Genomic DNA, 56656 nt, shown 5'->3' on the forward strand with positions numbered 1-56656 from the left:
GAGGGATCGTTGATGTCTTTCCTGGGTCGTTATGAGAATTTCGTTGGTGGGCAGTGGGTGGCGCCCGTGGGTGGGCAGTATTTCGAGAATCCGTCGCCGGTGACTGGTGAGGTGTTCTGCGAGGTGGCTCGGTCGACGGCGGCTGATATCGAGTTGGCGTTGGATGCTGCGCATGGGGCGGCTGCGGGGTGGGGGAAGACCTCGGCGGGGGAGCGGGCGGTCATCCTGAACAAGATCGCTGATCGGATCGAGGCGAACCTGGAGTCGATCGCGTTGGCGGAGTCGTGGGATAACGGTAAGCCGATTCGGGAGACGTTGGCGGCGGATATTCCGTTGGCGGTGGATCATTTTCGGTATTTCGCTGCGGCGATCCGGGCGCAGGAGGGCTCGTTGTCGCAGATCGATGAGGATACGGTGGCGTATCACTTCCATGAGCCGTTGGGGGTGGTGGGGCAGATCATTCCGTGGAACTTCCCGATTTTGATGGCGGTGTGGAAGTTGGCGCCGGCGTTGGCGGCGGGTAATGCGGTGGTGCTCAAGCCGGCCGAGCAGACCCCGGCCTCGATTCTGTATTTGGTGTCGTTGATTGCGGATTTGTTGCCGGCGGGGGTGCTCAATGTGGTCAACGGGTTTGGGGTGGAGGCGGGTAAGCCGTTGGCCTCGAGTAATCGGATCGCCAAGATCGCGTTTACCGGGGAGACCACTACGGGTCGGTTGATTATGCAGTATGCGTCCCAGAATCTGATCCCGGTGACGTTGGAGCTTGGGGGTAAGAGCCCGAACATCTTTTTCTCCGATGTGATGGCGGCCAATGATGATTATCAGGACAAGGCTCTTGAGGGGTTCACGATGTTCGCCCTCAACCAGGGCGAGGTGTGCACGTGTCCGTCGCGGTCGCTGATTCAGGCCGACATCTATGACGAGTTCTTGGCGATGGCGGCGATTCGGACCAAGGCGGTGCGTCAGGGTGATCCGCTCGATTCCGAGACGATGATCGGGGCGCAGGCTTCCAACGATCAGTTGGAGAAGATCCTGTCTTATATCGAGATCGGTAAGAGCGAGGGCGCCAAGGTGTTGACCGGTGGTGAGCGTGCCGAGTTGGGTGGTGATCTGGGTGGCGGCTACTACGTGCAGCCCACGATTTTCACCGGGCACAACGCGATGCGGATCTTCCAGGAGGAGATTTTCGGGCCGGTGGTGGCGGTGACGTCGTTCGCCGATTACGACCAGGCCATCGCTATTGCCAACGACACGCTTTACGGGTTGGGGGCGGGGGTGTGGAGCCGTGACGGGAACACCGCGTATCGCGCCGGGCGTGACATCAAGGCTGGGCGGGTGTGGACCAACTGCTATCACGCCTATCCCGCCCACGCCGCGTTCGGTGGCTACAAACAGTCCGGTATCGGCCGCGAGAACCACAAGATGATGCTCGACCACTACCAACAAACCAAAAACCTGCTCGTCTCCTACTCCAACAAAGCGCAGGGGTTCTTCTGACAAACGACACGGAGGCACCGTCGCGGGCCTTGATCACCGCGGCGGCCGCGGACCTGCTGCACCGGCTGCAGGCGCGGCACGGCCCGGTGATGTTCCACCAGTCCGGCGGCTGCTGCGACGGATCCTCCCCGATGTGCTATCCGCAGGAGGACTTCATCGTCGGTGACCGTGACGTGCTGCTCGGGGTGCTCGACGGGGCGCCGGTGTGGATCTCCGGTCCGCAGTTCGAGACCTGGAAACACACCCAGCTGGTGATCGACGTCGTGCCCGGGCGAGGCGGCGGATTCAGCCTGGAAACCCCCGAGGGGCTGCGCTTCCTCAGCCGTGGCCGGGCCTTCACCGACGGCGAGAACTCGTTGCTGGCCGGATCTGCACCGGTCACCGGCGCCGACTACGAACGCGGTGTGCGCCCACCTGAACGCGACGATCTCGTGGTTACTGACGCGGCTGACGCATGCGCAATCCCTGGTCGGCACGCCGGAGTCGTTGAGCCGTAGTCAGCACCGCGGCACGTACCCTCGACAACGTGATACCGCTGCCTCGGGCATGGCTGCTCACAAGCGCGTTGCTGGTCGGAACCGTGACCGGTCTAGTCGCCGCAGTCGTCGCCACCGTGCTGGTCAAGACGCCGGTCCGTCCCGATCTCGTCGTGGGATTGGTCGTCGCCGTGCCCAGCGTGATCGGCATGGGGCTGATCCTGCTGTCCCGGCGCCGGTGGGCGACGACGGCGGGGGCGTTCATCCTGGCCATGGCGCCCGGCTGGCTGGGTGTGTTGGTGCTGATTCAGGTGGTGTCCGGTGGCTGACAAGACTTCCCTGCCCTCGACCGAGCCGCACCACGCGCCGATCTTCGACACCGGCCCGCACCCGCAGCCGCTGAACGCCGGCGACGAACCCGAACCCGAACCCGAACCGCAGACGTCCTCCTCGTACGCCTTCAGCGAATTGAGCCACTTCGACACCGATGCGTTTCTGCATCCGGTGACTGGCTCACCACACGCCGAGCCGGTCGCGGTGCCCGCCGCGCCCACGGTGGTGCCCGGGACTTACCAGTACCTGAAGCGGTGGCAATTGGTGTTCATCGTGACCGCGGTGTGGGTGCTGGCCGCCGCCGTCGGCCTCGGCTGCTACTTCTGGTGGTACACCTCGCTGAACAAGACACCGGCGCTGTTCTGCGTGCTCATGTATCTGATCGTGTGCTCCGTGGCGAGCATGCTGATCTCGATGGTGCAGGGCCGGCCGCCACTGACAGCCCTGGCTATCGCCCTGATGTCGGCGCCGCTGGCCTCGGTCGCCGCGGCAGCCGTGCTGCATGGGGCGTACTACTTCGAATGGATAGCCCGCCCGACGATAGGCTGACGTCGTGACCCACTATGACGTTGTCGTTCTCGGAGCAGGCCCCGGCGGATACGTCGCGGCGATACGCGCTGCCCAGCTCGGGCTGAACACTGCCATCGTCGAGCCAAAATACTGGGGTGGCGTATGCCTCAACGTCGGCTGTATCCCCTCGAAGGCGTTGCTGCGCAACGCCGAGCTGGCCCATATCTTCACCAAGGAAGCCAAGACGTTCGGCATCAGCGGCGAGGCCACCTTCGACTACGGGGCTGCCTACGACCGCAGCCGCAAGGTCGCCGACGGCCGCGTGGCGGGCGTGCACTTCCTGATGAAGAAGAACAAGATCACCGAGGTGCACGGCTATGGCACGTTCACCGACGCCAACACACTCTCGGTCAAGCTCAACGAGGGCGGAACCGAGACCCTCACCTTTGACAACGCCATCATCGCCACCGGCAGTAGCACCCGGCTCGTTCCCGGTACATCGCTGTCGAAGAACGTCGTCACCTACGAAGAGCAGATCCTCGCCCGCGAGCTGCCGAAGTCCATCGTCATCGCCGGAGCCGGTGCGATCGGTATGGAATTCGCCTACGTGATGAAGAACTACGGCGTCGACGTGACCATCGTCGAGTTCCTGCCCCGCGCGTTGCCCAACGAGGACGCCGAGGTCTCCAAGGAGATCGAGAAGCAGTACAAGAAGCTCGGGGTGAAGATCCTCACCGGCACCAAGGTCGAGTCGATTACCGATGATGGCTCGCAGGTCACCGTCGTGGTCAGCAAGGACGGCAAGTCCGAGGAGATCAAGACCGACAGGGTGTTGCAGGCCATCGGCTTCGCGCCCAACGTCGAGGGCTTCGGGCTGGAGGCCACCGGGGTGCAGCTCACCGACCGTAAGGCCATCGGCATCGATGACTACATGCGCACCAGCGTGCCGCACATCTACGCGATCGGTGATGTCACTGCCAAGCTGCAGCTCGCCCACGTCGCCGAGGCGATGGGTGTGGTGGCCGCCGAGACCATCGCCGGGGCCGAGACGCTGGCCCTCGGGGACTACCGAATGCTGCCGCGCGCCACGTTCTGCCAGCCGCAAGTCGCCAGCTTTGGACTCACCGAGCAGCAGGCCCGCGACGAGGGTTACGACGTGAAGGTGGCCAAGTTCCCGTTCACCGCCAACGGCAAGGCGCACGGACTGGCCGACCCGACCGGCTTCGTCAAGGTCATCGCCGACGCCAAGTACGGCGAACTGCTCGGTGCGCACCTCATCGGACCCGACGTCTCCGAGTTGCTGCCCGAGCTCACCCTGGCGCAGAAGTGGGATCTGACGGTCAACGAACTGACCCGCAACGTGCACACCCATCCGACGCTGTCGGAGGCACTCCAGGAATGCTTCCACGGCCTCGCCGGCCACATGATCAACTTTTGAGGCCGACGCTGATCGCCGGTATCGGCGGACTGGTACTCGGCCACATCCTGTGGCTGATCGGAATCTCCATCGCGACGGGCGGGCAGGACGTCAGCTTCTGGGTGCTGATCCTCTCGGCGGTGATCGCGGTCGTGGCGGTCCTGGTAGGCGTGCTGGCCTGGCGGTTGTACCAGCACAGACGGCTGGTGTGGGCGGCGTTCCTCGGCTGCCTGCCCATCTCGCCGGTGATCTTCACGCTGATCGTCTTAGGCGTCACCTACCTGTAGGCCCGGCGTTGCCAGCGAGTCGACAGCTGCGTTTCAGGTCGTCTCAAGTATCGGGGGGTCCACTCTTTCCATCCGGCGGTGAGCCGGCTCGACGTGGGGGGGCATGTGGCTGATTCGACGCCTGGGCGGCGTACCAAGGTTTTGTTGGCGCTGGCCGGGGGAGCGGCCGCGCTGACGATGGGTGGATTCTCCGTCGCCGGCGACGGCGGCTCGCTGGTCACGGTGCCTGCGGCCGCGCCGGTGCTTCCCGGCCCGATGACTGAGGGAGATACCGTCACCACCACAATTCCGCCTTCGGTACTCGCGATTTCGAAGGCCAAGCCCGTCGTCAAGGCAAAGCCCTACGGCAAGTAGGGCAGGCGCCGCCGGTCTAGTCCGCGAAGTCCATCGGGACGCGAAGGGTCGTCAAGATGGCGGCGATGGCGTCGTAATGTCCAGCCAGGGCGCAGAATTCGATGACCTGCTGGCGTGTCAGGTGTGTCGAGAGTGCGGCGAAGGTTTCGTCGGTCAGGTCGCGGTCGAGCACGAACTCGTCGACGGCCGCCAGCAGCGCGCGTTGCCGTTCGGTCAGTCCCGGAGCGGTCGGGCCGGCGAAGATCTTGTCCTGCAACGCTGCATCCACTCCGCGACTTCGGGCCAGTCTGCGGTGCTGCTGCAATTCGTATTCCGAGCCGCGCAGATGACCGACCCGCAGGATCACCAGCTCTTTGTCGCGTTTGGGTAGCTTGCCCCAGTTCAGCAGCACACCCGAATACGGCAGGAAGGACAGGAACAACAGCTTGTTCTGACCCAGCGTGGTGAACAGGTGCATTTCCGGTGCCCGGATCGAGCGGGCGGCGATGCGCGAGATGCCCCAGTTGATCAGGCCGAGTTCGCGGCGACCACCGGGTGGAATGCGTTCGGCCATCAGGACTCCTTGACTAGGTAGGGCGACACTGTGCTGCGGTGCTCATCGAGGTCGAGCGCGCGGCCCAGTGCGGGGAAGGCGCGTTGCGGGCAGTTGTCACGTTCGCACACCCGGCAGCCGGCGCCGATCGGCGTCGCGCTGTCCGAGGACAGGTCGAGCCCCTTGGAGTAGATCAACCGGCTGGCGTGCCGCATTTCGCAGCCCAGTCCGATCGCAAAGGTCTTGACCGGTTGCCCGTAGCGTGACGCGCGCCGCTCCACGGTACGCGCCACCCACATGTAGTTCTGGCCGTCGGGCATCTGGGCGATCTGCACCAGGATCTTTCCGGGATTGCCGAACGTCTCGTAGACATTCCACAGCGGGCAGGTACCGCCCGCCGACGAGAAGTGGAAACCTGTGGCGGACTGTCGTTTTGACATGTTTCCGGCCTTATCCACCCGGACGAACGAGAACGGGACCCCGCGCATGGACGGTCGCTGCAACGTCGACAGCCGATGGCAGATGGTCTGGTAGCTCACCTGATAGAACGCCGACAACCGCTCGATGTCGTAGCGGAACTTCTCGGCGACATCGTGAAACTGGCCGTAGGGCAACACTGTCGCGGCGGCGAAGTAGTTGGCCATCCCGAGCCGGGCCAGCGTGCGGGACTCCTCGCTGGTGAACTTCCCTTCGTCGACCAGCCTGTCGATCAGATCGCCGAACTCCAGGTAGGCCAACTCCGCCGCCATCTTGAACACCTGCTGGCCCGAGGAGAGCTGGTTGCTGATCTCCAGCGTTCGGGTGGCCGGGGTGTAGCGGTGCAACACCGTGTCGCCCAAGTCGATCCGACGGATGATGTGCACGCCGTGCACCATGGTCAGCCGGTCGGCCAGTTCGCGGGACAACTCGGCGCGGTGCATCCGCATCCGAATTGTCAGGTCCTCGGCTGCGGTGTCGAGCTCGTGCAGATAGTTCTGCCGCTGATAGAAGTAGTCGCGGACTTCCTCGTGCGGCATGGAGATCGATCCCGTGCCGCTGCCCCCGGTGTTGAGGCTGAACCGGTCCTCGGTGGCCGCCGCGAGCTGCGCCGTAGTGATCCGATACCGCCGGTGCAGGTTGACGATGGCGCGGGCGATGGCGGGGTGGGTGCTGACGATCTCGGCGACCTCGGTCATGGTGACGTCGACGTCCAAATCGCGGTCCATCGTCACCTCGCGCAATTCGGCCACCAGCCGGGTGTCGTCCTGGGAGGCGAAGAACGTCGCGTCGACCCCGAACACCTCGGTGATCCGCAGCAGCACTGCCACGGTCAGCGGCCGGACGTCGTGCTCGATCTGGTTGAGATAGCTCGGCGAGATCTCGAGCATTTGGGCCAGACCGGCCTGGCTGAATCCGCGTTCGGTACGCAGTTGACGTATCCGGGAGCCGACGAACGTCTTGGACACGCGTTCAGCGTACCGGTGCTGCGAAGAGCGCCTTCGCAGCCTTGGCAACGCAGGCCGGTTGGCATTCATGGGGCCCTTTGGCATGATCGCGCTGGGCCGGGAGTGCGTTCGGGCGGGGAGAGGATTGCCATGGTTACCAGCGAGAAAGCCGCCGCTAGCGGGTTGGCGAAGGCGTTGATGCCCGTCCCCGATCCGCACCCCGACGTCTTCGACCGGGAGTGGCCACTGCGGGTCGGCGATATCGACCGGGTCGGCCGCCTTCGTCTCGACGCGGCTTGCCGGCACATTCAGGACGTCGGCCAGGACCAGTTGCGCGAGATGGGGCACGAGGAGACGCATCCGTTGTGGATCGTCCGGCGCACGATGGTGGACCTCATCCGCCCGATCGAGTTCCAGGACATGCTGCGAATGCGGCGCTGGTGCTCGGGGACCTCGAACCGCTGGTGTGAGATGCGCGTGCGGATCGACGGCCGCAAGGGCGGATTGATCGAGTCCGAAGCGTTTTGGATCAACATCAATCGGGAGACCCAGGGGCCCGCCCGGATCTCCGACGACTTCATGCAAGGTCTGCAACGGACCACCGCCGTCGACCGGTTGCGCTGGAAGGCCTACCTCAGCCCGGCTGCCCGCGAGGACGCCGCCGAGATCCGTGAATTCCCGATCCGCGTCAGCGACATCGACCTGTTCGATCACGTCAACAACTCGGTGTATTGGAAGGTCGTCGAGGAATTCCTGGCGCCGATGCCTGAGCTGCGGGAAGCGCCGCTGCGCGTCACCATCGAGCACGATGCGCCGGTGGCCTTCGGCGACAAACTGGAGATCCTGCTGCATGTCTATCCGCCGGGATCCACTGACAAGTTCGGGCCGGAGCTGACCGATCGAACTGTTAGAACGCTCACATACGTCGTCGGCGAGGAGACCAAAGCCGTCGCGTCGATCTTTCAGTTGTGAAACACGCCGTTAAACAGTACAAGCGTACTGACCTGCGGAAATTGCCTACTGGGCGGTAACTTCTGAACCGGTTAAGCGGTGCGCTGCCTTCGCAACCTTTGCAATCTTCTGGCGAAGCTTGGCGAAAATTGGCAGTTACAACCGCTTGAAGTGCACTAATGATGCAAGGCATGCTCGAGTCAGCACACAAGCGATGCCGCGGCGGACGTTAACAAACTCCGGCAAAGTGGCGACTCGACTCGAAGGAGCAGGCGATGTCCAACGTTGGCAAGCCGAAGACCGCAGAAGAAATCCAGCGCGACTGGGACACCAACCCCCGCTGGAAGGGCCTCACCCGCACCTACACCCCGGCCGACGTCGTCGCGCTGCAGGGCAGCGTCGTCGAGGAGGCCACCCTGGCCCGCCGCGGCGCCGAGGTGCTGTGGAACCAGCTGCACGACATGGAGTTCGTCAACGCCCTGGGCGCCCTGACCGGCAACATGGCCGTTCAGCAGGTTCGCGCCGGTCTCAAGGCCATCTACCTGTCGGGTTGGCAGGTCGCCGGTGACGCGAACCTGTCCGGTCACACCTACCCCGACCAGAGCCTCTACCCGGCCAACTCGGTGCCGCAGGTCGTGCGCCGTATCAACAACGCGCTGCTGCGTGCCGACGAGATCGCCAAGGTCGAGGGCGATACGTCCGTGGAGAACTGGTTGGCCCCGATCGTCGCCGACGGCGAGGCCGGCTTCGGTGGCGCGCTGAACGTCTACGAGCTGCAGAAGGCGATGATCGCCGCCGGTGTCGCCGGTTCGCACTGGGAGGACCAGCTCGCCTCGGAGAAGAAGTGCGGCCACCTCGGCGGCAAGGTGCTGATCCCCACTCAGCAGCACATCCGCACCCTGACCTCGGCCCGACTCGCAGCGGACGTGGCTGACGTTCCCACCGTCGTCATCGCCCGCACCGACGCCGAGGCCGCGACCCTGATCACCTCCGACGTCGACGAGCGGGACCGTCCGTTCATCACCGGTGAGCGCACCTCTGAGGGCTTCTACCGGGTCAAGAACGGCTTGGAGCCCTGCATCGCCCGCGCCAAGGCCTACGCGCCGTACTCCGATCTGATCTGGATGGAGACCGGCACGCCGGACCTGGATCTGGCTCGCCGCTTCGCCGAGGGCGTCAAGAGCGAGTTCCCCGACCAGATGCTGGCCTACAACTGCTCGCCGTCGTTCAACTGGCGCAAGCACCTCGACGACTCGACGATCGCCCGCTTCCAGAAGGAACTCGGCGCGATGGGCTTCAAGTTCCAGTTCATCACCCTCGCCGGCTTCCACGCCCTGAACTACTCGATGTTCGATCTGGCCTACGGCTACGCCCGCAACCAGATGAGCGCCTACGTCGAGCTGCAGGAGCGCGAGTTCGCCGCCGAGGAGCGTGGCTACACCGCGACCAAGCACCAGCGCGAGGTCGGCGCCGGCTACTTCGACCGGATCGCCACCACCGTGGACCCGACCAGCTCGACCACCGCGCTCGCGGGCTCGACCGAAGAGGGTCAGTTCCACTAAGCCGGAGTTCTCGGCGCGAGCAGACGCAGAGTTGCACAATTGCAGCCCAATCAACGCGATTCTGCGTCTGCTCGCGCCAAAGGCAGGCCCCGTCCCTATATTGGGCGGGGCCTGATGCGTGAGGAGAGCAAGTGAGCATTCAACGAGTGGGCGTGGTCGGTGCGGGGCAAATGGGTTCCGGGATCGCCGAGGTGGCGGCCAAGGCCGGCGCCGACGTCGTCGTCTACGAACCGACCGACGAGCTGATCAACGCCGGCCGCAGCCGCCTCACCGGGTCGCTGGACCGCGCCGCCAGCAAAGGCAAACTCTCCGAGGCAGATCGCGACGCCGCCGTGGCCAGGCTGACGTTCACCACCAACCTCGAGGACATGGCCGATCGCCAGCTCGTCATCGAGGCCGTCGTGGAGGACGAGGCCGTCAAGGCGAAAATTTTCTCCGAGCTCGACCGCATCATCACCGACCCAGATGCGGTACTGGCGTCGAACACCTCCAGCATCCCGATCATGAAAATCGCTGCGGCAACCAAGAATCCGAGCCGGGTGCTGGGTCTGCACTTCTTCAACCCGGTGCCGGTGCTGCCGCTGGTCGAACTGATCACCACCCTGGTCAGCTCCGAGGACGCGCTCGCTCGGGTGGAGCAATTCGCCGCCGATGTGCTCGGTAAGAAGGTCGTGCGCTGCCCCGATCGCTCCGGCTTCGTCGTCAACGCACTGTTGGTGCCCTACCTGCTGTCCGCCATTCGGATGGTCGAGGCCGGGGTTGCCAGCGTCGAGGACGTCGACACCGCGGTCGTCGCCGGGTTGTCGCACCCGATGGGCCCGCTGCGGCTTTCTGACCTCATCGGTCTGGACACCATGAAGCTCATCGCCGACTCGATGTACACCGAGCTCAAAGACCCGCACTACGCCCCGCCGCCCTTGTTGCTGCGTATGGTGGAGGCCGGCCTACTCGGTAAGAAGTCCGGGCGTGGATTCTACGAATACTGAACAGTGACATACGCCATCGCTTTGTGCATTCACGCCGTTGATTGACTAGGCTTCTGATCTTGGTCAGGGGGACCGTAACAGCACGTTGCTTCCACGGCCGCCGACCATCTGAGAACCCCGTTGGAAGGTAGCTGTTGATGGTGAACGTCGATGCGGATCTCACTCCTTACTACGAGGAGTCGCAGTCGATCTATGACGTCTCCGACGAGTTCTTCGCGCTGTTCCTCGGACCGACCATGGGCTACACCTGTGGTTACTACGAGCGCGACGACATGACGCTCGACGAGTCCCAGAACGCCAAGTTCGACCTCGCGCTGGGCAAACTCGGCCTCGAGCCGGGGATGACCCTGCTCGACGTCGGCTGCGGCTGGGGCGGGGCGCTGGAGAGGGCCGTCCAGAAGTACGACGTCAACGTCATCGGCATCACCTTGAGCAAGAACCAGTCGGAGTACGCCCGCAGGCGGCTGGCCAAGCTCGACACGAACCGCTCGATCGAGGTGCGCCTGCAGGGCTGGGAGGAATTCGAGCAGCCCGTCGACCGCATCGTCAGCATCGGCGCCTTCGAGGCGTTCAAGGTCGAGCGGTACCCGCTGTTCTTCGAGAAGGCCTACAACCTGTTGCCGTCGGATGGCCGGATGCTGCTGCATACGATCCTGGCGCATACCCAGCAGTTCTTCCGCGAGAACGGCATCAAGGTCACCATCAGTGATCTGAAGTTCATGAAGTTCATCGAGAACGAGATCTTCCCGGGCGGACGGTTGCCCGCGGTCGAAGACATCGAGCAGCTCGCCGACGCCTCCGGCTTCACCCTGGCCCGCACCCATCTGCTGCAGCAGCACTATGCGCGCACGCTGGACATGTGGGCGGTCAACTTGGTGGCCCACCAGGACGAGGCGATCGCCATCACCTCCCAGGAGGTCTACGACCGGTACATGAAGTACCTGACCGGCTGTGCCGACTTCTTCCGCCGCGGCATCACCAACATCGGACAATTCACCCTGGTCAAGGGCTGACCGCGCGGATCGGTCGGAACCCTAGGCCTGGGCCAGCTTCTGCTTCTCCGCCTCGACATCGAAATCGGGTGGGGGCCAGGTCAGGTTCATTGCTTTGAGGGCTTCGATCAGTAGCTCGTTGATGGCCAGCCGGCTGTACCACTTCTTGTCCGACGGGATGACGAACCACGGCGCGTAGTCGGTGGATGTCCGGTCCAGCACCGCCTGGTAGGCCTCCTGGTAGGCGGGCCACAACGCGCGCTCGTCGAGATCACCCGGGTTGTACTTCCAGTACCGGTCCGGCCGCTCCAGCCGTTCGGCCAGGCGGCGCTTCTGCTCGTCCAGCGAGACGAACATCGCGCATTTGACGATCGTGGTGCCGGAGTCGACGAGTTCCTTCTCGAACGCGTTGATCTCGTCGTAGCGGGCCTCCCAGACGTCGCGTGGGACGAGCTCGTGTACTCGCACGACGAGCACGTCCTCGTAATGCGATCGGTCGAACACCCCGACCTGGCCGGGCGCGGGCAACGCCCGGCGGATCCGCCACAGGTAGTGGTGGGCGCGTTCCTCCTCGGTGGGCACACCGAAGGAGGTATAGCGGATCCCCATCGGGTTGCCGGCGCCAACGACGTGCTTGACGATGCTGCCCTTTCCCGCGGTGTCCATGCCCTGCAACACCAGCAGCAGCGAACGGCCGTCTCCGGCTTTGCCGTTCGCGTACAGCATCTCCTGCAGCCCCGCGAACCGCTCGTTGCGGACCGTCTGCACCTCGGTGGAGCCGTCCTTGTCACCGCTGTATCCCGGGCTGGAGTCGGTGTCGATGTCGCGCACGCTCTCGCCGGAACGGAACCTGAGGATCTTGTGCGGCTCATGGGTCCACTGCGACGGCAGATCGGTCATAGCCGACGAGACTAGCCCGTGCTCACCCATCGGCGCGTCGACGCCGGGAAACGAGTAGCCCGACCCCGGCCAGTGCCAGCACGCCGACCAAGACCCCGCCGATCACCCACGTCTTGTTGCTGTCGAACCACGAGGTCGACTCTGTCGACGCGGTGAGCTTGACGTTGTAACCGGGCAACGGCTCCTGGCCGGGGCGGTTGATACCGGGCAGCAGCTGGGTCTGGTTGATGACGAAGATTTCTTCGCCCTTGGCCGTCTTCGACCATTGGCCCCATGCCGGGATCTCCTCGTCGAGCAGCACTTTCGTCATGCCCTTCTGGCCCGGGTCCGCGCCGAGATCGGTCAGCGTCTTCACCCGGAACGGTTCGGAGCTACCCCGGTCGAACTTCACCTGGACGAGGACGTTCTTCTTGGTGTTCAGCGGTGCCGGCTTCTGTGGCGGCGCCTGCCCCGCGGCCGGCTGGTAGCCGCCACCGGAGAAGCTGCCGACGGACAGGTTGGTCGCCGGCCCGGATGCCGGGCGTGTCATCGCCGTGAAGTTGTAAACGCCCGCGGTGGGCACGTCCAGGACGGCACGCTGCAGCGGCGCCACGGTGAAGACCTGGGTCTGGCCGCCGTAGTCGTACACGACACTCAGCGGCGTGCGGTATGGGTTGGTGAACACCGGGCGGTACCAGCGGTCGTAGGAGATCCAGCTGGAATTCCACAGTGCCACGGGGCTGCTCAGTGCCAGCTCGGTGGTCAGCGACGAAGTGGTCAACGAGGAGACCGACTCCTGGTAGCTGGTGATCTCCTCCGACGACACCTCCGAGGAGGTCGTCGTCGTGACTTCCGACGACTGTGCGGTGGCGATGTCCTCGGAGGAGGCTTGCGGCTGTTCCGGCTCGGCAATCTCGCCAGCAGCCGACGGCTCCTGGGCACCGCCTCCGGGCGACGACTCCCCGTCGTCGGACGGTGCCTCCTGCCCACCGCCGCTACCGGGCTCGTCGGCACCGCCGGGGACCTCTTGGGCGCCAGCGTCATTGGGGTCGTCGTTGGGCTCGCTGCCCGGGGCTTCCTGGCCACCGGGGGCGTCGGGCGTTGCGGGCTCCGCCGGCATACCGCCACCGTTGGGCTCCTCCTGGACCCCACCGCCGGCCGGCTCTTCCATGCCTCCGCCGGAGGGGGCTTCCTGGACGCCACCACCGTCATCGCCGCCGTCGCTGTAGCTGCTGCCACCGTCGTCGTCGTAGGGGTCGGCAACGCTGACCCCCGAACCAGCAAACAGCGCTGATACCGCTATTGCGGCTGCGGCGATCACTCCTACCGGTCCGTGCAACTTCGCGGCGCTGCCGTTGTCCACCCCAAGCCTCCCTAGACGAATGAGGTGGCGCTGCATGCCACCCCGGACAAACATCTCACAAACGAGCGCCGAAGAAGTGTTGCCCGTCATTTGCGGTGTTTTCACACCAGTTCGACGCTCCCGACAACTAGCCGGGCTTTTCCGGCCGTCCCCAGTTAACATCATCAGGCGTTGGGCCGACTGGTTGGGGGACGAATGCTCAAGCGAGCCTGCATGATCGGGGTCGCCGCCGCCACGATCGGCGTGGCTTCGGGCTGTAGCCCCCACGATTCGTCGACGCCGGCCGCCAAAGCGCCCGTGGACGCGTCGACCGCGCAGGCGGCGGCCACGCCGTCCGGGCAGCCCGACCTCAACGGCGACGGGGTGCCCGACGCCTCCGGCGAGGATGCCGACTGGCCCGGCAAGATGACCGTCACCTACGAAGACGCGACGTCACCGGAGGCGGTGACCGGTCGCGACCTCATCAAGAACGATGGCCTGCTCGAAGACCTTGCCGGCAGCATCAACGAATCGTTGAAACTGCCCTACGACATTCCGCTGATCGGCAAGGAATGCGGCACCGCGAACGCCTTCTGGAGCTCGGCGGACAAGTCGGTGACCATCTGCTACGAGGACGCCGCCGACGCGCTGAACATCTACACCAAAGCCGGTGACGCGGAGCCGAAGGAGGCGGCGATCAACTCCGAGATCGCCACGTTCTACCACGAGACCGGTCACATGGTGATCAGTCTCTACGACCTACCCGCGACCGGCCGGGAGGAGGATGTCGCCGACCAGATGGCCGCGTACATCCTGTTGACGCCAGGTCCGGACGGCAAGATCGACCCGACGTCCGTACAGGCCATCAAGGATTTTGCGCGCGAATTCAAGGGATACAGCGACCAGAAGGGCGGTGAGATCGACCAGGGGCAGCTCTCCGACGTGCACTCCCTGGACCTGACCCGGATGTACAACCTCCAATGCTGGGTCTACGGTGCCGATCCCACCGGGAACGCCGATCTGGTCAAGGACGGATTGTTGCCCGAGGATCGCGCGGACGGCTGCGAGGACGAGTACGCCAAGCTCAGCTCGTCATGGGACACCCTGTTGGGGCCGTACCTCAAGTAGTGCTGGGCGGCAGTTGCGGTGAGGGATGCGGCATGGAATTGAACTTCTCCAGCGAACCGCCGACCTCGACGATGCCGCACAGCGCGTTCCAGCACAGCATCGTCAAATAGTCGATCAGCTCGTCGCTGGTCATCCGCTGGTTGGACATCCACGAGTGGGTCGCCAGCTGAACCCCGCCGACGATGAGGTAGGCCCACGGCTCGACTCCGTGGACGTCCATGCCTTCGCGCTGCATGCGCCGGCGCAGCATCACCGCGAGCATCCTGGCGATGATTTGCTCAGAATCGGCGATGACTTTGTTTTTGCTGGCAGAACTGTTTGCCATCACGAATCGGTACGGTTCCGGCTCGGCGGCCACGGTGTCGACGTAGACGCGGATGACCTCGCGGGTCAGGTCGAAACCGTCCAGATTCGACGACAGTGCGGCGGCCATATTGGGGATCAGCGTGGTCTGCGCGAAGCGCATCATGACCGCCGTGGTGAGGTCGTTCTTGTCGACGAAATAGCGGTACAGCACCGTTTTGGACACGCCGATTTCCGCAGCTATTTCGTCCATACTGACGTCGCGTCCGCGCTGGCGGACAGCCTCGAGCGCACCGTCCACCAACTCGGTGCGGCGTTCGACCTTGTGCTGATGCCAGCGTCGCTTGCGACCATCGGTCTTGGCGATCCCATGGTTGGTCTGCTGTGCCACTATCGCGGAGTCCGTCCCCTCGTCCGACCCGAGTCTACGGTCTGCGCAGACGACGGCGTCACATTAACTGGGTCGGCGGATAGCGGATGATGGGTAGGTGACCACCAATCGCGACCTTCCGGCGTTGCCGGCGGGCGCCCTCCGTTCCGGCAAGTCGTTGGCGGAGACCTTTGCCGGTGCCGACCACGAGGCAGACGCGCAACGCCGCCGGGCACTGCGCCGGATGAAGGCCGTCGCACTGGGCTTCCTGCTCGGCGCGACCGTGCTCTTCCTCGCTTGCCGGTGGGTCCAGGCCCAGGGCGGACCGGAGTGGATCGGGTACGTCGGGGCGGCCGCCGAGGCGGGCATGGTGGGCGCGCTGGCCGACTGGTTCGCCGTAACGGCGCTGTTCCGCCATCCGCTGGGGCTCAAGATCCCGCACACGGCGATCATCAAGCGCAAGAAGGATCAGCTCGGCGAGGGGCTCGGCACGTTCGTGCGGGAGAATTTCCTCTCGCCTGCGGTCGTCGAGACCAAGCTGCGTGACGCGGAGGTGGCTGGGCGACTGGGTAAGTGGCTCTCCGAACCCGCGCATGCCGGGCGGGTGGCCGTCGAGGCCGCCACGGTGCTGCGGGTGGTCGTCGAACTGCTCAACGACGACGACATCCAGCAAGTGATCGATCGCACCATCGTCAAGCGGCTCGCCGAGCCGCAGTGGGGGCCGCCGGTGGGCCGGGTGCTCGGCCAACTGCTCGTCGAGAACCGCCAGGAAGCCCTGATCCAGTTGCTGTGCGACCGGGCCTTCGAATGGGCGCTCAACGCGGGCGAGACCATCGAGCGGGTGGTGACCCGCGATTCGCCCAGTTGGTCACCGAAGTTCGTCGACCACCTGGTGGGGGATCGGATCCACCGCGAGTTGATGGATTTCACCGACAAGGTGCGCCGCGACCCGAATCATGAACTGCGCCAATCGGCTACGCGCTTCCTGTTCGAGTTCGCCAATGACCTGCAGAACGACGAATCGACCATCGCCCGCGCTGAGGCGGTCAAGGAACAGCTGATGGCGCGCGACGAGGTGACCCGCGCGGCGGAGACGGCGTGGAAGACGTTGAAGCGCTTGGTGCTTGACGGTGTGGACGACCCCTCGAGCGCGCTTCGCGCCCGCGTCACCGACTCGGTGGTGCGGATCGGGGAGTCCCTGCGCGACGACGTCGAACTGCGCGACAAGGTGGACAACTGGATCGTGCGCGGGGCCCAGCATTTGGTCGGTCAGTACGGCGCCGAGATCACCACGATCATCACCGACACGATCGAGCGGTGGGACGCCGAGGAGGCCAGCCGGCGCATCGAATTGCACGTCGGCCGGGACCTCCAGTTCATCCGGATCAACGGCACGGTGGTCGGCGCCCTTGCCGGCCTGGTCATCTACACGGTGGCCCAATTACTGTTCTGAACTGCGCTAACAGAGTGCTTGCAAAAGCTAGCACCCTGGCGTAGCCTGGGTTTCGGTACACATCGAACGACCAGCGCGACGGGAGGCAGGCCATGCCGCAAGATGCAGATCTCCAGGCTGTGGTGGCCGGCGCCGCGCATGACATCGGCGGTTTCATCAGGGCGCAGCGTGAAGCCGCTCAGGTCTCGGTTCGGCAGTTGGCCGAGAAGGCCGGCGTGAGCAATCCGTACCTCAGTCAGATCGAACGCGGGCTGCGTAAGCCGTCCGCGGAGGTGCTCAGCCAGATCGCCAAGGCGCTGCGGATGTCGGCCGAGGTGCTCTACATCCGGGCCGGGATCCTCGAGCCGGGAGAGGCGAGCCAGGTGCATGACGCGATCATCGGCGACACCGTGATCACCGAGCGTCAGAAGCAGGTTCTGCTCGACATCTACACCTCGTTCTGTCAGCAGAACGAAGCTGCCCGTGAGGAGATGTCGACTGATCAACCATAGCTCTGACATCTCTATGAACCCTGTAAATCGTTGAAAGACAAAAGTTTCAAGATCCGAAAGGAGCCAACATCATGGCTGAGAACCCCAACGTCGAGGACCTGAAGGCCCCGCTGCTCGCCGCGGTCGGCGCCGCCGATCTGGCCCTTGCCACCGTCAACGAGATCGTGGCCACCCTGCGCGACCGGGCCGAAGAAGCCCGCAGCGAGGCCAGCACCCGCGTCGAAGAGCGTCGCGCGGCGCTGAACAAGCTGCAGGAAGACCTGCCCCAGCGTGCCGAGGAGCTGCGCGGCAAGCTGTCCACCGAGGAACTGCGCAAGGCCGCCGAGGGGTACGTCGAGACCGCCACCGCGACCTACAACAGCCTCGTCGAGCGCGGCGAGGCCGCCCTGGAGCGGCTGCGCAATCAGCCCGAGCTCAAGGAAGTCGCCTCCCGCGCCGAGGGCTACGTCGACCAGGCGGTCGAGCTGACCCAGGAAGCGCTGGGCAACGTGTCGTCGCAGACCCGCGCCGTCGGGGAGCGTGCCGCCAAGCTGGTCGGTGTCGACCTGCCGGCCAAGGAAGCCCCGGCTTCGACGCCGACTCCGGCCAAGAAGGCCGCTCCGGCCAAGAAGGCCGCTCCGGCCAAGGCGGCCGCCAAGAAGGCCGCTCCGGCCAAGAAGGCCCCGGCCAAGAAGGTCACCCAGAAGTAACCGGTTCGACGTTCCACCCAGGACCCGCCTACCCTTGTAGTTGTGATGCTGCAAGGTGTGGCGGGTCTTGTTCTTCAGGTCGTGTTCTGGGCGGTCACCGTGGTGACCATCTACGCGTTCGTGCACGCGGCGATGCAGCGTCCCGACGCCTATGCGGCAGCCGAGAAACTCACCAAGCCGGTCTGGCTGGTCATCCTCGGCGTCGCCGGTCTGCTCTCGCTGTTCCTGGGCGTGACGGGCGTCGCGATCGCCGCGGTGGCCGCCGGGGTCTACCTGGTGGACGTGCGGCCCAAGTTGCTCGAGGTCCAGGGGAAGTCGCGCTGAGCGCTCGTCACCGACTGCTCGCCGCCGCTGCCGTCGTACCGGCTCTCCTGAGCGTCGCCGGACCCGCGGCCGCGCGGCCCGATCCCGATCCCACGCCGCCGTTCATCGATCACGCCGTGTGGGCGCACTGGGGAGATCTGTCGTCCCTGCGGGTCTATCCCACACCGTCGGGGCGTGCCGCCTCGCTGCAGCTGCTCAAGCCGCCGTCGGAGATCGACGAGGCGTGGGGCGAGGTGCTGGCGTTGGCGCCCGACGCCGACATGCCGGGGATGCGCCAGCAGTTCGCCTGCCACTTCCGCTTCGCAGAACTGGCCCAGCCCGGCAAGACCAGCTGGAACCTCGAGCCGTGGCGGCCGGTGGTCGACGACGACGCCATGGTCGCCGCCGGCTGCAATCCCGGTGGCGTCGAGGAGCCGTTCTGATGCGCACCCGGCGGGCAGGAGCGGAGCGACCCGGGGATGGACTCAGGGCTGAGGTGGCCGCACTGGTTGACCACACGTTGCTCAAACCCGAGGCCACCGAGGCCGACGTCGCTGCCCTGGTGGCCGAGGGGGTCGAGCTGGGGGTCTACGCAGTGTGTGTCTCGCCGTCGCTGGTCACTGCCGCCCGCGTGGCGGTGGCCACGCATCCGGGTGAGCTGGCCATCGCCACGGTTGCCGGTTTCCCGTCCGGCAAGCACCTGGCCGCGGTCAAGGCCCACGAGGCCGCGCTGGCTGTCGAATGCGGCGCCGCGGAAGTCGACATGGTCATCGACGTCGGGGCGGCGCTGGCCGGCCAGTACGGAGACGTCGCCGCCGACATCGCGACCGTCCGGGCTGCGATACCGGGGGCCGCTCTGAAGGTGATCGTCGAGTCGGCGGCGCTGCTGAGCCTCGGCGACGAGCACACCCTGACCGCGGTGTGCCGGGCCGCCGAGGAATCCGGGGCCGACTTCGTGAAGACCTCAACCGGGTTCCATCCCGCCGGTGGCGCTTCAGTGCTGGCGGTGGAGATCATGGCCGCGACGGTCGGTGGCCGGCTCGGAATCAAGGCCAGCGGCGGCATCCGCACCGCCGAGCACGCCACGGCGATGCTGGACGCCGGCGCCACCCGGCTGGGCCTGTCCGGCACCAAGGCTGTCCTCGACGGACTCGGCTGAGCCGCGCTACACGCCGGTGAAGCAGGGATCCTGCTGGCCGTTGGGGATCGTCGCGTTGGTGGTGACGAACTTGGCCGTGACGCCGCTGTCGGTGACGGCGACGCTGTCGGCGTGGATGCCCATCGGCAGGTTCTTGGTCAGCGCGGTCATGAAGGCGTCCAGCGCCGGCTGCACGGTCTCGCGGGGCAACGTGAAGCCCAACCCGGTCAGGTTGACGACCTGCAGGCTCAGCCCGCCGTTGGAAACCGCCGGTTTGGTGGTGACCGTGCCCAGCGCACCCTGCAGTTCGATGGTGCCGTCCGACGGTTTGGTGGTCACCTGCGTCACCAGGCTGCCAAGGAACGGGATGGCGTCCTGCACGGTCTGCTTGATGCCGTCGCTGGACCACGTGATGGTGGCGTCCAGCGACCCCAACGTCCCCGCCGAATCCGCGGTCTTCTCGATCCGGATGTCGTCGAGGCGCAGGTCGAGCTTCATGCCCTTCGCCTGACGGATCTGGTTGCCTGCAGTCTGCACGGAGATGTCGCTGTAATGGCCGGACAGGTGCTGTAGCAGGAAGGGCCGCATGCCGAACGACACGCTGGCCTGGTCCTGCACCACGCACGACACCGCGCCGGCGACCACGGTGTCGGCTCGGTGCCGGACGTAGAGCTCGGTGCCCACCAGCCCGGCGATCGCCAAGGCCACCACGATGACCAGCACCAGCACGATCGACAGCGGATCGCGCAGGAAGCCACGCTTGGGTTCGTCCGGTTCGCCGGTCGGCGGCACCGGTGGAAAGTGCTGCGTCGGCGCGTCGGCGGGACCGCCCGGCCACGGGGCCTGCGGGATGTGCTGGGTGGGGGCCTCCGGCGCCGGAACGGCGGGGCGGGCCCACGACGTCGGGTCGCCCGGTCCGACGGGATGGTTCGGACCTTGTGGCGGATTCGTCACCCGGGCGATTCTGCCTTATCAATCTGAGCGAACTCTGAGCGGTTCCGCAGCACGCCGAGCGTCTCGCGGACCGGGCCGACGGTGTCGAGGTCGACATCGGCCACCACCAGCTGCGGATCGGCGCCCGCCGAGGCGACCACTTCGCCCAGCGGGGAGGCCACCAAACTGCCCCCGACACCGGTGGGGGCCTTGGTGGACGTGGCCAGCTCGTCACCGGGGAAGGCCTGCCCTGCCGCGGCGATAAAGGACGTCGAGTCCAGTGCCCTGGCCCGCGCCAGCAGCGACCACTGGTCGAGCTTCCCCGGGCCCGCCCCCCACGAGGCGCTGACGGTGATGATCTGGGCTCCCCGGTCGGCGAGCTCGGTGTAGAGGGCGGGGAAGCGGATGTCGTAGCACAGTGTCAGCCCGACTCCAACGCCGTCGACGCTGATCACCACCGGCTCGCGGCCCGGTGCCACCGAGTCGGATTCGGCGAATCCGAACGCGTCGTAGAGGTGGATCTTGTCGTAGTGCGCGTCGATCCCGGCACCGACGGCCAGCAGTGTGTTGGTGACCCGGCCGTCCGGTGTGGGGGTGAACATGCCGACCAGCACGGTGATACCGGCACTGTGCGCGATCCGGCGCACCTGGTCGGCCCACGGTCCGTCGAGGGGTTCGGCCACCGGGCCGAGCGGGACCCCGAACCGCGACATCGTCCCTTCGGGGAACACCACCAGCCGTGCGCCCGCCTCGGCGGCGTCGCGGGTGTAGCTCTCGACGAGCTTCAGGTTCGCGGCCGGGTCGACGTCCGCGAGGATCTGGGCCAGCGCAATCCGCATCGCGCCAGCCTACGTCGGTGCCACCGCCGACCACGGCACGGTCAGGACCGCGTCGCGGGCGGTACGGCGCTGCGGCGCCAGCGGAACACCCGCGGCCCGCAACTCGGTGAGCATCGCCCGCCAGCGATCGCGTGGACCGAACACCGAGTGGCCCGCCGCGGCGGCCCAGGCGCGATCCGCCGACTCCAGCAGGGTGTGGATCTGCTGGCCCGGAACATTGCGGTGGATAAGGACTTTCGGTAGACGCTCGGCAAGGTCCGAGGGCCGCTCGATGTGCCGGGGGTCGCAGGCCAGCGTCAGGCTCACCGGACCGTCGCGGTCCAGCAGCACCCACGACGCGCGCCTGCCGAGTTCGTCACAGGTGCCGTCGAGGATCAGCCCGCCCGGTGCCAGCCGGCCGCGCATCACCGCCCACGCCTGGGCCACGGCGTCTTCGGGATACTGGCGCAGGACGTTGAACGCCCGCACCAGAACCGGCTGCAACCCGGCCAGCTCGAAGCCGCCGACCCGGAACCGGACTCCGTCGATGTCGGGGACGATGCGCTGCGGGTCGATCTCGAGGCCGACCACCGCGACGTCGGGCCGCACCGCACGCAGTCGCGCCGCCAATTCCAGTGTGGTGACCGGCAATCGGCCGTAGCCGAGGTCCACGACCAAGGGGTCGGCCGCCGTTTCGAGCACGGCCTGCACCACGGGGGAGTGGACCAGCCAGCGGTCGGCGCGCCGCAGTCGATTGGCGTTGGTGGTGCCGCGGGTGGGGATACCGACCGGGCGTGGCCTAGTAATGGCTGGCGATCCACTCGCGGGTGAAATCCCGCTCTGCGTCGAACAATCCGCGCAGACCCCCCAGGATCCACTGTTCGATCTTGCCGCCCACCAGCGGCACGTTCACCGTGCAGACGCTGTTGAGTCGAAGCTCGCTGCCGGTGGTGGTCTGGTGCAGGACGTAGGTCCCGCCGAAGTCCATCGGCGCGGCGGGTACCAGCGCCTGGTAGTGGCCGTCGGCGGTGTTGCGGGCGGTGTCGAACGGATCGAAGTGCTGCTCGCGGGTCACGGTGAGCCGCAGCGGCACCACCGCGGCAGCCACCGGCGGCAGATCCTTACGGGACACCGTGTGGGTGAACACGATGTCGGTTCCGTTGTCGTCGCGAGAAAACCGGGTCAGTTCGGACTCGGTGTGGCGCTGGTGCTCGGCGATCAGATCTTCCCAGTACTCACGGCTGGTGAAGCTCTGGTAGAGGTCGGCGACAGGCTGGTCGAGCCCGATGACGTAGTCCATGCGGCGGGACATGACGACACGGTACCCGCGGCCTCAGCCGTTCTGCGCGATCCACATCGTGGTGAACCGTTGTTCGGCGATCAGCAGATCCACCAGCTGGCTTCCGATGAAGTTCTCCACCTTGCCGCCGACCAACGGGATGCGCACCTCGACGGTGGCCCGAAAAGCCAAGCGGGCTCGCGTGTTCGACGGGATCAGCTGGGCGTCCCCGGTCAGTGAGACCGGCGCCCCGGCAATGCTTCCCGTCACCACGGCGTCGGCCGTGCCGTTCACCAGCGGGGTCCAACTCTCCACCCGGCGGATCTCGAGATCGCCGCGATGGAACTGGGTCACCAGTCCCGGTAGCCGGTCGGAGCGCAACACCTGAGTCGTGGCTACGTCGACGGCGCCGTCGGGACTCAGCCGCAGGGAATCCAGCGTCGCATCGTCGGCGCCGGAGTCGGCCAGCCGGGCAAGCCAGTACTGCTCGTCGCGAAGGGCCCGGTGCACCTGTTCGACGCTGCCCTCGTAGTCGGTGGCCATGTCGAATGAACGCGGCATAGCTGGTGAGGCTACCGTTATCCGGCGTGGCTTCCTCGGCGGATTACAACGGCGCGGCTGTCGCCGAGAATGTGGCGCTGGCAGAACTGACCACGCTGCGCGTCGGCCCGGTCGCTCGCCGGGTCATCACCTGCACCACCACCGAGCAGATCGTGGCGGCGGTGGGTGCCGTCGATCGCGCCGATACGCCGTCGCTGATTCTGGCCGGGGGATCCAACGTGCTGATCGCCGACGACCTCACCGATCTGACTGTTGTCCGGCTGGCCGGATCGGCGCTGACCGTCGAGGGGCCGTGGTTGCGCGCCGACGCCGGCGCGGTGTGGGACGACGTCGTAGTCGCTGCGGTGCAGGCGGGTTTGGGCGGCTTGGAGTGCCTGTCAGGGATTCCCGGCTCCGCCGGTGCGACGCCGGTACAGAACGTCGGCGCGTACGGCGTCGAGGTGGCTGACGTCCTGACTCGAGTGCGGCTGTTGGACCGTCGCAGCTCACAGGTCCGCTGGGTTACCGCCGCCGAGCTGGGGTTCGGCTACCGGCACAGTGTGTTGAAGAACTCCGCGGAAGCGGTCGTGCTGGAAGTCGAATTCCGCCTCGACGACACCGGTCGATCGGCGCCGCTGCGCTACGCCGAACTCACCGCGGCGCTCGGCCTCGCAGCCGGCGAACAGGCCGAACCGGCGCGGGTGCGCGAGACGGTGCTTGCCCTGCGTGCCCGCAAGGGCATGGTCCTCAACCCCGATGACCACGACACCTGGAGTGTGGGCTCGTTCTTCACCAATCCCGTCGTCACCGCCGATCAGTTCGCCGAGCTGGCCGCGCGTGTCGAGGGCCGGGTACCGCACTATCCGGCCGCCGACGGGGTCAAACTCGCGGCCGGCTGGCTGGTCGAGCACGCCGGGTTCGGTAAGGGCTATCCCGGGTCGGCCGATGCACCGGCGAGTCTGTCGACCAAACACGCGCTGGCCCTGACCAACCGCGGCAAGGCGACCACCGCCGACGTGCTCGCCCTGGCCCGCACGGTCCGCGACGGGGTGCGGGACGCGTTCGGCATCACATTGGTGCCGGAACCGGTGCTGATCGGGTGTTCCCTCTGAGGTCGGCGCACCCTCGGCAGCAGGGCCAGCGCGGCGTGGTTCAGCTGCGCTGGTACGGAGTGGTCAGCGTGGCTCGCGAGTCGGTTGAGATGTGGCCGTCCCACTGATTGATCCAGCGCAGGTCGCCCTCGGCCCAGTACACGATGCCGCGGTTGCGGTCCCAGATGTGCTCCATATCGGTGTAGAGCTCCACAGTCCCACCGCTGGGCTCGCGGTAGTAGGCCGCGATGTTGTGGCCGGCACCGTGGCGGACTGGACCCCACAGCAGGCGGTCTCCTGCGCTGGCCAGCCGGTCGCCGAGACGGCCGAGGTCGGTGATGCTCTGCGTCTGCCAGGCGTGGTGATGTAGCCCGGACAGACCCGGCACCGGAGATTTCATGATGCCGATGCCGTGGTGTTCGGAGTTGCAGCGCAAGAAGAAGGCAGTGTCTTCGCCGATCTGATCGGAGACCACGAAACCGAAAGTGTTGATCACGAAGTCGCGCATGGCAATGCTGTCCTGCACCCAGAAGGTGGCGTGCCCGTAGCGGTCAGGACCGAATCCGCCTGCTCGGTTGTCGTAGATCGACATCCCGAGATAGACGTGCCAGGTGTAGCCCTCGGGGCCGACGAACGAAAACCCGGTATCGATATGGTCTTCGAGCGGGGTTTCGGAGACGATTTTCCACCCGCCTGCCGCTACCTTTTCGCGGATCGCGGCCAACGCGTTCTGGTCGGCGGCGACGAGACCAATGTGATCGAGCGAACTGGCGTCATCGTTGATGAACACCAGCTCGTGATGGGTTCTCGAGGCGGAGAGGTACGCCTTGGTATTCGAGACGTCCACGGCTTCGAGCCCGAAGATGTCGGTCGAGCTGCGCACGGACTCCGCGAGATCGGGTGTACGGATCGCGATGTAGCCCATTGCGACGATATCGCCGGTTGAGGCCATGAAACTCTCCTATCGCTTGATGGCGACTCCTTGTCGTAACACCAGACTGCCCAAGAGAAAATAAAATTGCAAGCAATTCATAGAACTAGTTCGTCGGCGGCAGCTCAGCTGCCGGGGTGTGGGCCGTGGCGATGAGAGTGCCGGTCAGTTGGAGGTGGGCTCGGTACAGGGCCGCGGCGAGTTCGGCGTCGCGGGCCAGCACCGCGTTCAGGATTGCCTGATGTTCGGCTGTGTGGGCCCGGTTGCTCGGCGTGGGCAAGGGTGTCGCACCTTCCGTCGACTCGATGAGCCAGCGCACATAGAGGTCGCCGGTCCGGAGGAGGTCGCCACAGAGTTTCGTCAGAATGCTGTTGCCGCTGCCCGAGATGAGCTGTTCGTGGAACTCCAGGTGGGCGGCAAACCACCGCTCGAACTCCTCGGGTCGGCTGCCCAGGCTTGCCAACCGATGGTGAGCGGCGACGACGGACGACTCCCATTCGAGATCGCCGCGTTCGATCGACATTCGTAGCGCGGCGGTTTCGTTGATCACCCGGACCTCGATGAGGTCACGGAGGCGGTCGGGACTGGCCTTGGTCACGGTGAACCCCCGGTTGGGGGCCACCTCGACGAGGTCTCGTTCCGAGAGCCGTATGAGTGCCTCCCGGATCACACTCGTACTTACGCCATGCTCGGCCGCGAGGTCGGCGGGCAGCAGCCTCTGGCCCGCGCGATACGTACCGGCAAGGATCGAGCCCTGGAGGCGCTCGAACGTGTCAACCGCCAGGCTCTGGTGGCCATGTTTACGAACCATGACCAGACAGACTATCAGGGAACAATTATATAAAACTATCTTGACAATCGTATCTCGCCGCGGAACGGTGGAAGTACGCAACAGAGAAGGAGCTACACATGCGACTTGCGCGGTACGAGACCAAGGGGCACCAATCGTTCGGGTTCATCAGCGGCGATAGCGTCGTCGATGCGACGACGGTTCCAGGTGTGACGGCGACGACGGTCCGAGAGTTCATTGGCGAACATCCCGTGGGCGGACCCATCGACGTGACGACGGGGGTACGCACGCCGCTGGCACAGGTCACCTTGCTACCGCCGGTCGAACTCGACAAGGTGGTGTGCGCGGGCGTGAACTATCCGACCCATCGGGAGGAAATCAAGCTCGACGAAGCGCGTCCCGAGTACCCGGTGATTTTCACTCGCTTTCCCGACAGTCATGTCGGGCCGGGGGAGCCGCTGGTCAAGCCGGCCGCCTCGACCATGTTCGACTACGAGGGTGAGCTCGCCGTCGTCATCGGCAAGCCGGCCTGGAAGGTCAGCGTCGAGCAGGCGCTGGACCACGTATTCGGCTACACCTGCTACAACGACGGGTCGGCGCGTGACTTCCAATTTCACACCCACCAGTGGCAGCCCGGTAAGAACGTCTACCGGTCCGGGTCGATCGGGCCGTCCATCGTCACCGTGGACGAGGTCGGTGACATCGGTGAGTCGTGGTTGACCACCTGCGTCGACGGCGAGCTGCGGCAGCGCGCCCAAATCAAGGACATGGTCCACACCATTCCCGAATTGATCGCCTACATCAGCGGGTTCACCCCGCTGCGCCCGGGAGACGTCATCGCGACCGGAACGCCAGGCGGAGTCGCGTTGTTCATGAATCCTCAACGGTTCCTCAACGCCGGACAGGTCGTGGAAGTCGCGATCGACCGGGTCGGTGTGCTGCGCAACGCGGTCATCGAGGAGGTCGACGATCGGCCGGGCGCGGAGCAGGTCCGGTGAGTGCGCCAGCGCTCGACGAGGACCTCGACCTCGACGTGGATGTGGTCGTGGTCGGGGCCGGGCCGGTCGGCCTCATCGCATCGTTGAAACTCGCCCAGCTGGGCTGGCGGGTCTGTTGCGTGGAACGGCAGCCATCGGCCTACGGCCGACCGCGGGCGGTAGGCCTGGATTCGGAGTCGATGCGGACGCTGCAGAGCATTGGGGTCGCCGAGGACCAACTCGCAATCAGCGGCGTCGCGGGCAGCTACATCTGGTACAACGCGAGCGGCGAAGTGTTGCTGAAATTTCCTCCCCCAGTGGGGCTTTCGGGCTGGCCGACAGTGAACATCTGCCAACCCGATACCGAGGCCCTGCTGAGCCGGCACGCGGACAACACGGCGTCGATAACCCTGACCAGGGGGGTAGAAGTGGTCACGGTGCGGGAGGACGCCGACGGGGTGAGTGTGGATCTGCGCCGAACCGGAACCGAGGAGTCAGCCGGCTCGGTACGAGGCAGGTATGTCGTGGGATGCGACGGGGCGCACAGCACGGTTCGCGAACACCTGGGCACCCGTATCGACGACCAGGGATTCTTCTACGACTGGTACATCGTCGATGTGATCCTCGACCAGGACACCGGATTGGGGACCGACATGCTCCAGGTGTGCTCCCCGGCGCGTCCCACGACTCTGGTTGCCGGCGGGCCGGGCCGGCGCAGATGGGAATTCATGTTGCTGCCAGGGGAAACCAAAGAAGCCATCGACACCGAAGACAACGCATGGCAGCTGTTGGAGACCTGGGGCGTCAATCCCGGCAACGCCAGAATCGAACGCCGCGCGGTCTACACCTTCCAAGCGCGGTTTGCGGACTCGTGGAACAGGGGACGCTCCCTCATCGCCGGCGATGCGGCGCATCAGGTGCCCCCATTCGCTGCCCAAGGGCTCAACTCAGGGGTTCGCGACGTGGCGAACCTTTCGTGGAAACTCGACCTCGTCCTGCGCGGGGTGAGTCCGCAGTCACTGCTTGACACCTACACCGTCGAGCGCCGCGAACACGTGCGCCATGCGATCGAGTTGTCCGTCGAGTTGGGCAAGGTGATCTGCATCCTCGACGAGGCCCAAGCCGCAGAACGAGACCGGGCGATGTTGCCCTTCGCCGGCGATCCCGCAGCGGCTCTGCCCGTGGTGTCCGAACCGCGATATGTGCGCGGCGTCGTGTCCCGGGACGACTCTGGCGCTTCGGTGCCACCGGCCGGAACCCTCACACCGCAGTTCCAGGTCCGGGGGCACACCGGTACGGGCCTGTTCGACGATGTGTGCGGTTCGGGAAGCACGCTGCTGGCTTTGTCGCAACCGGCATTGGAACCCGCACTGGCCCAACGGTTCAGCGACATCGGCGGACGCGTCGTCGTCCTTCGCGCGCCCGGCTCCACTCTGGAGCAGGACAACGAGGTCGAAGACCTCACCGGCGGCTACACCAAGGAACTCCAGCGCCTCGGTGCGGCCGCAACACTGCACCGGCCCGACGGGTACTACTTCGGGTCGAGCGCGACGACAGACGTCGTGGCCGACCTGGTTGAAGAATTCGTGCGCGCCGTGACCGGCACCGAGGACCGGTCAACCCAAGCCCAGATCTCGGGCACGTCTGGAAACGAATAGGGGAACCCATGACTGCGCTACAGGGCGCTTGGCAGCTGGTCAGTTGTCAGCGCGACACCGGAAACGGTCGGCTCATCGAATATCCGCACGGCGCGAACCCGTGCGGAACGCTGCTCTACACCAGTGACAACCGGGTGAGTGTGCATCTTTCGGCCAGGGATCGTCCGCCGCTCTCGAGTGAGGATCTGACCCGGATCAGCGACGACGAGGCCGCTCGCGCGTTCGGGTCCTATCTCGGATATTGCGGGCTCTACCGGGTCAGTGGTGACACGGTCATCCACAGCGTGCAGGTGTGCTCCGTTCCGAACATGGTCGGGACCGAGCTGGTCCGGACCATGACACTCACCGATAACTCGCTGGTCCTGCGCGCACCGACAGTGGAAACGGCGGACGGGCCGCAACGCCTGACGCTGCACTGGAACCGGATCTGCTGACCCTGCGGCCCGCCGTAGCCGCTTCGTTCCACGTCATCGACGGTAAGGTCGCCGACCCGATCCTGTGAATAACCTGATAATTGACCCCGCCGCCTAATAATGCGGATCGGAGAGTGCAAGCCTGATCAGCAGGGTTGTTCGCCGGACATGGGGGGTTCGAGAAAATGGCTGCTCGGAACGCTACAAACGAAGCGGCGCAGGGGGACATCAAGCCCGGACGCCGCCGGCTGCTCGGCGTCCGTACCTGGTTGGGTGCGGGTGCGTTGACCGTCGGCGTCGGAGCGGCGCTGGCCGGTGCGGCGGGTGTCGCGCAGGCCGACACCACCGACCACCCGTCCGCAGGTCCCTCGACCAGCAAGCACGAGGCAGGACCGGCGGCGCACTCCAAGCGTGGTGCGGGCACCACCACCACCTCGGCATCGGCCAAGCGGGTCAACGCCTCGCCGGTCACGGCAAGCGGCGGCAGCAAGACGACAGTCAGCTCGGCCGCCGTCTCCTCGTCGGCCCGGGTGCGGGCCGCCGCGGCCACCTCGGCGGCCGCCACCGCCTCGGCATCCACGTCCACCACCAAGACGATCGACACCCCCTTGGGCCCGATCACGGTGTCGATCGATGCCACCCTTCCCGACCCGGGCACCAGCGGGGCGGTCGCGCTGGCCCTGAACGCCAGCACACCGATCGGTAAGGCCGAGATCTCGCTGGCCGGCACTCAGACGTTCACCACCACACCGTCGATCCTCAATGAGATCGCCATCACCAGCGGGACGCTGCATCTGCCGGCGCCCGCGGCGCTGCTGGTCAGTGCGGCCGGATCCGTCGTCCTGGGCGGGCTGTCGGCCTACAACAGTGCGGTGTCGTTCGCCACCGATCTTCAGAGCGGCGACGTTTTGGGCGCGGTGCAGACGTTCTTGGCCGCGGGGCCGAAGATGGCCAACGCCGTCCTGTTCGGCCACCAGTCGCTCACCCTGCCGATCGATATCACCGGGACCGGTCAGGTTGCGCAGCTGAGCATTCCGTTCGGGGGCCTGTTCGCCGGCCTCTCGCCGGTGTCGGTGACCTGGCCCGGCTACAGCTACGTCGACTCGGGGACCGGCGTGCAGGTGAAAATCGACCCGGTGGATGTCTCGTTTGCGGGCACCGAGTTCGGCGGCGCCGGCCCTGCGCTCCTGCAACTGTTCGGTTTGTGACCTGGTCGCGGCGTCCGCCGCGTCCCGGTCCCACCCGCTCGATTGGCCCCTTGACGGCCGGGTTCCGTATCTTGGATTGACGTGAGCCCAGCCGACCGACTGCCGCCGATGAACCGGCGGCGTGCCTTGACCGCGCTGGCGCTCGGTGTGGCCGCACCCAACGTTCTGGCCGCGTGCATGGCGGGATCGGGCAAACAGACTGCTGCCTCCGCGCCGCCGCCCAAGCCGTCGCTTACCTTCAGCCCGGCCGACGCCGCCAAAGACGTGCTGCCCACGACCCCGGTCGCCATCGAGGTCAAGGATGGCTGGCTGCAGCGGGTCACGCTCACCAACGGCGACGGCAAGCCGGTTGCCGGCACCATGAACCGCGACCGCACCGCGTTCACCGCCACCGAACCGCTGGGCTACGGCGCGTCCTATACCTGGGCCGGCTCGGCGGTGGGACGCGACGGCCAGTCGGTGCCGATTGCGGCGTCCTTCACCACGGTCAACCCCACCGCCCAGGTCAACGGTCAGTTCCAGCTGTCGGACGGACAGACCGTCGGGGTCGCCGCACCGATCATCTTGCAGTTCGACGCCGCCATCGACGACGCGCACAAGCCCGACGTGGAGCGGGCCCTGACCGTCACCACCAATCCGCCGACCGAGGGCAGCTGGGCCTGGTTGCCCGACGAGGTGGGCGGCTCCCGCGTGCACTGGCGCACCCGCGAGTATTACCAGCCGGGCACGAAGGTGCACGTCGACGCCCGGCTGTACGGAGTCAAGTTCGGCGACGACGCCTTCGGCGCGACGGACTCCACGCTGGACTTCGATATCGGCCGACGCCAGGTGGTGAAAGCCGACGCCGGCTCGCACCGCATCCAGGTGATCACCGACGAGGGCGTCACCATGGACTTCCCGTGCAGCTACGGGGAGGCCGACCTGCCGCGCAACGTCACCCGCAGCGGCACCCATGTCGTCACCGAGAAGTACGCCGACTTCTACATGTCCAATCCGGCCGCCGGGTACAGCAACGTCCACGAGCGCTGGGCGGTGCGGATCTCCAACAACGGCGAGTTCATCCACGCTAATCCGGCCTCGTCGGGTGCCCAGGGCAACACCAACGTCACCAACGGCTGCATCAACCTGTCCACCGGGGACGCCGAGCAGTACTACTACAGCGCGGTCTACGGCGACCCGGTCGAAGTGACCGGCACCTCGATCCAACTGTCCTACGCCGATGGCGACATCTGGGACTGGGCGGTGGATTGGAACGAGTGGAAGTCGATGTCGGCGTTGTCGGACACGCAGCTGGATTCCAACATCCCGAGCAGCGCGCCGGCCACCCCCAGCGATGCCCCGACGCTGTCCGGAACCCCGACCACGACCGCCCCGACGAGCACCACCTCGCCGAGTTCAACCTCGCCGAGTCCAACCTCGCCGAGTTCGACCTCTGCGAGTTCAACCTCGCCGAGTTCGACGGCAGCGACCAGTTCGGCTACGTACGGCGGTTGAATCGCCCGCCGGGGGCCTGGTCGCGCGGCCGGATGACGATCTGGTCGAGGTTCACATGCGCCGGGCGCGAGGCGACGAATCCGATCACCTCGGCGACGTCGGCGGCCACCAACGGCGTGATCCCGGCGTACACGGCGTCCGCACGCTGCTCGTCGCCGCCGAACCGCACCAGGGAGAACTCGGTCTCGACGGCCCCCGGTGCAATCTCGGTGAGCCGCACCGGTTTTCCCAGCAACTCGCCGCGCAGCGTGCGGTGCAGGGCGCCCTGGGCGTGCTTGGCCGAGGTGTAGCCACCGCCGCCGTCGTAGACCTCCAGCGCCGCGATGGAGGTGATGGTGACAACCAACCCGTCACCGGAGGCGATCAGTTTGGGCAGCAGCGCCCGGGTGACGCGCAGTGTGCCGATGACGTTGGTCTCCCACATCCACCGCCAGTTCTCCAGGTTGGCCTCGGTGATCGGCTCCAGGCCTTTGGCCCCGCCGGCGTTGTTGACCAGCACGTCGACCCGGGATAGACCCGCCGCCAGAGCGTCGACCGCGGCACCGTCGGTGACGTCGGCGACGACGGCGCTACCGCCGATCTCGTCGGCAAGCCGCTGTATGCGGTCGGCACGGCGGGCGACCGCGACAACGTGGAAGCCAAGGGCTGCAAGCACTCTGGCGGTGGCTTCGCCGATACCGGAGCTCGCACCGGTGACAACGGCTACGCGGGAATGGGCATCTGGGGTCGTCATCGCACCAACTCTAATAACTGTGCTAGCTTCTGCCTGTGATCCGTTTCGGTCTGGCCAGCTGTCTGGTCGCGCACACCGCGTGTTGTTGTCGCGCGATTCGCTGCGCCTGACCCGACCGGACGGCTAATCTCCCGTCCCGCTCAAGTCGCCAGGTGTGGCACTCAGCCCCCACCCCGACTCGAAAAAGGACACCCCGATGCGCGCCATCGCTCTTTCCTCACACGATCCGCTCCGCATCGCAGCCCGCCCCCATCCGCTGCGAACCCGTCACCACATCGTCGCGCCGTCGCTGCGCATCCCCGAGGCCGCCGCCGCGTCGGTGTTCGCCGCGGTGCGCCAGCGCGGCGCCGTCGGGCGGGATGTGATCGCCAAGGTCACCAACCTGTCGATCGCCACGGTGAATCGCCAGGTCACCGCACTGCTGGACGCCGGAGTCCTGCGGGAGCGCGCCGATCTCGCGGTGTCGGGTGCCATCGGACGCCCCCGGGTCCCGGTGGAGGTCAACCACGAGCCGTTCCTGACCCTGGGGATCCACATCGGCGCCCGGACCACCAACATCGTGGCCACCGACCTGCTCGGTCGCACGTTGGACGCCGTCGAGACGCCGACGCCGCGCGGCGGACAGGCGCAGGCGCTGGCGTCGCTGGCCGACAGCGCGCGGCGGTACCTGAGTCGCTGGCATCGCCGCCGCCCGTTGTGGATCGGCGTCGCGATCGGCGGTGTCGTCGACAGCCTCACCGGCCATGTCGACCACACCCGGCTGGGCTGGGTGCAGGCGCCGGTCGGTCCCGTCCTCGCCGAATCGCTGGGGCTGCCGGTGTCGGTGGCCTCTCACGTGGACGCGATGGCCGGAGCGGAGGTCCTGCTCGGACTGCGCCGCCCGCCCGCACCGACGTCGAGCAGCCTGTACGTCTACGCGCGCGAAACGGTCGGATTCGCATTGGTGATCGGTGGGCGGGTGCACAGCCCGGCCAGCGGCCCCGGCACCATCGCCGCCCTACCGGTGAGTTCCCAATTACTAGGCGGCAGTGGGCAACTGGAATCGACCGTCAGTGACGAGGCGGTGCTGGCCGCCGCGCGCAAGCGTGGTCTGGTTCCCGCGTCGGGGCCCGGCGCGGCGATGGCCGACCTGTTGCGGACCGCCCGTGCGGGCGACACTGCGGCCGCACTCGGGGCCCGGGAGCTGCTCGTCGAACGGGCCCGCGTGCTGGGCGGTGCGGTGGCGCTGCTGCGCGACATGCTCAATCCGGATGACCTGGTGGTCGGCGGACAGGCCTTCACCGAGTACCCCGAGGGCATGCAGGTGGTGGAATCGGCCTTCGTCGCACGCTCCGCATTACCGGCGCGGGACATCCGGGTGACGACGTTCGGCAACCGGGTGCAGGAGGCCGGTGCCGGCATCGTGTCACTGGGTGGGCTCTACGCCGACCCGATCGGTGCGCTGCGGCGGGCGCAGAACCGCCGCAGCGCCCAGGAAAACCTGGGTGTAAAGATGGAGGTGTGCGGCACGCCCGGGATCTGAGCGACGTTTCGACCGACGGGACACCGCGTCGCGTCGCGGTTCTCTCGGTGCACACATCGCCACTGGCCCAGCCTGGAACCGGTGACGCCGGCGGGATGAACGTCTACGTGCTGCAGACCGCGCTGCACATGGCGCGCCGCGGGGTGGAGGTGGAGATCTTCACCCGTGCGACGTCATCGTCGGACGAGCCGCTGGTGCGGGTCGCGCCCGGGGTGCTGGTGCGCAATGTGGTGGCGGGCCCGTTCGAGGGGCTCGACAAATACGACCTGCCCACCCAGCTGTGCGCGATCACCGCCGGGGTGCTGCGCGCCGAGGCCAACCACGAGCCCGGTTACTACGACGTCGTGCATTCGCACTACTGGCTTTCCGGTCAGGTGGGCTGGCTGGCCCGCGACCGCTGGGCGGTGCCGCTGGTGCATACCGCGCACACGCTGGCCGCGGTGAAGAACGCCGCCCTCGCCGAGGGTGACTCGCCGGAACCGCCGCTGCGCTCGGTCGGTGAACAGCAGGTGGTCGACGAAGCCGACCGGCTGGTGGTGAACACCGAAGACGAAGCACGCCAATTGATTTCGCTACACAATGCCGATGCGCGGCGCATCGACGTGGTGTATCCGGGAGTCGACCTGGAGACGTTCACTCCCGGTGACAAGCGGGCCGCCCGTGCTGCGCTCGGCCTGGCCACCGACGAGCGGGTCGTCGCGTTCGTCGGCCGGATTCAGCCGCTGAAGGCGCCCGACGTCCTGCTGCGGGCGGCGGCACAACTGCCGGGTGTCCGGACCGTGATCGCGGGCGGTCCATCCGGCAGCGGCCTGGCCGCGCCCGATGCGCTGGTTGGTCTGGCGGCCGAATTGGGTATCGCCGACCGGGTGACGTTCCTTCCGCCGCAATCGCGCGAGCGACTGGTGGACCTCTACCGGGCAGCCGACCTGGTGGCCGTCCCCAGCTATTCGGAATCCTTCGGCCTGGTCGCGGTCGAGGCTCAGTCGTGTGGCACGCCGGTGGTGGCCGCGGCTGTCGGCGGGTTACCGGTCGCGGTGGCCGACGGGGTCAGCGGGGTGCTGGTCCCCAACCACGACCCCGGGCAGTGGGCGGGTGCGATCACCGCCGTGCTGGAGCGCGATCCCGCCGCGATGGCACGCGCCGCAGCCGACCATGCGCGCCGGTTTTCCTGGGACAACACCGCCGACGGGCTCCTCGCCAGCTACCGGCAGGCGATCACGGACTACGCGAGCGTCCACCGTCGCCGCGCCGCTGGGGACCTGCTGGCACGCCGCAACGGGCGCCGGTGGTCGATGCGACGCGGGGTGCGCGCATGACCCGCTCGGTGCGCCAGGTCATCGAGGATGCGCTGACCGAACACGGCTTGCCCTACTCGCCGCACGAAGGTGCGCACGGGGGCCTGCCGGGTTTGATCGTCGAACTGCCCGGCGAACGCAAGCTCAAGACCAACACCCTGCTGAGCATCGGCGAGCATTCCGTGCGGGTCGAGGCCTTCGTGTGCCGCCGGCCCGACGAGAACCATGAGGGCGTCTACCGCTTCCTGCTCAAACGCAATCGGCGGCTCTACGGCGTCGCGTACACGCTGGACAACGTCGGCGACATCTACCTGATCGGCCGGATCGCGCCGGAGGCGGTGACCGCCGACGAACTCGACCGGGTGCTGGGCCAGGTGCTCGAGGCAGTCGACACGGACTTCAACACGCTGCTGGAACTGGGCTTCAAATCGTCCATCCAGAAGGAGTGGGCGTGGCGAGTGTCGCGGGGTGAATCGCTGAAGAATCTGAAGGCCTTCGAACATCTCATCGACGAGGACAGCGACGGGGGCCATCCGGGCAGGAACGGTCGCCACCAATGACGGCGGCCGTGAGAAGATTCCGGCATGGCTGACTCCACACTGATTCTGCTGCGGCACGGCGAGAGCGAATGGAACGCGCTGAACCTGTTCACCGGTTGGGTGGATGTCGACCTGACCGAGAAGGGCCGCACCGAGGCGGTGCGCGGCGGGACGTTGATGGCCGAGCAGGGCCTGCTGCCCGACGTGGTCTACACCTCGTTGCTGCGTCGGGCCATCACCACCGCCCACCTGGCGCTCGATGCCGCGGACCGGTTGTGGATCCCGGTGCAGCGCAGCTGGCGGCTCAACGAACGCCACTACGGTGCGCTACAGGGGCTGGACAAGGCGGAGACCAAGGCCAAGTACGGCGACGAGCAGTTCATGCTGTGGCGCCGTAGCTACGACACCCCGCCCCCGCCGATCGAGCGGGGAAGCGAGTTCAGCCAGGACGCCGATCCGCGCTACGCCGATATCGACGGCGGCCCGCTGACCGAGTGCCTGGCCGACGTCGTCGCCCGCTTCGTCCCGTACTTCGAGCAGACCATCGTCCCGGACCTGCGCGCCGGCAAGACGGTGCTGGTCGTCGCGCACGGTAATTCGCTTCGTGCCCTGGTGAAATACCTCGACGGCATGTCCGACGCCGACGTGGTGGGCCTGAACATCCCCACCGGCATCCCGCTGCGCTACGACCTGGACGCCGACCTGAAACCGCTGTTGGCGGGTGGTACGTACCTGGATCCGGCGGCCGCGGCCGCCGGTGCTGCCGCGGTGGCCAGCCAGGGTGCCAAGTAGCCCAGCTTCGGCAAACTGCCGGTAAACAGCGGAGGAATACCTGCGCCGGACTGTGTGACGTATCCCCGAATTGGCCGCACGCTGCTGGGATGACGTTCACCGGATGCGTACGATCTGGCTGTGAGTGTTGTCTCGGTGGCACTACTGGTCACCGTCGCGGCGCTGCTAGCGCTCGCTCTCGGCCTAGGGGTCGGAGCCGTACTCACCCCACGCATCCTCGAACGCCGCCAACGCCGGGCGATCACCGAGGCCGGCATCACTGTCTCGCAGATGTTGCAGCACGTGGTCTCCTCGGCGCCGCTGGGAATGGTCGTCGTCGACTCCCACCGCGACGTGGTCTTCATCAACGACCGGGCCACGGAGCTGGGCCTGGTGCGTGAGCGCCAGCTCGACGAGCGGGCGTGGAATGCCGCCCAGCGCGTCCTGGCTACCGGGGAACACATCGAGGTCGACTTGTCCCCACCGCGGCGGGCCACCGCCGGCCGGTCGGGGTTGTCGGTGCGCGGCCACGTCCAGCTGCTCACCAAGCAGGATCCGCGCTTCGCGGTCGTCTATGCCGACGACCAGTCCGAGCAGGCCAGGATGGAAGCCAGCCGGCGCGACTTCGTCGCCAACGTCAGCCACGAGCTCAAGACGCCGGTCGCCGCGATGGGGGTGTTGGCTGAGGCGCTGCTCGAGTCGGGCGACGATCCGGCCACCGTCCAACACTTCGCCAAGAAGATCCTCACCGAGTCGCAGCGGCTGGCCAACATGGTCGGCGAACTCATCGAACTGTCCCGCCTGCAGGGCGCCGAGCCGCTTCCGGAACTCGAAATCGTTGATGTGGATTCCGTTGTGAACGAAGCGATTTCACGCCACAAGGTGGCAGCCGACAATGCCGATATCGTGGTCACCACCGACGCGCCGAGCGGCTTCCGGGTGCTTGGCGATCAGACGCTACTGGTCACCGCGCTGGCCAACCTCATCTCCAACGCCATCGCATACTCGCCGAACGGCTCGAAGGTCTCGATCAGCAGGCGCCGCCGCGGCGACAACGTCGAAATCGCCGTCACCGACCGTGGAATCGGTATCGCCCGGGCAGATCAGGAGCGGGTTTTCGAGCGGTTCTTCCGTGTCGACAAAGCCCGCTCGCGCGCCACCGGCGGCACCGGGCTGGGATTGGCGATCGTCAAACACGTTGCGGCCAACCACAACGGCAGTATTCGGTTGTGGAGCCAACCCGGCACCGGCTCGACCTTCACCCTGTCCATCCCTGCCTATCCGAACACCGACGATGAACCGGCCGACCAATCGGCCATCGACCAGGAGGCACTACGCCAATGACCAACGTGTTGATCGTGGAGGATGAAGAGTCGCTTGCCGACCCGCTGGCTTTCCTCTTGCGCAAGGAGGGCTTCGAAGCCACCGTAGTGGGCGACGGGCCCTCGGCGCTGGCCGAATTCGACCGGGCGGGCGCCGACATCGTCTTGCTCGACCTGATGTTGCCGGGGATGACCGGGACCGATGTCTGCAAACAGTTGCGGGCCCGCTCCAGTGTGCCGGTGATCATGGTGACCGCGCGGGACAGTGAGATCGACAAAGTCGTCGGACTGGAACTCGGTGCCGACGACTACGTCACCAAGCCGTACTCGGCGCGCGAACTGATCGCCCGCATCCGCGCGGTGTTGCGGCGCGGCACGGACACCGACGACTCCGGTCTCGGTGATGCGATCCTGGAGGCCGGTCCGGTGCGCATGGACGTCGAGCGCCACGTCGTCAGCGTCAATGGTGAGCCGATCACGTTGCCGCTCAAGGAATTCGACCTGCTCGAGTACCTGATGCGCAACAGCGGGCGGGTGCTCACGCGTGGGCAGTTGATCGACCGGGTGTGGGGTGCGGACTACGTCGGTGACACCAAGACCCTCGATGTGCACGTCAAGCGGCTGCGCTCGAAGATCGAGGCCGACCCGGCCAACCCGGTGCATCTGGTGACGGTTCGCGGGTTGGGCTACAAGCTCGAGGGCTAGGACCCACGGGCTCGCGAACACCCGGCACAGCCCATCAGTGCCCTGCGTTGTCCGGCGTCACGATCTGACCGACATCGATGTGCCGAAAATCCGGCTTCGCGCCCAAGCGCGCATTGAAGCGCACGTTGAAGCTGAACGGATCGTCGGTCGGTACGTCCAGTGACGGTCCGTAGGCCGATCGCACACCCGCCGGGTCGTACCCCATCAAGATCAGCAGCGTGGGAAAGATGTTGTAGTGGCTGGATGCGTTGCGGTTCTGCGCCAGATGCGCCTGCCAGTCGATCTCGGCGGTGTCGTCACCCTGGATCAGGACCAGCGGCACCAAGCCCTCTTCCTGTACCGGGTCGCTGTCGCAGTGCGTGTTGACGCCTGGGCGGCCTCGTTCGTGCAGATCCTGACCATGGTCGGAGGTGTAGATGAGAGCGGTGTGGCTCAGGTTCGCTTCGGCGAAGAGTCGGCGGAAGAACTCGCCGACGCTCCAGCTCAGCGTGTTGCGATAGCTGTTGCGGTACGCCGTCCATGCCTCTGGGCTTCCGTCGAAGCCTTCGCGGCTACCGGTATCGGTGGTCTCGGTGGAGCTCCCGCGGGGGAGCACCGGCCGATACTCGAGGAAGTCGTCCGGGTATTTGTCGGCCACCGGGAAGTGCGCGCCGACCTTGTTCATCAAGATCAGCTGGGGTTTGTCGTCCCCGAGTAACTGCACCAGCTTGGCCAGCGCGGCCATGTCACGTTGCACCACCGGCACCCCGTCGAACTGGACGAGCTGGTCGATATCGTGCTTCTCGGCGTCGGTCATCAGGTTCTGCAAGTCGCCGCCGGTGCGTTGGGCATCGATGTAGACGGTGTCCAAGCCGGCCTTCTTCGCGTACTGCCAGATCGACGGAGCAGTTGAGATCACTCGCTGGTAGTTGTCGCGGGTGCCGCCATAGCGCAGGGTGACATTGGTTTCGGCGCTGCAGTTGGCGATCGAGGCGGCATACCCGTAGTTGACGATGTGCGCCCCGGTGTGGGGGACCGCCAGTTCGCTGTCGATCCCGGTCGGGGTGTTCAAGTCGAGGTAATTGCCGGAAACGCTTTCGTCGATGATCAAGACGATGTCCCGCGCCTTCGGCGCATATGGGTGGGCGAGGGTCACAGGCTGGCGCGGACCGACGGTATTGTGCAAGCTCTCGAAGGCGAACAGGCTGGCGTATGCGAGCGGCGGATACATCACCGGCAAACCTCGCGCCCCATCGCCGGCTCGGACGAACATGATGCCGATCAACAGGCCCAAGGCCAACAGCGGCGCTGCGATCGGAACGAAGCGTGGCAAGCGTGGCGCGGCTGTAGGTCGCAGTCCGATACCGACAAACAGCAGGATTGCCTTGCCCGTGGCGAGCATTATCTGATCGCGATACTGGTCGAGCGCCTGCTGTAGGAATCCCGCCGCGTCGACCATCGAGATGAAGGCGCTGTAGGTCAGGTAGGAATTGGTGATCTGCGTGTACGAGTCGAAGAACACCGCGCTGGCCGCTACGACGAATGCGACCGGCCAACGCAGCCAAGCGGGCCGGATCCACGCGGCTAGCAGCAGAGCCGCCGTCGTCACCACAAACAGCCCGATGAAGATGAATAGTGCGACGCTCACGCCCAACGCGGCTATGCGCTCGTGGTAATACGTCCAGAAACTTGCTAAATAGGCTGTAAGCAAAGAGGCCTTGAGCCAGCCGGACAATATGCCCCCCCGGTTACGGGAATTTCGAGAACCGTAGCAGGCCGCATTGGAGTTTGTGGGTCGAAGATATACGTGGGGTGGACTTATCCGGGCGTCAGGCTACGAAATTGGCAGACTACCGATTGTGCGGCGCTGAATGGTTTCTCCGCTGTGCGCGGCCCGGCCGCGGCGGTTTGCGGCCGGAGTCTGCTCCATATGCGTTAGGAGTTGTTCGTTTGCTGTGCAGATATCGGTGGCCGCCCGGGAGGAGTTGCGCAGCTACCTGACCGCGAATGCCCGGTCGTAGGCTGCGAAGACCGCCGGGCGCGAGTACGCCGAGGCGAAGTGGGCGCTCGCCGCATCGGAAACCTCAGCGTTGTAGGCGGGATCGGTCAACGAACACAGCAGCTCGGCGAGTTGGCCGGGCTCGGTGCCGACCAGCACGCCGGTGCCTGGCCCGCGGGCGATGCCGTCCGCCCCGACAGGAGTCGACACCACCGGTAGGGCGAGGCTCAGCGCTTCGATGACCTTGAGTTTGATCCCCGAACCGAATCGCAGCGGGTTGACCATGGCGGCTGCCCCGCCGATGGCGCCCTTCAGATCGGCGACGTATCCCTCGATGGTGACGCTCGCGGCGAACTCGGCCGCCAGGGCCATTAACTCGGGCCGGGCTTCCCGGCCGATGACCCGCAGCCGGGCCGCCGGCATGCGTTGCAGGATCTGTGGCCATACCGTGCGCAGGAACGATCGCAGGCCGTCGTCGTTGTGGGGGAGCGACAACAACCCGAGAAAGACGAACACCGGAGCGCCGTCGTAGTGTCTGGCGCCGGAGGGCTGCGCGGGCAGCAGCGGCGGGGCGGTTGCGACGCGGTCCGCCGGTACCCCGGTGCGCCGCGCCAGCGCGGCCGCTTCCTCTGCATTGATCAGGACACAACGTCGGAATCGCCGCACTGCCCGATCCTCACTGCGTCGGATCAGCAGGCGCTCCGCCCGCAACAGCATGATCTGGCTGCGCCGGTGTGTGGCCAACGGTCGCAACCGCGGCGGGACGTGTTCGGCGAAGTTTCCCAGCGGACTGATGTCGATCTCGCCGTAGCGTGCGGTGGCCTCCAACATCCGTTCGTAGCGCTGGGAGAACAAGTCGTCCAGATAGCAGATCTGTTCGGCTGCGACAGCGTCGGACGCGTACTGACCCATCCGGACGGTGTCGTACACCTGCAATGTCGGCCGGATGTCGGCAAAGATCCGTTCGATCGCGGCCGCCGTGCGAGCCGAACCGAGGAAGGCCTCCTGAAGGCTGGCCCGGCCGGTCGCGACCTTGGTGACGACGTTGGTCAGCACCTCGGCCCGGGTGGGACCGGGCACGACGTGCACCGGCACGGGGAACTGCTGGCGGGGCGGGGCGCCGACCTTGATGAAGTGCACGTTCTCCGCGCCGTGCCGTTCGGCGAAATAGGCAATGAATCCCGCTAGGACGACCTTCTTGCCGGCGTCGGTCGGATAGGGGTCGACGGCACTGATCAGCGCGACGGACACCGCGCGATGGTAGCCCCGCAACCAGGGGCACCGTACGGTGTGCCCATTGGTTCACGATGATCGGCATTAAGCTGCGTGGTTAGCACACACAGACACGGCCACCGGGCGAAGGAACAACTATGACCAGACAGCGGGTCGTTATCGCAGTCGTCGCATTGATTGGTGTGCTCTTCGGCGCTGCGTTCGGTTTCGCCCTCGCCCCCCAGCCGCATCGCTTTCAAGCGTCGGCCCACGTCGCCTTGCTCCCGGCAGCCGATCTCACCACCGAGGAGGCCTCGGCCTTCTGGGAAGTCCTCACCCGCGGGCAGGTCAGCAGGACTGCAGCCGTGCTCTACAACGACCCGCGGTGGCTGCCGTCGGCGGCCAACGCTGCGAAAGTCCCGGAAAGTGAGCTCGCGCTGACTGCCGCGGCTCTGCCCGACACCACCATGATGGCGGTGACAGTGGACGCGGGCTCTCGAGCCGCCGCCGAAAAAGCGCTCACCGACGTGCTGACCAATGCGACGCCCGAGGTGACGTCGTTGGTCGCGCCGTTTGCGGTCAAGGTGCTCTGGCCACCGCAAGGCAATGCCACCCCGGTCCCGGGTCCCGGACGGATGCAGATCGCCGCGGCCGGTGCACTCGGTGGTCTGCTGATCGGTGGCGGAGTGGGGTGGCTGCTCGCGCGGTCCCGTCGACGCGGGATCGCTAGCGTCGGCGCGGTCGACGACAGTCACGGCGCCGACGAAGAGCTCCTACTCCGGCCATGACCGGGTCGATCCGGGCGACACCTGCACCGGGGGAAGCCGCGGTCATGGCGATCGTCGCCGGGGCAGCGGCGATCGCCGCGATCGCCATGTTCGGGCCGCGGAGCCCGCTGCTGCTCGTGGCGGCGACAATCGGCGGTGCCGGGTTGGTGTTCGCCGCGCGGCGACCGGTCGTTGCCCTAGTCCTCATCGTCGCCATCGAGCTGAGCAACCTGTCCGGCGTGCTCGAACAGCACGGCAGCGTTCCGGTCTTCCAGGCGTCGATGCTGCTCGGCCTGCTGTCCATCGGCCTGGCGCTGCGCAATCCTGAGCTTCGAGCCCGGCTCAACGCCTGGACGGTGCTCTGCGCTGGGCTCGCCGCGTTCTTCCTTGCCACTCAGGTCATTGCGGCGGTCGGCAGCGTCGACGTCGCGGTCTCGTTGGCGGCCGTGCGCCGTACCGCAATCGATCTGGTGTTCCTGCTGATCGTCTTGGTGCTCACGCAGTTGACGGCTCGCCCCTGGTTGGTGGCCACCACGGTCGTGGTGGTCCTGGTCGTGCTGTCTTTGCTCACCGTGATCAACCAGGTGGTGTTCGCGGGGACGGCATCGTTCGGTGGATTCTCCATCGTCACCACGTCGTCGGGTGAACTCGTCACCACGCTCAGGTACGGTGGGCCGCTGCCGGATTCGAACTTCTGGGGCCGGCACCTAACAATGGGCCTGCCGTTGGCCGCCGCATTGCTGACGCGAGCGCTGCGGTCCTCCCGGCGGGGTATGGCGAGCGCGTGCGGGTTGTCGATCGTCGCGCTGCTCGCCGGCATCTACCTCACCCAGTCCAGAGGGACCTTCCTGTCCGCCGGAGTCGCGATGGCGCTGTGGTTCATCGTCGCGGAGCGCTCGGTGCGGCGGTGGGGGTTGGTGAGCCTGCCCCTGGCAGGTGCCCTGCTGCTGGTACCCGGCGTCGGTAACCGGTTACAGCAGATGTTCCGAGACATCAGCACCGGCCAGGCGAACACCCACATCGACCCGTCGCTGCTAGGGCGGCTCGCGGCGCAGGAGCAGGCGGTGCTGATGTGGGAGGAGCGACCGGTCTTCGGCTTCGGCCCAGGAACGTTCCCGGGCCAGGTGTTCCACTTTGCCGGGCGGGTGGCGACCGCGGTTCGCGAGGCGCCGGACGGGGCCCACAACATCTATTTGTCGTTGGCCGCCGAGTCGGGAATCCTCGGCCTGCTTGGCTGGGCAACCATGGTGGTCGGATTCCTCGCGGTGTTCTTCATGCGGATCAGCGTCGACCCCCGTTCCCGGGACCGGGTGCTGGTCGCGGCGTTGATCGCGGCGGCCATCGGGTGGTCGGTGGCCAGCGCGGTGTTGCACATGGCCTATTTCCGCACCTTCGCCGTCGTGCTGGGTATGGCGGCGGCGATGGCACCCGCATGGCCGGTGCCGGCCCAGATTGCGCGCACCGTGGTGCGCGGCCTGGCGGTCTGGTCGTCGGCCGTGGCCGTTGGGGTGGCGATGTTCGTCACCTCTCTGACGGTGAGCGGCTCTTCGGCCGTCGAAGCCACGCAGCGGATGACGCTGGTCCCCGCCGCGCCCATCGACGGCTATTACGCCTATGCGCTTGATATCCGATCGCGCGGCGAGGTATTGCCCACGTTCGCGGTGATGCTGCGCGAGGGGAACTCCCCGGTGACGATCGAGGCCGATCCCGTACGCGGGCTACTGAATTTCAGCGTCAAGGCGGACACCTCCGAACAGGCCCGCGACGCGCTGCAACTCGCGGTGGCCCGCGCCGCCAACCGGATGAGCCAGTCCATCGGCTTCAATCAGTACCTGCTGCAGCGGATCGGCAGCATGGAGATCACGCCGGTACGGGACCGCTCCACCGTCGTCGCGGCCGGTTCGGTGGCGGCGGTTGCCGCCCTCGCCATGGCTGCGGTGTCTGCGTCGGCGCTCAGGCGCCGGCGATATGACGGGGACGACGAGCCCGCGACGGCGCCGCTGCAGGTTGCGAATGTCGCTGGCTGACAACGGCAGTCGATCACCGGCGAGAAAGCGGAGCCAGCGCGCTATTGGTGTCGTCGCGGTCATCGTGGTGGGCGTCGCCGCCGTGTTGGCCGCAGGCGCCGCCTGCTCGTCTCCGGCTCACAGCGCATTCGACAACCCCTTTGCCGTCGACAGCCCCTGGCGGCGGGTGATCCCGCCGGACGTGCAGACCGACCCCAACAGCGCGGCAATGATCGCCTCGGTGCAACCCACTCGCGCTCTTGCCGCGAACCTGGTGGAGTTCGCCGTCCCGATCTACCAGGCCGACGCGGGTACCCCACGGCACACGGTCGCCTGCACCGGAGACGCTTGGGGCGTCTGCCCGTTGACTGGTTGGTCGGTTCCGATCCCCGCCGCGGCGGTGCCCAATTCGGGTTCGGATGGGGCGATGGTGACCGTCGACGTCACCACCTCGACGATCTTCGAGTTTTGGCAGGCCACCAAGGGCGGCCAGGGGTGGTCTGCGAGTTGGGGAGCCGTCAACGACTTACGCGGATCGGGTTGGGGTGGCGCGGCCACCGGGTCGGGTGCGTCCCGGCTGGGCGGCGTGATCCGCCTCGGCGAGATCCGGGCGCGCCAGATCTCTCATGCACTGGCCCTGCAAACGAACAACGCGTGCACCATTTTTCGTTCGCCCGCGTTGAAGACCGATGGAACCTCGACGCGCTCGGACTGCGTTCCCGAAGGTGCGCACCTGCAGCTCGATCCCGCCCTGGATCTGAGCAAGCTGGGACTGACCGCGGGGGAATTGACCGTGGCCACCGCAATGCAGCGCTACGGCGGCTACGTCGTCGACGCCGGCGGAGCACCGCTGAGTGTCAGCTTCGAACTGGACACCTCGGCTGCAGCGGGAACCCCCGGCGAGATCTATCAGGACGCCGGCTTCCGGTGGGACTACGACTCGATGGAACACGTCCCGTGGGAGAAGCTGCGCGTGCTGAGGTGACGCCGGAATCGTCGGGCTATGGTGCACGCATGAGCCTCAAGAAGTCGGTCTATAAGACCGTCAACCACGGTTCCACCCGGTGGTTGATCGCGCTCGTGGCATCGGCGGCGGCGACGGCGCGCAACGGGCAACGGGCCACTGTTGCCTATGACCCGAGAACCGGTGGTTGGCTGCAGCGGACATCGGGTGGCACCACACTCATGCCGTATCCGAGTGGTATGAGTGCCGAACAATGCAGTGAGTTCGCAAAAGATGTTTTCCTGCAACAATATTCGATCCAGCCGGGGGACATCGTCTTCGACATCGGTGCCGGCGTCGGGACTGAGGCGCTGCCGTTCTCCAGGATGGTCGGCACCGCGGGCCGGGTCGTCGCCGTCGAGGCGCATCCGGCGACGTTCACCAAACTCGAGCGGGTCTGCCGATTGAACGGACTGGACAACGTAGAGCCGGTCCACGCCGCAGTGATGGACTCCGACGAACCGGTCACCATCAGCGACCTCGACGACGGGGACTACATCGAGAACAAGATCGGCGGCCACGGGGTGCAGGTGCCGGCGGTCACCATCCCCGATCTGCTCGACACCTTCAAGCTGGACCGCATCGATTTCCTGAAGATGAACATCGAGGGGGCCGAGGTGCCGGCGCTACGCGGAGCACGCGATGTGCTCGGGTTGGTCCGCCATGCCGCCATCGGCTGTCACGACTTCATGGCCGATCAGACCGGCGACGAGTCGTATCGGACGAAAGAGCTGGTGAGGGACATGTTGGTGGCGGCGGGATTCACCGTGGCGTCGCGGGCGGGAGATCCACGCCCGTGGGCCGCCGACTACCTTTTCGCTTCTCGCTGAGGGTGTGCCGGGCTGCTTCTATGATGTCCGGGATCGATGTCCGGGATCGTGACAATTCTCTGGTGATGGGGGACCGTGCGGGTGACACCGGAGGATGACCCGGCGATAACGGGGGACGGTGACCGGCGCACCCAGGACCCAGCTTCTTCGACCGGCCGCCAGGCCGCCTGGAACTACCTGGTCTTCGGCCTGAGCAAGAGCTCGACGCTGATCATGACCGTCGTCGCCGCCCGACTGCTCGATCCGGCCGACTTCGGTCTATTCGCGCTCGCGCTGCTGGTGGTCAACCTCTTCGACTACATGAAGGATCTCGGCGTAGGTGCGGCGCTGGTGCAGAGCCCTCGAAGCTGGAACCGGCTGGCGCCGACCGGCCTGACGTTGTCGGTCATCTTCGGAGTGATCGCCGGCGCGGCGTTGGCACTTGCCGCGCCACTGGGGGCCGCTGTGTTGCACCGTCCGGAGCTGACGCCGTTGATCCGGGTGCTCGCGATCGGCCTGGCGATCTCGGCGCTCAGCGCAATCCCGGCGGCGCGGCTGCGCCGCGATCTCGATTTCCGCCAACGCATCTGGCCCGAATTCCTCGGTGCCGCGACCAAATCGGTGCTCACCATCGCTCTTGCGGCCACCGGTTACGGGGTGTGGAGCCTGGTCTACGGCCAGCTGGCCGGGACCGTGGTGATCTCGGTGCTCTACTGGTGGGTCGCCCGTACACCCGTGCGCTTCGGTTTCGACGGTTCGGAAGCGCGCGGGCTCGTCCGTTACGGTGCGTCGTTGACCGGCGTGGCCCTGCTGGCCTTCGCGATTGCCAACATCGACTACCTGTCCATCGGTGTTCGGCTTGGCGACAGCCAACTCGGCCTGTACACACTTGCCTACCGGCTCCCCGAACTGTTGGTGCTCAACCTGTGCGTGGTGATCAGCGAGGTGTTGTTCAGCGCGTTGTCGCGGCTGCAAGATGACCGAGAACGCCTGGCCGAGCACTACCTGGAGGTGATGACCGCGGCGATGGCGCTCAGTGCGCCGATCAGTGTCGCTCTGGCGGCGGCCGCGCCCGCGGTGATCGAGACGATGTATGGGTCCGAATATGCCGGCGCGGCATCGGTACTCGTGGTGTTGTCGATCTACACGCTGGTGTCATCGGTATCCTGGCACGCCGGTGACGTGTTCAAGGCGATCGGGCGGCCCTCTCTGCTCATCGCAACGGGTGTCGGGCGGCTGCTGTTGATGGCCGGGCCGATCTGGTGGGCCGCCGGTCACAGCATCGTCCTGGTCGCCGGCATGCTTCTGCTGGTGGAGTTGGTGCCTTTCGTGGGGAACATGCTGCTGGTGCGCTCGGTGGCTGGAATCCCGCTCGCGCGGCTGTGGAACGCGGTGCTGCGCCCGATGCCCGCGGCGTTGGGGATGGGCGTCGTCATGCTCGCTATGGCGCACCTGGCGCGGTCGTGGCCAGCTCCGCTGGTCCTCCTCAGCGCGGCGACGGCCGGCATACTCACCTATGTCCTCGGGCTGCAGCTCAGTGCGCCAGAACTTTACGATGCCGCCGCCTCGGCCGTCCGCTCCGTACGCCGGCGCGCCGGCCAGCTGCCCGCAGAGCCGGTCACCGCGATAGCGGACGCGCCCGTCGTCGCGCGGCGCGCCGCTCGATGGGCGGTCAATATCCTTGTGATGCTTGGATTCTCGATTGTCGTCGCGGTGTTCTGCCGGCTACGCAACGCAACGTCGCCACGGGTCGGGGCCATCCGATGACCCGGCGTGATACGGCGGGTCCGATCCGCGTCCTGATGGTGCTCGACTCCTACAATTTCGGTGGTGCAGAGAACCTGATCGCCGAGCTCGGCCGCTACGCACCTGCGGGACTTGATGTTTCGGTGGCGAGCTTGGCGCCCGCCGAGAGCGACCGGAATGCACTGCTCGGGCGTCTGGTTGAGGTGGGTCTGGATCCGACCTACATCGGCGTGCGCAAACTTCTCGACCTGCGCGGTCTGGTTCGCTTGGTGGGCGCGCTACGGCGGGCGCCGGTGGACGTCGTCCACGCCCACCTCGGCTATTCGGCGACGTTGGTACCGCTGGCCGCACGCCTGGTGGGCAAACCCGTCGTCGCCACCCTGCATCTGAGTCCCCAGCGCCACACGGGACGCGGTGAACGGTTCAAGGAGCGGCTGTCGGTGCGCATTCCGGCTCGCCTGGGCCGGCTGGTGCTGGTGTCGCAACACGCTTTCGACCAGTACGCCAGGCTGTACGGCCCGGCCCGTCCTAGCTGGCGGATGATCCCCAACGGGGTCGACGTCGACCGGTATGCGGTACGACGCGCCGCCCGCGCCACCGACCGACCGGTATGGGCGGTGGTGGCCGCCTTGCGCCCGGACAAGAACCACGCTGATCTCGTGCGGGCCTGGGCCGGCGTCGTGGCCGTCCACCCTACGGCGATGCTGTTGGTGGTAGGTGACGGACCGAGTCGCGTCGACGTCGAAAACGCCGTCGCAGAAGCAGGATTGGAGGAATCCGTGCAGCTGCTCGGTCGCCGCGAGGATGTGGTCGACATCCTGGCCACTGTCGACGGCGTGGTCTCCGCCTCGGTCGACGAGGCGTTACCGACCTCGCTCATCGAGGCCGGCGCCTGTGGTCTGCCGGTTGTCGCATCCGATGCCGGCGGGACCCGGGAGATCGTCATCGACCGGGTGACCGGCCGGCTGGTGCCGCTGCGCGACGTCGCCGCGCTCACCGAGGCGCTGCTGGAGGTGATCGGCGACCCGGAACTGGCCGCAGCGTACGGCGCCGCCGGTCGAGCCCAAGCCGAGGAGAAGTACTCGATGCGTACCTGGGTCAGCCGGCTCGAGCAGCTCTATACGGAGGTGATCGGGTGACCACGCCTGACGGTGGGGCGCAGCGGCCCATCACGGTGGTTCACGTCATCCACTCGCTCGGCGCGGGCGGTGCCGAGGCGGTCCTGGTCGACCTCGCCCGAGCCGCCGCCTCGGCCGGCATCCGCCTGGTGGTCGTCGGCCTGTCCGACGCGATGACGCCGACCGGCATCGACAACCGGGTGGTGCCCCAGCTGCGCGAGCAGGGCGTCACTGTCTATGAGATGCATTCAGGCCGTTACGATCTCGCTGCAACGCTGCGGCTGGCGAGTGTGTTGCGCCGTGAGCACGCCGACGTCGTGCACACCCACCTCAAGCATGCTGATCTCGTCGGTGGGTTAGCGGCCAGGCTCGCCGGCGTGCCGTCGGTATCAACACTGCATGTGATCGACATCCCGGTCTCGCGGATGCACCGCGCGCGGGTGAAGGCGGCGGTGGTCGGCCGTCGAGTCCTGTCCGGCGCGGTGATCGCGTTGTCCAGCGCGCAGCGTCGCTGGTATTCGGACTGTGCCGGCACCGCGGCCCCGATTGTCGTGCTGCCCAACGGGGTGGTGGACCCACGGGTGACGCGTGACCGGGCGGAGATCCGCGCCGAGATCGGCGTCGACCAGGCGGCGGTGCTGGCGTTGTGCGCGAGCCTGATGCGCCCAGAGAAGGGTCACGCCGACCTGCTCGAAGCGGTCCGGCGGTTGCCCGAACACCCCGTCGTGGTCGTGGCCATGGCCGGTGACGGCCCGCTGTCGGACGACATCAGTGCGGCAGTCGCGGCGGATCCGGTCCTGCAGCAGCGTGTTCGGCTGCTGGGCTTCCGCAGCGACGTTGCCGACCTGATCGTCGCATCCGACTTCGTGGTGCAGCCGTCGCTCGAGGACGCCCTGCCCACCTCGTTGATCGCCGCGCTGGCCGGTGGCCGTCCGATCGTGGCCACCGATGTCGGTGGCATTCCCGACATCGTCGGTGCCGGATGCGGGGAACTCGTCGAGCCCGGTGACCCGGCCGCGCTCGCATCGGCGATGACCCGGATAGCGACACTGCTGACCTCGGATGCCGAGGGGGCCGAGGCGATGCGCCGGGCGGCCCGCCACCGCTACGAGACACAGTTCAGCGCGGAGGTGTGGGTCGACGGTCTTCGCTCGGTCTACGAGCGCGTGATCCGGGGTATCCCGGCGGGCCGCCACATCGCGCTGGTCGAGTTCCCTCCCTCGGGTGGCCTCTATCAGTTCTCGCTGCAGCTGGGGGAGGCGCTGGCCAGGGCCGGTGCGCGCGTCGAACTGATCACAGGCCCCGCACCGGAATTGGGCTCCCGGGACCTGGGCTGCCGGGTTCGCAGCATCCTGCCCACCTGGCATCCGACGGCGGGTGCGGATGCCCCGCCGTGGTGGCGCCGGGCACGGCGCGTCGTGCGCGCCGGCCGGCACGCCGCCGCGTGGGTGGTGCTGATCGCGTACCTGATCCGCACCCAGCCGGAGGTGGTCGTCTGGTCGGCGTGGCGGTTCCCGATCGACGGATGGGGGGTGCGGGCGGTGCGCAAAGCCCTGCCGCACAGCGTGTTGGCGCTCATTGCCCACGAGCCCCGCCCAGTCGTCGAACAACCGGGGCAAGAGGGGATGTACAAGACCTCCGCCGTTACCGATCGGGCGCTTGCGAAGGCATACGCCGACCTCGACGTCGTGTTCGTGCTGGGCGAATCAGCCAGGCAGGCGCTATTGGATACCTGGCCCGTTACGGCACCGGTTCATGTCATCCCCCATGGCGACGAGGGGATCTTCGTCGCGGCAGCCATCCCTGCAGTGGAATCCACTGCGCCGGTGGCTCTCTCGTTCGGGACGATCACCGCGTACAAGGGCCTCGACACGCTGTGTGCCGCATGGCCGATCGTGCGCCGGCGGGTGCCTGACGCGGAGTTGGTCATCGCCGGGGCCCTGAGCGCCGACATTGACGAGGCGCGGTTGCGGGCGGACGTTGCCGGACTGGCCGGCGTCACGCTGAAGCTGGGGTATGTGCCGGTCTCGGAGGTGGCGGCGTACTTCGGCGCGGCGCGCTGTGTCGTCCTGCCCTACAAGCGGAGCTCGCAGTCCGGTGTCGCTCACCTGGCTCACACCATGGGCCGGCCCGTGGTGGCCACCCGCGTCGGCGACATCCCCGACGTCGTCCGGGACGGGGTATCGGGATTGCTTGTCCCACCTGATGATCCGACCGCGCTGGCCGACGCGCTCGTCCGGGTTCTGGCCGACGCCGAGCTGGCGTCGTCGATGGGCACTGCCGGAGCCGACAGCCTGGCCCGCGGGGCGTCGTGGGACGACATCGCCGGGCGAGTGCTGCGGTCGCTACCGCAAGCCCGAAGCTAGCCGGCGAGGCGGCGGAAGTAGTCGACCGTCCGGGCGACACCGTCCTGCAACGACACCTGTGGATGCCACCGCAGGATCATCTCGGCCTTGCGCACATCGAGGCAGGATCGCGCCACATCACCGAGGCGGGCCGGAGCGAGCTGCGGCTCGTCGGGCGCGCCGGCGGCAGCCGCGACGAGCGTGTGCAACCTGCGGTCGCTGGTCTCCACCCCGGTGCCGATGTTGAAGCGCTGGGCGCCGCCGACGTTGCCGGAGGCCCGGACGAAGGCGTCGACCACGTCGTCGACGAAGACGTAGTCGCGGGTGTTGGAGCCGTCGCCGAACACCTTGGTCGGGGACCCGGACAACAGTGCCCTGGCGAAGATGGCGACCACGCCGGCCTCGCCGTGCGGATCCTGCCGGGGGCCGTAGACGTTCGCCGGGGCGATGTGGGAGCAGTCGACGCCGTAGAGGTGGCGGAAGGTGTTCAGGTAGATCTCCCCAGCCACTTTGCTTGCCGCATAGGGGGATTCCGGGTCGACGGGGGTGGTCTCGGCGACGGGATAGTGATCGGGCACCCCGTAGATCGACCCGCCCGACGAGGTGTGGACCACCTTGCGCACTCCGGCGCGGCGGGCCGCCTCGGCCAGGCGCACGGTGCCGACGACGTTGACCGAGGCGTCGTACTCCGGCTCGGTCACCGACCGTCGCACGTCGATCTGCGCGGCGAGGTGGAAGACTACCTCCGGCTCGGCATCGGCGAGTAACCCGATCAAGTCGTCGCTGACGATGTCGGCGACCACGAACGTGAATTCGTCGTGCTCGCGGGCGGCGTCGAGGTTGGCGGCCTTGCCGGTGCTGAGGTTGTCCAGACCGACCACGGTGTGCCCGTCGGCCAACAGCCGGTCCACCAACGTCGATCCGATGAAGCCCGCCGCTCCGGTGACCAATGCCCGCATGCCGGTCACCCTAGCAACCGCGGGCCCCGTCACTCGGCCGCGCGCGTGGCCGGATGCACGGCGAGCAAGGGGAAGCCACCCCGGCGCTTGCACATCGCCGCGAGCTCCGAATACGCCTTCTCGCCGAGCAGCTCGGTAAGTTCGGGGGCGTAGGACTGCCAGACCTGCTTGGCGCCGACGTGCGCCGCCGGGTCGCCGGTGCAATACCAGTGCAGGTCCGCGCCGCCCTCGCCCCAGCCGCGGCGGTCGTACTCGGTGATCGTGGTCTTGAGCACCTCGGTGCCGTCGGGCCGGGTGATCCACTCCTGGCTGCGCCGGATCGGCAGCTGCCAGCACACCTCGGGCTTCATCGTCAGCGGTTCGACACCGAGCTTGATCGCCTTGGTGTGCAGCGCGCAGCCGATCCCCGTCGGCCAGCCCGGTCGGTTGAGGAAGATGCACGCGCCCTTGTACTTGCGGGTCCGCAGGCTGGGCTTGTCGTCGTAGGTGTCCATCTCGAGGTAGCCCTTGCGGCCCAGGCCCTTGTCCCGGAACTGCCAGTCCTCGTCGGTGAGCTTTTTGACCGCGTCGTCGAGGTTGGCCCGGTCGTCGTCGTCGGACAGAAACGCCCCGTGCGAGCAGCAGCCGTCGTCCGGGCGGTCGGCGACCGTGCCCTTGCAGGCCGGCGTCCCGAACACGCACGTCCAATGCGACAGCAGCCAGGTCAGGTCCGCGGCGATCAGATGCTCGGGGTTGTCCGGGTCGTAGAACTCCACCCATTCACGGGGGAAGTCCAGTTCGACCTCGCCGGGGTGCTCATGCGTCACAGCCGACAACGGTAGTGCAAATCCAGGCGGTGCTCTCGGCGGCTTTCGCTCCATGTCGCAACCCGCGTGGCTGCGCAGGCTAGTTTTGTTCACGTGCGACTAGGCGTGCTCGACGTGGGCAGCAACACGGTTCATCTGCTGGTGGTCGATGCCCACCGCGGCGGGCACCCGACTCCGATGAGTTCGACCAAGGCCGCGCTGCGGCTCGCCGAGGCGATCGACGACTCCGGCAAGCTCACCCGCCGTGGCGCCGACACGTTGATCGACACCGTCGACGAGTTCGCCAAGATCGCCGCGAGCTCGGGCTGTGCCGACCTGATGGCGTTCGCCACCTCCGCGGTCCGCGACGCCAAGAACTCCGAGGACGTCCTGGCCCGGGTGCTCGCCGAGACCGGCGTCAACCTTCAGGTGCTCTCCGGCGCCAACGAGTCGCGGCTGACGTTCCTGGCGGTGCGGCGCTGGTACGGCTGGAGCGCCGGCCGCATCATCAACCTCGATATCGGCGGCGGCTCCTTGGAGCTGTCCAACGGAGTCGACGAGGCCCCTGAGGTGGCGTTGTCGCTTCCGCTGGGGGCCGGCCGGCTCACCCGCGAGTGGCTGCCCGACGACCCGCCTGGTCGGCGCCGGGTAGCCATGCTGCGGGACTGGCTCGACAACGAGCTGGCCGAAGCCAGTGCATTCGTCCTCGATGCCGGGCTGCCGGACCTCGCCGTCGCCACGTCGAAGACGTTCCGGTCGCTGGCGCGGCTGACCGGGGCGGCCCCGTCGGGCGCCGGACCGCGGGTGAAGAGGACGCTCACCCTCAACGGTCTGAGGCAACTCATATCTTTCATCTCTAGGATGACCACGGCTGATCGTGCCGAGTTGGAAGGAGTCAGTGCCGAGCGGGCGCCACAGATCGTGGCCGGAGCTCTGGTGGCGGAGGCGAGCATGCGAGCACTGTCATTGGACTACGTCGACATCTGTCCGTGGGCCCTGCGCGAGGGCATCATCCTGCGCCGACTCGACAGTGAAGCTGACGGAACCGCCTTGGTCGAGACGGCCGTGGGGGATGCTGGAAGCCAGAAATTTGGGTCGACTGTCGCCCGATCGAGAGGCACACGATGACTGCACCAGATGACAGCGAGAACAGCCGGCCGATATCTGTGGCCGAGCTGCTCGCGAAGAACGGCACCATCGGCTCACCCCCGGTAGGCGGTCGTCGTCGTCGTCGTCGCGGCAACAGCGACGCGGTGACCGTCGCCGAGCTGACCGGTGAGATCCCGATCTACCGCACCGGCGAGATGCCGATCGTGCGCACTGGTGAGATTCCCGTAGCCCGCGACGCCGACGAGTCTCCGGCCGACCTCGCGACCGACCTCGAGACCGGCCCGGAGCCTGACGACGAGGCCGAAGCCGAGGACATCGCGGCAGCTGTCGAGGCCGTGGAGAATCCCGAGACCCCCGAGATCCCCGAAGCCGAGGCGTCGGAACGTCCCTTCGAGGCACCTCCACAGCGGGCCGACAGCCCGCTACCACGCCGTGAGCCGGGCCCCGAACGCAGCTACGACCCCCGCCCGCGGCGCCGGCCCGAGCCGCGAACCGCCAAAGCCGCGGCGGGCTCCGATGCCGAGCAGATGGCGTTCGACCCGCTCGACGAAGCGGCTCCCGTACTGGACCTCGCACCCGAAGAACAGGTGCAGGAGGTCGCCGAGCTGCAGTCTTACCTGAGATCCTCCGGCGGCGTCCTGTTCGGCGGGCAGACCGTCGCCGACGACCGCGCCCGCCGCGGTGTCGTCGACGAAGACGAGCAGGCCGCCGGTGCGGTGGCGGTGGCGACCCGAACCGAGGCCGCGGGCGAGGCCGACGAGCGTGCCGGCGAGAGCAAGCTCACCGCCCTGTGGCGTGCGCTGATCGTCGTGGGCCAGTCGTTCCTCGCCGTGGCGTTCGGCGCAGGGCTGTTCGTCGCCTTCGACCAGCTATGGCGGTGGAACAACATCGTGGCGCTGGTGCTGTCGGTGCTAGTCATTCTGGGTCTCGTGGTGGCCGTCCGGATCGTGCGCAAGACCGAGGACATCGCCAGCACGCTGATCGCGGTTGCCGTCGGCGCGCTGGTCACACTCGGGCCGCTGGCACTGCTGCAATCGACCTGATTCGTCAGTGCGCCCAGCCATCAAGGTCGGTCTGTCGACGGCCTCGGTCTATCCGCTGAGGACCGAGGCCGCCTTCGAATACGCGGCCGAATTGGGATACGACGGCGTCGAGCTGATGGTCTGGGCCGAGGCCGTCAGCCAGGACATCGGTGCGATCGCCAAGCTGTCGCGTCGCTACAACATGCCGGTGCTGTCGGTGCACGCGCCGTGTCTGCTCATCTCCCAGCGGGTGTGGGGCGCCAACCCGATCCCCAAGCTGACCCGCAGCGTGCAGGCAGCCGAGCGGCTCGGAGCGCAGACCGTGGTGGTGCACCCGCCGTTCCGGTGGCAGCGCCGCTACGCCGACGGGTTCAGCGACCAGGTCGCCGAGCTGGAGAGCCGCAGCGACGTCCACGTCGCTGTGGAGAACATGTTCCCGTTCCGCGCCGACCGGTTCTTCGGCTCCGGTCAGCCGTCGATCGAGCGGATGCGCAAACGCGGGGGCCTTCCCGGCGTCGGTATCTCCGCCTTCGCGCCGTCCTACGACCCGCTGGACGGCAACCACGCCCACTACACGCTGGACTTGTCGCACACCGCGACCGCGGGCACCGACGCCCTGGATATGGCCCGCAGGATGGGCGCCGGCCTGGTGCACCTGCACCTGTGCGACGGCAGCGGGGCATCCACCGACGAGCACCTGGTCCCCGGGCACGGCACCCAGCCGACTGCCGAGGTGTGCCAGATGCTGGCGGCCAGTGACTTCACCGGGCATGTGATCCTCGAGGTCACCACGTCCGGTGCCCGCACCAAGGCCGAGCGCGAGGCGCTGCTGGCCGAATCCCTACAGTTCGCGCGCACCCACCTGCTGCGCTGACCGGCATCTGACGTCAGAGAGGCCCCGATGACTCCCCGCTTCGCCGACGCAATGCGTCTGGACCCCATTGACCACGGTTTCGAGGCGAACCTCGACGAGCACTGGACCATCGGGCCGAAGATCCACGGCGGGGTGATGCTGGCGCTGTGTGCCAAGGCCGCCCGCGAGGCGTACGGCGGCCCCGGCGGGCGGGAGCGAAGCGACTCGGGGGATAGCACCGCTGGCTTCGAGCCGATCGCGGTCTCGGCGGATTTCCTGTCCGCCCCTGACCCCGGCGCGGTGCAGCTGGTCACCACCGTCCGCAAGCAGGGCCGCCGCATCGGCCTGGTCGACGTAAGCCTGGAACAGGGGCAGCGGACCTGCGTGCGTGCCGCGGTCACCCTCGGGCGGCCCGAACACGATGTACAACCCCTGCTGTCGGCCAACCCGGTGACGTCGTTGATGGCGGTGCAGCCACCACCGCACGTCGAGCCGATCGGCCCGGGT

Annotated in this window: 58 protein-coding genes (1 of these 58 cut by a window edge); 41 read left to right on the forward strand and 17 right to left on the reverse strand. The window is 66.9% G+C overall.

Annotated elements, in window-relative coordinates; translation table 11 throughout:
- From adh to ACXDF8_RS20550, 7 genes are all read left to right on the forward strand, one after another.
- Positions 1–1497 (forward strand): aldehyde dehydrogenase (gene adh / locus ACXDF8_RS20520; protein ID WP_457223597.1); only part of this gene is annotated, 1497 nt, incomplete at its 5' end.
- A complete protein-coding gene (locus ACXDF8_RS20525; protein WP_457225256.1) occupies positions 1494–1994 on the forward strand; it encodes a DUF779 domain-containing protein in 501 nt (166 codons plus the stop codon). The genes adh and ACXDF8_RS20525, both read left to right, overlap by 4 nt.
- 29 nt (positions 1995–2023) lie before the next feature.
- Positions 2024–2302: a putative holin gene (locus ACXDF8_RS20530; RefSeq protein ID WP_457225124.1), complete on the forward strand. Its 279-nt coding sequence runs from the start codon at positions 2024–2026 to the stop codon at positions 2300–2302.
- On the forward strand, positions 2295–2855 hold the full coding sequence (locus ACXDF8_RS20535; RefSeq protein ID WP_457225125.1) for a hypothetical protein: 561 nt from the start codon (positions 2295–2297) through the stop codon (positions 2853–2855). The genes ACXDF8_RS20530 and ACXDF8_RS20535 overlap by 8 nt, the downstream gene beginning before the upstream one ends.
- A 4-nt stretch (positions 2856–2859) precedes the next feature.
- Entirely contained in the window at positions 2860–4254 is a 1395-nt protein-coding gene (gene lpdA, locus ACXDF8_RS20540; protein WP_457225126.1) for a dihydrolipoyl dehydrogenase, read from the forward strand.
- Entirely contained in the window at positions 4251–4520 is a 270-nt protein-coding gene (locus tag ACXDF8_RS20545) for a hypothetical protein (protein WP_457225127.1), read from the forward strand. Before lpdA ends, ACXDF8_RS20545 begins: the two co-directional genes overlap by 4 nt.
- Before the next feature lie 105 nt (positions 4521–4625).
- The gene (locus ACXDF8_RS20550; protein WP_457225128.1) at positions 4626–4874 is read left to right on the forward strand and encodes a hypothetical protein; all 249 of its coding nucleotides are present in this window, start codon (positions 4626–4628) and stop codon (positions 4872–4874) included.
- Positions 4875–4890: 16 nt separating this feature from the next.
- On the opposite strand, the gene ACXDF8_RS20555 is transcribed toward ACXDF8_RS20550, so the two are convergent.
- Entirely contained in the window at positions 4891–5427 is a 537-nt protein-coding gene (locus ACXDF8_RS20555) for a carboxymuconolactone decarboxylase family protein (RefSeq protein WP_457225129.1), read from the reverse strand.
- Positions 5427–6851, reverse strand: a complete 1425-nt coding sequence (gene ramB, locus ACXDF8_RS20560; protein ID WP_457225130.1) for an acetate metabolism transcriptional regulator RamB — start codon at positions 6849–6851, stop codon at positions 5427–5429. Before ramB ends, ACXDF8_RS20555 begins: the two co-directional genes overlap by 1 nt.
- A 129-nt stretch (positions 6852–6980) precedes the next feature.
- Between ramB and ACXDF8_RS20565 the strand changes: the two genes are divergently transcribed.
- The 4 genes from ACXDF8_RS20565 (at position 6981) to ACXDF8_RS20580 (ending at position 11342) form a co-directional block, all read left to right on the forward strand.
- On the forward strand, positions 6981–7802 hold the full coding sequence (locus tag ACXDF8_RS20565; protein ID WP_457225131.1) for an acyl-ACP thioesterase domain-containing protein: 822 nt from the start codon (positions 6981–6983) through the stop codon (positions 7800–7802).
- Between the two features lie 254 nt (positions 7803–8056).
- Positions 8057–9343 carry an isocitrate lyase gene (aceA, locus tag ACXDF8_RS20570; protein ID WP_457225132.1) on the forward strand — a complete coding sequence of 429 codons (1287 nt, stop codon included), beginning with the start codon at positions 8057–8059 and terminating at the stop codon, positions 9341–9343.
- Between the two features lie 131 nt (positions 9344–9474).
- Entirely contained in the window at positions 9475–10329 is an 855-nt protein-coding gene (locus ACXDF8_RS20575) for a 3-hydroxybutyryl-CoA dehydrogenase (RefSeq protein ID WP_457225133.1), read from the forward strand.
- 137 nt (positions 10330–10466) lie between these two features.
- Entirely contained in the window at positions 10467–11342 is an 876-nt protein-coding gene (locus tag ACXDF8_RS20580) for a cyclopropane mycolic acid synthase family methyltransferase (RefSeq protein ID WP_457225134.1), read from the forward strand.
- 21 nt (positions 11343–11363) lie between these two features.
- Here the strand turns inward: ACXDF8_RS20580 and ACXDF8_RS20585 are convergent, their stop codons facing one another.
- On the reverse strand, positions 11364–12221 hold the full coding sequence (locus ACXDF8_RS20585) for a polyphosphate kinase 2 family protein (protein ID WP_457225135.1): 858 nt from the start codon (positions 12219–12221) through the stop codon (positions 11364–11366).
- A 22-nt stretch (positions 12222–12243) separates the two neighbouring features.
- Positions 12244–13563: an ICP22 family protein gene (locus tag ACXDF8_RS20590; protein ID WP_457225136.1), complete on the reverse strand. Its 1320-nt coding sequence runs from the start codon at positions 13561–13563 to the stop codon at positions 12244–12246.
- A gap of 195 nt (positions 13564–13758) precedes the next feature.
- Here ACXDF8_RS20590 and ACXDF8_RS20595 point away from each other — a divergent pair, with 195 nt between their 5' ends.
- Positions 13759–14670 (forward strand): DUF4344 domain-containing metallopeptidase, encoded by a 912-nt coding sequence (locus ACXDF8_RS20595; RefSeq protein WP_457225137.1) that lies wholly within the window; start codon positions 13759–13761, stop codon positions 14668–14670.
- On the opposite strand, the gene ACXDF8_RS20600 is transcribed toward ACXDF8_RS20595, so the two are convergent.
- On the reverse strand, positions 14663–15364 hold the full coding sequence (locus ACXDF8_RS20600) for a TetR/AcrR family transcriptional regulator (protein WP_457225138.1): 702 nt from the start codon (positions 15362–15364) through the stop codon (positions 14663–14665). The genes ACXDF8_RS20595 and ACXDF8_RS20600 overlap by 8 nt on opposite strands.
- A 97-nt stretch (positions 15365–15461) precedes the next feature.
- Here ACXDF8_RS20600 and ACXDF8_RS20605 point away from each other — a divergent pair, with 97 nt between their 5' ends.
- The 6 genes from ACXDF8_RS20605 (at position 15462) to deoC (ending at position 19438) form a co-directional block, all read left to right on the forward strand.
- Positions 15462–16796 carry a DUF445 domain-containing protein gene (locus ACXDF8_RS20605; RefSeq protein WP_457225139.1) on the forward strand — a complete coding sequence of 445 codons (1335 nt, stop codon included), beginning with the start codon at positions 15462–15464 and terminating at the stop codon, positions 16794–16796.
- 92 nt (positions 16797–16888) lie between these two features.
- Positions 16889–17287, forward strand: coding sequence for a helix-turn-helix domain-containing protein (locus ACXDF8_RS20610; protein ID WP_457225140.1), 399 nt, complete (start codon positions 16889–16891; stop codon positions 17285–17287).
- Between the two features lie 71 nt (positions 17288–17358).
- Positions 17359–17976 carry a heparin-binding hemagglutinin gene (locus ACXDF8_RS20615; protein ID WP_457225141.1) on the forward strand — a complete coding sequence of 206 codons (618 nt, stop codon included), beginning with the start codon at positions 17359–17361 and terminating at the stop codon, positions 17974–17976.
- Positions 17977–18024: 48 nt separating this feature from the next.
- Positions 18025–18300 (forward strand): DUF2516 family protein, encoded by a 276-nt coding sequence (locus ACXDF8_RS20620; RefSeq protein ID WP_457225257.1) that lies wholly within the window; start codon positions 18025–18027, stop codon positions 18298–18300.
- Positions 18297–18722, forward strand: a complete 426-nt coding sequence (locus tag ACXDF8_RS20625) for a DUF2599 domain-containing protein (RefSeq protein ID WP_457225258.1) — start codon at positions 18297–18299, stop codon at positions 18720–18722. Before ACXDF8_RS20620 ends, ACXDF8_RS20625 begins: the two co-directional genes overlap by 4 nt.
- Complete coding sequence (deoC, locus tag ACXDF8_RS20630; RefSeq protein WP_457225142.1) at positions 18722–19438, forward strand: deoxyribose-phosphate aldolase; 717 nt, start codon at positions 18722–18724, stop codon at positions 19436–19438. The genes ACXDF8_RS20625 and deoC overlap by 1 nt, the downstream gene beginning before the upstream one ends.
- A gap of 6 nt (positions 19439–19444) precedes the next feature.
- On the opposite strand, the gene ACXDF8_RS20635 is transcribed toward deoC, so the two are convergent.
- The 5 genes from ACXDF8_RS20635 to ACXDF8_RS20655 are packed head-to-tail and all read right to left on the reverse strand — an operon-like array spanning position 19445 to position 23008.
- Positions 19445–20371 (reverse strand): LmeA family phospholipid-binding protein, encoded by a 927-nt coding sequence (locus ACXDF8_RS20635; RefSeq protein WP_457225143.1) that lies wholly within the window; start codon positions 20369–20371, stop codon positions 19445–19447.
- Positions 20368–21189 (reverse strand): carbon-nitrogen hydrolase family protein, encoded by an 822-nt coding sequence (locus ACXDF8_RS20640; RefSeq protein WP_457225144.1) that lies wholly within the window; start codon positions 21187–21189, stop codon positions 20368–20370. The genes ACXDF8_RS20635 and ACXDF8_RS20640 overlap by 4 nt, the downstream gene beginning before the upstream one ends.
- A 9-nt stretch (positions 21190–21198) precedes the next feature.
- Positions 21199–21975, reverse strand: coding sequence for a class I SAM-dependent methyltransferase (locus ACXDF8_RS20645; protein WP_457225259.1), 777 nt, complete (start codon positions 21973–21975; stop codon positions 21199–21201).
- Positions 21968–22480 carry a DUF2505 domain-containing protein gene (locus ACXDF8_RS20650; protein WP_457225145.1) on the reverse strand — a complete coding sequence of 171 codons (513 nt, stop codon included), beginning with the start codon at positions 22478–22480 and terminating at the stop codon, positions 21968–21970. The genes ACXDF8_RS20645 and ACXDF8_RS20650 overlap by 8 nt, the downstream gene beginning before the upstream one ends.
- Positions 22481–22501: 21 nt before the next feature.
- Complete coding sequence (locus ACXDF8_RS20655) at positions 22502–23008, reverse strand: DUF2505 domain-containing protein (RefSeq protein ID WP_457225146.1); 507 nt, start codon at positions 23006–23008, stop codon at positions 22502–22504.
- A gap of 26 nt (positions 23009–23034) precedes the next feature.
- Between ACXDF8_RS20655 and ACXDF8_RS20660 the strand changes: the two genes are divergently transcribed.
- Complete coding sequence (locus ACXDF8_RS20660) at positions 23035–24099, forward strand: UDP-N-acetylmuramate dehydrogenase (RefSeq protein ID WP_457225147.1); 1065 nt, start codon at positions 23035–23037, stop codon at positions 24097–24099.
- 40 nt (positions 24100–24139) lie between these two features.
- On the opposite strand, the gene ACXDF8_RS20665 is transcribed toward ACXDF8_RS20660, so the two are convergent.
- Positions 24140–25030 carry a VOC family protein gene (locus ACXDF8_RS20665; RefSeq protein WP_457225148.1) on the reverse strand — a complete coding sequence of 297 codons (891 nt, stop codon included), beginning with the start codon at positions 25028–25030 and terminating at the stop codon, positions 24140–24142.
- An 85-nt stretch (positions 25031–25115) separates the two neighbouring features.
- Positions 25116–25820, reverse strand: a complete 705-nt coding sequence (locus ACXDF8_RS20670; protein WP_457225149.1) for a GntR family transcriptional regulator — start codon at positions 25818–25820, stop codon at positions 25116–25118.
- A 98-nt stretch (positions 25821–25918) separates the two neighbouring features.
- Between ACXDF8_RS20670 and ACXDF8_RS20675 the strand changes: the two genes are divergently transcribed.
- The 5 genes from ACXDF8_RS20675 to ACXDF8_RS20695 all read left to right on the forward strand — a co-directional run bounded on the left by ACXDF8_RS20675 (position 25919) and on the right by ACXDF8_RS20695 (position 31549).
- Positions 25919–26797, forward strand: coding sequence for a fumarylacetoacetate hydrolase family protein (locus ACXDF8_RS20675; protein WP_457225150.1), 879 nt, complete (start codon positions 25919–25921; stop codon positions 26795–26797).
- The gene (mhpA, locus tag ACXDF8_RS20680; protein WP_457225151.1) at positions 26794–28434 is read left to right on the forward strand and encodes a bifunctional 3-(3-hydroxy-phenyl)propionate/3-hydroxycinnamic acid hydroxylase MhpA; all 1641 of its coding nucleotides are present in this window, start codon (positions 26794–26796) and stop codon (positions 28432–28434) included. The genes ACXDF8_RS20675 and mhpA overlap by 4 nt, the downstream gene beginning before the upstream one ends.
- An 8-nt stretch (positions 28435–28442) precedes the next feature.
- A complete protein-coding gene (locus tag ACXDF8_RS20685; RefSeq protein WP_457225152.1) occupies positions 28443–28868 on the forward strand; it encodes a lipocalin-like domain-containing protein in 426 nt (141 codons plus the stop codon).
- A 164-nt stretch (positions 28869–29032) separates the two neighbouring features.
- Positions 29033–30055, forward strand: a complete 1023-nt coding sequence (locus ACXDF8_RS20690) for a hypothetical protein (RefSeq protein WP_457225153.1) — start codon at positions 29033–29035, stop codon at positions 30053–30055.
- A gap of 108 nt (positions 30056–30163) precedes the next feature.
- Complete coding sequence (locus ACXDF8_RS20695) at positions 30164–31549, forward strand: L,D-transpeptidase (RefSeq protein WP_457225260.1); 1386 nt, start codon at positions 30164–30166, stop codon at positions 31547–31549.
- Here ACXDF8_RS20695 and ACXDF8_RS20700 read toward each other — a convergent pair.
- Positions 31533–32282, reverse strand: coding sequence for an SDR family NAD(P)-dependent oxidoreductase (locus tag ACXDF8_RS20700; protein ID WP_457225154.1), 750 nt, complete (start codon positions 32280–32282; stop codon positions 31533–31535). The two genes, ACXDF8_RS20695 and ACXDF8_RS20700, sit on opposite strands and share 17 nt — an antisense overlap.
- A 196-nt stretch (positions 32283–32478) precedes the next feature.
- Here ACXDF8_RS20700 and ACXDF8_RS20705 point away from each other — a divergent pair, with 196 nt between their 5' ends.
- From ACXDF8_RS20705 to regX, 6 genes are all read left to right on the forward strand, one after another.
- Entirely contained in the window at positions 32479–33804 is a 1326-nt protein-coding gene (locus ACXDF8_RS20705; RefSeq protein ID WP_457225155.1) for an ROK family protein, read from the forward strand.
- A complete protein-coding gene (gene mshA / locus ACXDF8_RS20710; protein WP_457225156.1) occupies positions 33783–35120 on the forward strand; it encodes a D-inositol-3-phosphate glycosyltransferase in 1338 nt (445 codons plus the stop codon). The genes ACXDF8_RS20705 and mshA overlap by 22 nt, the downstream gene beginning before the upstream one ends.
- On the forward strand, positions 35117–35659 hold the full coding sequence (locus tag ACXDF8_RS20715) for a type III secretion system chaperone family protein (RefSeq protein ID WP_457225157.1): 543 nt from the start codon (positions 35117–35119) through the stop codon (positions 35657–35659). Before mshA ends, ACXDF8_RS20715 begins: the two co-directional genes overlap by 4 nt.
- 24 nt (positions 35660–35683) lie before the next feature.
- Positions 35684–36430: a phosphoglyceromutase gene (locus tag ACXDF8_RS20720; protein WP_457225158.1), complete on the forward strand. Its 747-nt coding sequence runs from the start codon at positions 35684–35686 to the stop codon at positions 36428–36430.
- A gap of 120 nt (positions 36431–36550) precedes the next feature.
- Positions 36551–37753 carry a sensor histidine kinase gene (locus ACXDF8_RS20725; RefSeq protein WP_457225159.1) on the forward strand — a complete coding sequence of 401 codons (1203 nt, stop codon included), beginning with the start codon at positions 36551–36553 and terminating at the stop codon, positions 37751–37753.
- Entirely contained in the window at positions 37750–38436 is a 687-nt protein-coding gene (gene regX, locus ACXDF8_RS20730) for a two-component sensory transduction protein RegX (RefSeq protein WP_457225160.1), read from the forward strand. The genes ACXDF8_RS20725 and regX overlap by 4 nt, the downstream gene beginning before the upstream one ends.
- 34 nt (positions 38437–38470) lie before the next feature.
- Here regX and ACXDF8_RS20735 read toward each other — a convergent pair whose 3' ends face one another.
- Together ACXDF8_RS20735 and ACXDF8_RS20740 are read right to left on the reverse strand one after the other, a co-directional pair.
- Positions 38471–40063: a sulfatase-like hydrolase/transferase gene (locus tag ACXDF8_RS20735; RefSeq protein ID WP_457225161.1), complete on the reverse strand. Its 1593-nt coding sequence runs from the start codon at positions 40061–40063 to the stop codon at positions 38471–38473.
- Between the two features lie 345 nt (positions 40064–40408).
- The gene (locus ACXDF8_RS20740; RefSeq protein ID WP_457225162.1) at positions 40409–41665 is read right to left on the reverse strand and encodes a glycosyltransferase family 4 protein; all 1257 of its coding nucleotides are present in this window, start codon (positions 41663–41665) and stop codon (positions 40409–40411) included.
- Positions 41666–41784: 119 nt separating this feature from the next.
- On the opposite strand from ACXDF8_RS20740, the gene ACXDF8_RS20745 reads away from it, so the two are divergent.
- The 7 genes from ACXDF8_RS20745 to ACXDF8_RS20775 all read left to right on the forward strand — a co-directional run bounded on the left by ACXDF8_RS20745 (position 41785) and on the right by ACXDF8_RS20775 (position 51441).
- Positions 41785–42414: a YveK family protein gene (locus ACXDF8_RS20745; protein WP_457225163.1), complete on the forward strand. Its 630-nt coding sequence runs from the start codon at positions 41785–41787 to the stop codon at positions 42412–42414.
- The gene (locus ACXDF8_RS20750; RefSeq protein WP_457225164.1) at positions 42411–44420 is read left to right on the forward strand and encodes an O-antigen ligase family protein; all 2010 of its coding nucleotides are present in this window, start codon (positions 42411–42413) and stop codon (positions 44418–44420) included. The genes ACXDF8_RS20745 and ACXDF8_RS20750 overlap by 4 nt, the downstream gene beginning before the upstream one ends.
- Positions 44407–45384: a hypothetical protein gene (locus ACXDF8_RS20755; protein ID WP_457225165.1), complete on the forward strand. Its 978-nt coding sequence runs from the start codon at positions 44407–44409 to the stop codon at positions 45382–45384. The genes ACXDF8_RS20750 and ACXDF8_RS20755 overlap by 14 nt, the downstream gene beginning before the upstream one ends.
- Before the next feature lie 29 nt (positions 45385–45413).
- A complete protein-coding gene (locus ACXDF8_RS20760) occupies positions 45414–46232 on the forward strand; it encodes an FkbM family methyltransferase (RefSeq protein WP_457225166.1) in 819 nt (272 codons plus the stop codon).
- 81 nt (positions 46233–46313) lie between these two features.
- A complete protein-coding gene (locus ACXDF8_RS20765) occupies positions 46314–47978 on the forward strand; it encodes a lipopolysaccharide biosynthesis protein (protein WP_457225167.1) in 1665 nt (554 codons plus the stop codon).
- Entirely contained in the window at positions 47975–49096 is a 1122-nt protein-coding gene (locus tag ACXDF8_RS20770; RefSeq protein ID WP_457225168.1) for a glycosyltransferase, read from the forward strand. Before ACXDF8_RS20765 ends, ACXDF8_RS20770 begins: the two co-directional genes overlap by 4 nt.
- Entirely contained in the window at positions 49093–51441 is a 2349-nt protein-coding gene (locus tag ACXDF8_RS20775; RefSeq protein ID WP_457225169.1) for a glycosyltransferase, read from the forward strand. Before ACXDF8_RS20770 ends, ACXDF8_RS20775 begins: the two co-directional genes overlap by 4 nt.
- On the opposite strand, the gene ACXDF8_RS20780 is transcribed toward ACXDF8_RS20775, so the two are convergent.
- Entirely contained in the window at positions 51438–52379 is a 942-nt protein-coding gene (locus ACXDF8_RS20780; RefSeq protein ID WP_457225170.1) for an NAD-dependent epimerase/dehydratase family protein, read from the reverse strand. The two genes, ACXDF8_RS20775 and ACXDF8_RS20780, sit on opposite strands and share 4 nt — an antisense overlap.
- A gap of 29 nt (positions 52380–52408) precedes the next feature.
- On the reverse strand, positions 52409–53239 hold the full coding sequence (locus tag ACXDF8_RS20785) for a DUF3109 family protein (protein WP_457225171.1): 831 nt from the start codon (positions 53237–53239) through the stop codon (positions 52409–52411).
- Between the two features lie 39 nt (positions 53240–53278).
- Here ACXDF8_RS20785 and ACXDF8_RS20790 point away from each other — a divergent pair, with 39 nt between their 5' ends.
- The 4 genes in view from ACXDF8_RS20790 to ACXDF8_RS20805 are tightly spaced (at most 27 nt apart) and all read left to right on the forward strand, a layout consistent with a single transcriptional unit that may run on beyond the window.
- Positions 53279–54292, forward strand: a complete 1014-nt coding sequence (locus tag ACXDF8_RS20790) for a Ppx/GppA family phosphatase (RefSeq protein WP_457225172.1) — start codon at positions 53279–53281, stop codon at positions 54290–54292.
- Positions 54289–55317, forward strand: coding sequence for an Rv0497 family membrane protein (locus ACXDF8_RS20795; protein ID WP_457225173.1), 1029 nt, complete (start codon positions 54289–54291; stop codon positions 55315–55317). Before ACXDF8_RS20790 ends, ACXDF8_RS20795 begins: the two co-directional genes overlap by 4 nt.
- A gap of 7 nt (positions 55318–55324) precedes the next feature.
- Complete coding sequence (locus ACXDF8_RS20800) at positions 55325–56170, forward strand: sugar phosphate isomerase/epimerase family protein (protein WP_457225174.1); 846 nt, start codon at positions 55325–55327, stop codon at positions 56168–56170.
- A gap of 27 nt (positions 56171–56197) precedes the next feature.
- Positions 56198–56656 carry the 5' portion of a thioesterase family protein gene (locus ACXDF8_RS20805; protein WP_457225175.1) on the forward strand. It continues 378 nt past the right edge of the window, so 459 of the gene's 837 nt are visible here — the first part of the coding sequence; the start codon lies at positions 56198–56200; the stop codon falls past the right edge of the window.

The organism is Mycolicibacterium sp. CBM1 (assembly GCF_054073305.1).

Coding starts and splice junctions, on each gene's coding strand:
- ACXDF8_RS20720 (WP_457225158.1), top strand. CDS start 35,684: ATGGCTGACTCCACACTGATTCTGCTGCGGCACGGCGAGAGCGAATGG.
- aceA (WP_457225132.1), top strand. CDS start 8,057: ATGTCCAACGTTGGCAAGCCGAAGACCGCAGAAGAAATCCAGCGCGAC.
- regX (WP_457225160.1), top strand. CDS start 37,750: ATGACCAACGTGTTGATCGTGGAGGATGAAGAGTCGCTTGCCGACCCG.
- deoC (WP_457225142.1), top strand. CDS start 18,722: ATGCGCACCCGGCGGGCAGGAGCGGAGCGACCCGGGGATGGACTCAGG.
- ACXDF8_RS20675 (WP_457225150.1), top strand. CDS start 25,919: ATGCGACTTGCGCGGTACGAGACCAAGGGGCACCAATCGTTCGGGTTC.
- ACXDF8_RS20770 (WP_457225168.1), top strand. CDS start 47,975: ATGACCCGGCGTGATACGGCGGGTCCGATCCGCGTCCTGATGGTGCTC.
- ACXDF8_RS20755 (WP_457225165.1), top strand. CDS start 44,407: ATGTCGCTGGCTGACAACGGCAGTCGATCACCGGCGAGAAAGCGGAGC.
- ACXDF8_RS20665 (WP_457225148.1), bottom strand. CDS start 25,030: ATGGCCTCAACCGGCGATATCGTCGCAATGGGCTACATCGCGATCCGT.
- ACXDF8_RS20555 (WP_457225129.1), bottom strand. CDS start 5,427: ATGGCCGAACGCATTCCACCCGGTGGTCGCCGCGAACTCGGCCTGATC.
- ACXDF8_RS20715 (WP_457225157.1), top strand. CDS start 35,117: ATGACCCGCTCGGTGCGCCAGGTCATCGAGGATGCGCTGACCGAACAC.
- ACXDF8_RS20700 (WP_457225154.1), bottom strand. CDS start 32,282: ATGACGACCCCAGATGCCCATTCCCGCGTAGCCGTTGTCACCGGTGCG.
- ACXDF8_RS20585 (WP_457225135.1), bottom strand. CDS start 12,221: ATGACCGATCTGCCGTCGCAGTGGACCCATGAGCCGCACAAGATCCTC.
- ACXDF8_RS20760 (WP_457225166.1), top strand. CDS start 45,414: ATGAGCCTCAAGAAGTCGGTCTATAAGACCGTCAACCACGGTTCCACC.
- ACXDF8_RS20580 (WP_457225134.1), top strand. CDS start 10,467: ATGGTGAACGTCGATGCGGATCTCACTCCTTACTACGAGGAGTCGCAG.
- ACXDF8_RS20610 (WP_457225140.1), top strand. CDS start 16,889: ATGCCGCAAGATGCAGATCTCCAGGCTGTGGTGGCCGGCGCCGCGCAT.
- ACXDF8_RS20690 (WP_457225153.1), top strand. CDS start 29,033: ATGGCTGCTCGGAACGCTACAAACGAAGCGGCGCAGGGGGACATCAAG.
- ACXDF8_RS20565 (WP_457225131.1), top strand. CDS start 6,981: ATGGTTACCAGCGAGAAAGCCGCCGCTAGCGGGTTGGCGAAGGCGTTG.
- ACXDF8_RS20795 (WP_457225173.1), top strand. CDS start 54,289: ATGACTGCACCAGATGACAGCGAGAACAGCCGGCCGATATCTGTGGCC.
- ACXDF8_RS20785 (WP_457225171.1), bottom strand. CDS start 53,239: ATGGAGCGAAAGCCGCCGAGAGCACCGCCTGGATTTGCACTACCGTTG.
- ACXDF8_RS20650 (WP_457225145.1), bottom strand. CDS start 22,480: ATGTCCCGCCGCATGGACTACGTCATCGGGCTCGACCAGCCTGTCGCC.
- ACXDF8_RS20705 (WP_457225155.1), top strand. CDS start 32,479: ATGCGCGCCATCGCTCTTTCCTCACACGATCCGCTCCGCATCGCAGCC.
- ACXDF8_RS20595 (WP_457225137.1), top strand. CDS start 13,759: ATGCTCAAGCGAGCCTGCATGATCGGGGTCGCCGCCGCCACGATCGGC.
- ACXDF8_RS20640 (WP_457225144.1), bottom strand. CDS start 21,189: ATGCGGATTGCGCTGGCCCAGATCCTCGCGGACGTCGACCCGGCCGCG.
- ACXDF8_RS20670 (WP_457225149.1), bottom strand. CDS start 25,820: ATGGTTCGTAAACATGGCCACCAGAGCCTGGCGGTTGACACGTTCGAG.
- ACXDF8_RS20745 (WP_457225163.1), top strand. CDS start 41,785: ATGACCAGACAGCGGGTCGTTATCGCAGTCGTCGCATTGATTGGTGTG.
- ACXDF8_RS20695 (WP_457225260.1), top strand. CDS start 30,164: ATGAACCGGCGGCGTGCCTTGACCGCGCTGGCGCTCGGTGTGGCCGCA.
- ACXDF8_RS20780 (WP_457225170.1), bottom strand. CDS start 52,379: ATGCGGGCATTGGTCACCGGAGCGGCGGGCTTCATCGGATCGACGTTG.
- ACXDF8_RS20685 (WP_457225152.1), top strand. CDS start 28,443: ATGACTGCGCTACAGGGCGCTTGGCAGCTGGTCAGTTGTCAGCGCGAC.
- ACXDF8_RS20655 (WP_457225146.1), bottom strand. CDS start 23,008: ATGCCGCGTTCATTCGACATGGCCACCGACTACGAGGGCAGCGTCGAA.
- ACXDF8_RS20615 (WP_457225141.1), top strand. CDS start 17,359: ATGGCTGAGAACCCCAACGTCGAGGACCTGAAGGCCCCGCTGCTCGCC.
- ACXDF8_RS20750 (WP_457225164.1), top strand. CDS start 42,411: ATGACCGGGTCGATCCGGGCGACACCTGCACCGGGGGAAGCCGCGGTC.